At 72.8% G+C, this 55040-nt stretch carries 55 protein-coding genes and 1 pseudogene (2 of these 56 running past the window's edge); 35 read left to right on the top strand and 21 right to left on the bottom strand.

Features of this window, described 5'->3' with window-relative positions; genetic code table 11:
* On the top strand, positions 1-1108 hold the 3' portion of the coding sequence (locus ACIO5D_RS04920) for an NCS1 family nucleobase:cation symporter-1 (RefSeq protein WP_400793953.1). The gene continues 440 nt to the left of window position 1, outside the view; the window shows 1108 of its 1548 coding nt (coding positions 441-1548); its start codon lies beyond the left edge, outside the window; the stop codon is at positions 1106-1108.
* Positions 1109-1148: 40 nt separating this feature from the next.
* Here ACIO5D_RS04920 and cas2e read toward each other — a convergent pair whose 3' ends face one another.
* The 3 genes from cas2e to ACIO5D_RS04905 form a co-directional block, all read right to left on the bottom strand.
* Positions 1149-1568 carry a type I-E CRISPR-associated endoribonuclease Cas2e gene (cas2e, locus tag ACIO5D_RS04915; RefSeq protein ID WP_400793952.1) on the bottom strand — a complete coding sequence of 140 codons (420 nt, stop codon included), beginning with the start codon at positions 1566-1568 and terminating at the stop codon, positions 1149-1151.
* Positions 1526-2914 carry a CRISPR-associated endonuclease Cas3'' gene (locus tag ACIO5D_RS04910; protein ID WP_400793951.1) on the bottom strand — a complete coding sequence of 463 codons (1389 nt, stop codon included), beginning with the start codon at positions 2912-2914 and terminating at the stop codon, positions 1526-1528. The genes cas2e and ACIO5D_RS04910 overlap by 43 nt, the downstream gene beginning before the upstream one ends.
* A gap of 416 nt (positions 2915-3330) precedes the next feature.
* On the bottom strand, positions 3331-4557 hold the full coding sequence (locus tag ACIO5D_RS04905) for a glycosyltransferase (protein WP_400793950.1): 1227 nt from the start codon (positions 4555-4557) through the stop codon (positions 3331-3333).
* A 137-nt stretch (positions 4558-4694) separates the two neighbouring features.
* Between ACIO5D_RS04905 and ACIO5D_RS04900 the strand changes: the two genes are divergently transcribed.
* Entirely contained in the window at positions 4695-4961 is a 267-nt protein-coding gene (locus ACIO5D_RS04900; RefSeq protein ID WP_363608645.1) for a GlsB/YeaQ/YmgE family stress response membrane protein, read from the top strand.
* Here the strand turns inward: ACIO5D_RS04900 and ACIO5D_RS04895 are convergent.
* The 4 genes from ACIO5D_RS04895 to ACIO5D_RS04880 all read right to left on the bottom strand — a co-directional run bounded on the left by ACIO5D_RS04895 (position 4928) and on the right by ACIO5D_RS04880 (position 8775).
* Positions 4928-5941: an ADP-ribosylglycohydrolase family protein gene (locus ACIO5D_RS04895; protein WP_400793949.1), complete on the bottom strand. Its 1014-nt coding sequence runs from the start codon at positions 5939-5941 to the stop codon at positions 4928-4930. The genes ACIO5D_RS04900 and ACIO5D_RS04895 overlap by 34 nt on opposite strands.
* A 201-nt stretch (positions 5942-6142) precedes the next feature.
* Positions 6143-6733 carry a TetR family transcriptional regulator gene (locus ACIO5D_RS04890; RefSeq protein WP_400793948.1) on the bottom strand — a complete coding sequence of 197 codons (591 nt, stop codon included), beginning with the start codon at positions 6731-6733 and terminating at the stop codon, positions 6143-6145.
* 124 nt (positions 6734-6857) lie between these two features.
* Positions 6858-7871: an aldo/keto reductase gene (locus ACIO5D_RS04885; protein ID WP_400649733.1), complete on the bottom strand. Its 1014-nt coding sequence runs from the start codon at positions 7869-7871 to the stop codon at positions 6858-6860.
* A gap of 145 nt (positions 7872-8016) precedes the next feature.
* Positions 8017-8775 carry a methyltransferase domain-containing protein gene (locus ACIO5D_RS04880; RefSeq protein WP_363608639.1) on the bottom strand — a complete coding sequence of 253 codons (759 nt, stop codon included), beginning with the start codon at positions 8773-8775 and terminating at the stop codon, positions 8017-8019.
* Positions 8776-9051: 276 nt separating this feature from the next.
* Here ACIO5D_RS04880 and ACIO5D_RS04875 point away from each other — a divergent pair, with 276 nt between their 5' ends.
* The 9 genes from ACIO5D_RS04875 to paaE all read left to right on the top strand — a co-directional run bounded on the left by ACIO5D_RS04875 (position 9052) and on the right by paaE (position 18016).
* Positions 9052-10518 (top strand): sensor histidine kinase, encoded by a 1467-nt coding sequence (locus ACIO5D_RS04875; protein ID WP_400793947.1) that lies wholly within the window; start codon positions 9052-9054, stop codon positions 10516-10518.
* The gene (locus tag ACIO5D_RS04870) at positions 10515-11174 is read left to right on the top strand and encodes a response regulator transcription factor (RefSeq protein ID WP_363608635.1); all 660 of its coding nucleotides are present in this window, start codon (positions 10515-10517) and stop codon (positions 11172-11174) included. Before ACIO5D_RS04875 ends, ACIO5D_RS04870 begins: the two co-directional genes overlap by 4 nt.
* Before the next feature lie 744 nt (positions 11175-11918).
* Positions 11919-13403 carry a M20 family metallopeptidase gene (locus ACIO5D_RS04865; RefSeq protein ID WP_400649727.1) on the top strand — a complete coding sequence of 495 codons (1485 nt, stop codon included), beginning with the start codon at positions 11919-11921 and terminating at the stop codon, positions 13401-13403.
* 8 nt (positions 13404-13411) lie between these two features.
* Entirely contained in the window at positions 13412-13795 is a 384-nt protein-coding gene (locus ACIO5D_RS04860; protein ID WP_400793946.1) for a hypothetical protein, read from the top strand.
* Positions 13796-14034: 239 nt separating this feature from the next.
* Complete coding sequence (gene paaA, locus ACIO5D_RS04855; RefSeq protein ID WP_400793945.1) at positions 14035-15141, top strand: 1,2-phenylacetyl-CoA epoxidase subunit PaaA; 1107 nt, start codon at positions 14035-14037, stop codon at positions 15139-15141.
* Positions 15138-15431, top strand: coding sequence for a 1,2-phenylacetyl-CoA epoxidase subunit PaaB (gene paaB, locus ACIO5D_RS04850; protein ID WP_363608627.1), 294 nt, complete (start codon positions 15138-15140; stop codon positions 15429-15431). Before paaA ends, paaB begins: the two co-directional genes overlap by 4 nt.
* 15 nt (positions 15432-15446) lie before the next feature.
* Entirely contained in the window at positions 15447-16328 is an 882-nt protein-coding gene (paaC, locus tag ACIO5D_RS04845; protein WP_363608625.1) for a 1,2-phenylacetyl-CoA epoxidase subunit PaaC, read from the top strand.
* Entirely contained in the window at positions 16322-16936 is a 615-nt protein-coding gene (gene paaD, locus ACIO5D_RS04840; protein ID WP_363608623.1) for a 1,2-phenylacetyl-CoA epoxidase subunit PaaD, read from the top strand. The genes paaC and paaD overlap by 7 nt, the downstream gene beginning before the upstream one ends.
* A complete protein-coding gene (paaE, locus tag ACIO5D_RS04835; RefSeq protein WP_400793944.1) occupies positions 16937-18016 on the top strand; it encodes a 1,2-phenylacetyl-CoA epoxidase subunit PaaE in 1080 nt (359 codons plus the stop codon). It abuts the gene before it with no gap.
* A gap of 123 nt (positions 18017-18139) precedes the next feature.
* Here paaE and ACIO5D_RS04830 read toward each other — a convergent pair whose 3' ends face one another.
* Both ACIO5D_RS04830 and ACIO5D_RS04825 read right to left on the bottom strand, forming a co-directional pair.
* On the bottom strand, positions 18140-19231 hold the full coding sequence (locus ACIO5D_RS04830) for an NAD(P)-binding domain-containing protein (protein ID WP_400793943.1): 1092 nt from the start codon (positions 19229-19231) through the stop codon (positions 18140-18142).
* Between the two features lie 130 nt (positions 19232-19361).
* A complete protein-coding gene (locus ACIO5D_RS04825) occupies positions 19362-19733 on the bottom strand; it encodes a YbjQ family protein (protein WP_363608619.1) in 372 nt (123 codons plus the stop codon).
* Between the two features lie 124 nt (positions 19734-19857).
* Here ACIO5D_RS04825 and ACIO5D_RS04820 point away from each other — a divergent pair, with 124 nt between their 5' ends.
* From ACIO5D_RS04820 to ACIO5D_RS04810, 3 genes are all read left to right on the top strand, one after another.
* Complete coding sequence (locus ACIO5D_RS04820) at positions 19858-20790, top strand: hypothetical protein (protein ID WP_363608617.1); 933 nt, start codon at positions 19858-19860, stop codon at positions 20788-20790.
* A gap of 193 nt (positions 20791-20983) precedes the next feature.
* Complete coding sequence (locus ACIO5D_RS04815; protein WP_400793942.1) at positions 20984-22309, top strand: peptide ligase PGM1-related protein; 1326 nt, start codon at positions 20984-20986, stop codon at positions 22307-22309.
* The gene (locus ACIO5D_RS04810; RefSeq protein WP_400793941.1) at positions 22306-23316 is read left to right on the top strand and encodes a zinc-binding alcohol dehydrogenase family protein; all 1011 of its coding nucleotides are present in this window, start codon (positions 22306-22308) and stop codon (positions 23314-23316) included. Before ACIO5D_RS04815 ends, ACIO5D_RS04810 begins: the two co-directional genes overlap by 4 nt.
* 94 nt (positions 23317-23410) lie before the next feature.
* Here ACIO5D_RS04810 and ACIO5D_RS04805 read toward each other — a convergent pair whose 3' ends face one another.
* The 3 genes from ACIO5D_RS04805 to ACIO5D_RS04795 all read right to left on the bottom strand — a co-directional run bounded on the left by ACIO5D_RS04805 (position 23411) and on the right by ACIO5D_RS04795 (position 26251).
* The gene (locus ACIO5D_RS04805) at positions 23411-23971 is read right to left on the bottom strand and encodes a MaoC family dehydratase (protein ID WP_363608611.1); all 561 of its coding nucleotides are present in this window, start codon (positions 23969-23971) and stop codon (positions 23411-23413) included.
* 97 nt (positions 23972-24068) lie between these two features.
* The gene (locus ACIO5D_RS04800) at positions 24069-25304 is read right to left on the bottom strand and encodes an aminotransferase class I/II-fold pyridoxal phosphate-dependent enzyme (RefSeq protein ID WP_363608609.1); all 1236 of its coding nucleotides are present in this window, start codon (positions 25302-25304) and stop codon (positions 24069-24071) included.
* 2 nt (positions 25305-25306) lie between these two features.
* Entirely contained in the window at positions 25307-26251 is a 945-nt protein-coding gene (locus tag ACIO5D_RS04795; RefSeq protein WP_400649706.1) for an HpcH/HpaI aldolase/citrate lyase family protein, read from the bottom strand.
* Between the two features lie 363 nt (positions 26252-26614).
* Here ACIO5D_RS04795 and ACIO5D_RS04790 point away from each other — a divergent pair, with 363 nt between their 5' ends.
* From ACIO5D_RS04790 to ACIO5D_RS04750, 9 genes and pseudogenes are all read left to right on the top strand, one after another.
* A complete protein-coding gene (locus tag ACIO5D_RS04790; protein ID WP_400793940.1) occupies positions 26615-28393 on the top strand; it encodes a hypothetical protein in 1779 nt (592 codons plus the stop codon).
* A 321-nt stretch (positions 28394-28714) separates the two neighbouring features.
* Complete coding sequence (locus ACIO5D_RS04785; RefSeq protein WP_363608603.1) at positions 28715-29845, top strand: inosamine-phosphate amidinotransferase 1; 1131 nt, start codon at positions 28715-28717, stop codon at positions 29843-29845.
* A 34-nt stretch (positions 29846-29879) separates the two neighbouring features.
* A pseudogene (locus ACIO5D_RS04780) lies at positions 29880-30326 on the top strand (peptidyl-tRNA hydrolase); the annotation flags it as partial.
* 17 nt (positions 30327-30343) lie between these two features.
* A complete protein-coding gene (locus tag ACIO5D_RS04775; protein WP_400793939.1) occupies positions 30344-32116 on the top strand; it encodes a recombinase family protein in 1773 nt (590 codons plus the stop codon).
* Positions 32117-32923: 807 nt separating this feature from the next.
* Complete coding sequence (locus ACIO5D_RS04770) at positions 32924-33286, top strand: helix-turn-helix domain-containing protein (protein WP_400793938.1); 363 nt, start codon at positions 32924-32926, stop codon at positions 33284-33286.
* Between the two features lie 19 nt (positions 33287-33305).
* Positions 33306-33680, top strand: a complete 375-nt coding sequence (locus tag ACIO5D_RS04765; protein WP_400793937.1) for a hypothetical protein — start codon at positions 33306-33308, stop codon at positions 33678-33680.
* A gap of 49 nt (positions 33681-33729) precedes the next feature.
* Complete coding sequence (locus tag ACIO5D_RS04760; protein ID WP_400793936.1) at positions 33730-34653, top strand: P22 phage major capsid protein family protein; 924 nt, start codon at positions 33730-33732, stop codon at positions 34651-34653.
* 673 nt (positions 34654-35326) lie between these two features.
* Positions 35327-35707 carry a P27 family phage terminase small subunit gene (locus ACIO5D_RS04755; protein ID WP_400793935.1) on the top strand — a complete coding sequence of 127 codons (381 nt, stop codon included), beginning with the start codon at positions 35327-35329 and terminating at the stop codon, positions 35705-35707.
* Positions 35707-35877: a hypothetical protein gene (locus ACIO5D_RS04750; RefSeq protein ID WP_400793934.1), complete on the top strand. Its 171-nt coding sequence runs from the start codon at positions 35707-35709 to the stop codon at positions 35875-35877. The genes ACIO5D_RS04755 and ACIO5D_RS04750 overlap by 1 nt, the downstream gene beginning before the upstream one ends.
* A 136-nt stretch (positions 35878-36013) precedes the next feature.
* Here the strand turns inward: ACIO5D_RS04750 and ACIO5D_RS04745 are convergent, their stop codons facing one another.
* The gene (locus ACIO5D_RS04745) at positions 36014-36883 is read right to left on the bottom strand and encodes a transcriptional regulator (protein ID WP_400793933.1); all 870 of its coding nucleotides are present in this window, start codon (positions 36881-36883) and stop codon (positions 36014-36016) included.
* Positions 36884-37493: 610 nt separating this feature from the next.
* Here ACIO5D_RS04745 and ACIO5D_RS04740 point away from each other — a divergent pair.
* The 6 genes from ACIO5D_RS04740 to ACIO5D_RS04715 all read left to right on the top strand — a co-directional run bounded on the left by ACIO5D_RS04740 (position 37494) and on the right by ACIO5D_RS04715 (position 41023).
* The gene (locus ACIO5D_RS04740; RefSeq protein WP_400793932.1) at positions 37494-37670 is read left to right on the top strand and encodes a hypothetical protein; all 177 of its coding nucleotides are present in this window, start codon (positions 37494-37496) and stop codon (positions 37668-37670) included.
* 428 nt (positions 37671-38098) lie between these two features.
* Positions 38099-38353, top strand: a complete 255-nt coding sequence (locus tag ACIO5D_RS04735) for a hypothetical protein (protein ID WP_400793931.1) — start codon at positions 38099-38101, stop codon at positions 38351-38353.
* Complete coding sequence (locus tag ACIO5D_RS04730) at positions 38350-38568, top strand: hypothetical protein (protein WP_400793930.1); 219 nt, start codon at positions 38350-38352, stop codon at positions 38566-38568. The genes ACIO5D_RS04735 and ACIO5D_RS04730 overlap by 4 nt, the downstream gene beginning before the upstream one ends.
* A gap of 119 nt (positions 38569-38687) precedes the next feature.
* Positions 38688-39467 carry a peptidyl-tRNA hydrolase gene (locus ACIO5D_RS04725; protein WP_400793929.1) on the top strand — a complete coding sequence of 260 codons (780 nt, stop codon included), beginning with the start codon at positions 38688-38690 and terminating at the stop codon, positions 39465-39467.
* A 249-nt stretch (positions 39468-39716) separates the two neighbouring features.
* A complete protein-coding gene (locus ACIO5D_RS04720) occupies positions 39717-40430 on the top strand; it encodes a 2OG-Fe(II) oxygenase (RefSeq protein WP_400793928.1) in 714 nt (237 codons plus the stop codon).
* An 11-nt stretch (positions 40431-40441) separates the two neighbouring features.
* The gene (locus ACIO5D_RS04715; RefSeq protein WP_400793927.1) at positions 40442-41023 is read left to right on the top strand and encodes a hypothetical protein; all 582 of its coding nucleotides are present in this window, start codon (positions 40442-40444) and stop codon (positions 41021-41023) included.
* Here the strand turns inward: ACIO5D_RS04715 and ACIO5D_RS04710 are convergent.
* The 3 genes from ACIO5D_RS04710 to ACIO5D_RS04700 form a co-directional block, all read right to left on the bottom strand.
* Positions 41011-41772, bottom strand: coding sequence for a hypothetical protein (locus tag ACIO5D_RS04710; RefSeq protein ID WP_400649666.1), 762 nt, complete (start codon positions 41770-41772; stop codon positions 41011-41013). The two genes, ACIO5D_RS04715 and ACIO5D_RS04710, sit on opposite strands and share 13 nt — an antisense overlap.
* Positions 41773-41905: 133 nt before the next feature.
* Positions 41906-42721 (bottom strand): ABC transporter permease, encoded by an 816-nt coding sequence (locus ACIO5D_RS04705; RefSeq protein ID WP_400793926.1) that lies wholly within the window; start codon positions 42719-42721, stop codon positions 41906-41908.
* On the bottom strand, positions 42718-43647 hold the full coding sequence (locus ACIO5D_RS04700) for an ABC transporter ATP-binding protein (protein WP_400793925.1): 930 nt from the start codon (positions 43645-43647) through the stop codon (positions 42718-42720). The genes ACIO5D_RS04705 and ACIO5D_RS04700 overlap by 4 nt, the downstream gene beginning before the upstream one ends.
* Before the next feature lie 226 nt (positions 43648-43873).
* Between ACIO5D_RS04700 and ACIO5D_RS04695 the strand changes: the two genes are divergently transcribed.
* Together ACIO5D_RS04695 and ACIO5D_RS04690 are read left to right on the top strand one after the other, a co-directional pair.
* Positions 43874-45103, top strand: coding sequence for a histidine kinase (locus tag ACIO5D_RS04695; protein ID WP_363608571.1), 1230 nt, complete (start codon positions 43874-43876; stop codon positions 45101-45103).
* Positions 45103-45810, top strand: coding sequence for a response regulator (locus ACIO5D_RS04690; RefSeq protein ID WP_400650307.1), 708 nt, complete (start codon positions 45103-45105; stop codon positions 45808-45810). Before ACIO5D_RS04695 ends, ACIO5D_RS04690 begins: the two co-directional genes overlap by 1 nt.
* A 112-nt stretch (positions 45811-45922) precedes the next feature.
* Here ACIO5D_RS04690 and ACIO5D_RS04685 read toward each other — a convergent pair whose 3' ends face one another.
* From ACIO5D_RS04685 to modA, 3 genes are all read right to left on the bottom strand, one after another.
* Positions 45923-47068, bottom strand: coding sequence for an ABC transporter ATP-binding protein (locus ACIO5D_RS04685; RefSeq protein ID WP_400793924.1), 1146 nt, complete (start codon positions 47066-47068; stop codon positions 45923-45925).
* A 100-nt stretch (positions 47069-47168) separates the two neighbouring features.
* The gene (locus ACIO5D_RS04680) at positions 47169-47969 is read right to left on the bottom strand and encodes an ABC transporter permease (RefSeq protein ID WP_363608683.1); all 801 of its coding nucleotides are present in this window, start codon (positions 47967-47969) and stop codon (positions 47169-47171) included.
* 92 nt (positions 47970-48061) lie between these two features.
* Positions 48062-48895 carry a molybdate ABC transporter substrate-binding protein gene (gene modA, locus ACIO5D_RS04675; protein WP_400793923.1) on the bottom strand — a complete coding sequence of 278 codons (834 nt, stop codon included), beginning with the start codon at positions 48893-48895 and terminating at the stop codon, positions 48062-48064.
* 349 nt (positions 48896-49244) lie between these two features.
* Between modA and ACIO5D_RS04670 the strand changes: the two genes are divergently transcribed.
* Both ACIO5D_RS04670 and ACIO5D_RS04665 read left to right on the top strand, forming a co-directional pair.
* Positions 49245-50312, top strand: a complete 1068-nt coding sequence (locus ACIO5D_RS04670; protein ID WP_400793922.1) for an RNA ligase (ATP) — start codon at positions 49245-49247, stop codon at positions 50310-50312.
* 190 nt (positions 50313-50502) lie between these two features.
* The gene (locus ACIO5D_RS04665) at positions 50503-51864 is read left to right on the top strand and encodes a cytochrome P450 (RefSeq protein ID WP_400793921.1); all 1362 of its coding nucleotides are present in this window, start codon (positions 50503-50505) and stop codon (positions 51862-51864) included.
* A 246-nt stretch (positions 51865-52110) separates the two neighbouring features.
* On the opposite strand, the gene ACIO5D_RS04660 is transcribed toward ACIO5D_RS04665, so the two are convergent.
* Entirely contained in the window at positions 52111-52482 is a 372-nt protein-coding gene (locus tag ACIO5D_RS04660; protein WP_400649651.1) for a hypothetical protein, read from the bottom strand.
* Between the two features lie 302 nt (positions 52483-52784).
* Between ACIO5D_RS04660 and ACIO5D_RS04655 the strand changes: the two genes are divergently transcribed.
* Entirely contained in the window at positions 52785-53432 is a 648-nt protein-coding gene (locus ACIO5D_RS04655; RefSeq protein ID WP_400793920.1) for an RNA polymerase sigma factor, read from the top strand.
* Between the two features lie 45 nt (positions 53433-53477).
* Positions 53478-54443, top strand: coding sequence for a hypothetical protein (locus ACIO5D_RS04650; RefSeq protein ID WP_400793919.1), 966 nt, complete (start codon positions 53478-53480; stop codon positions 54441-54443).
* A gap of 107 nt (positions 54444-54550) precedes the next feature.
* Here the strand turns inward: ACIO5D_RS04650 and ACIO5D_RS04645 are convergent, their stop codons facing one another.
* Positions 54551-55040 carry the 3' end of a cation:dicarboxylate symporter family transporter gene (locus tag ACIO5D_RS04645; protein WP_400793918.1) on the bottom strand. Its footprint extends 956 nt past the window's final position, so only the last 490 of its 1446 coding nucleotides appear in the window; its start codon lies beyond the right edge, outside the window; its stop codon occupies positions 54551-54553.

Genomic DNA, 55040 nt, shown 5'->3' with positions numbered 1-55040 from the left:
CTGCGCCTGGTTCGGCATCCAGACCTGGATCGGCGGCGAGGGCATCTTCCTGCTCACCGGCAAAATCCTCGGCGAATCCTGGCGCACCGCAGGGGAATTCGGCGGCTACCCGTGGACGCAGTGGCTCTCCTTCCTGATCTTCTGGGCGGTCGAGATGGCCGTCATCGCCCGCGGCATGGACACCCTGCGCCGCTTCGAGAACTGGGCCGCGCCCTTCGTCCTCGTCGGCGCGTTCGCCCTGCTGGCGTGGATCACCGTCAAGGCCGGCGGCCTCGGACCGCTGCTCGACCGGCCGTCCGAACTCGGCTGGGGCGGCGAATTCTGGAAGGTCTTCTTCCCCTCCCTCATGGGCATGATCGGGTTCTGGTCCACCCTCTCGCTCAACATCCCCGACTTCACCCGCTTCGGCGGCAGCCAGCGCGCCCAGATCTGCGGACAGGCCCTCGGTCTGCCCACCACCATGACCCTCTTCGCGCTGCTGTCCGTCCTGGTCACCTCCGGCTCCCAGGCCGTCTACGGCGCGCCCGTCTGGGACCCGATCGAACTCGCGGCCAAGATGGAGAACCCGGTCGGCATCCTGTTCGCCCTGCTCACCGTCCTGGTCGCCACGCTCTCCGTCAACATCGCCGCCAACGTCGTCTCACCCGCCTACGACCTCGCCAACCTGCTGCCCCGCCTGGTCAACTTCCGCACCGGCGCGCTGATCACGGGCGTCATCGGGATCGCCATATTCCCCTGGAAGCTGATCTCCGACCCGCACGTCTACATCTTCAGCTGGCTCGGCTTCGTCGGCGGCCTGCTCGGCACCGTCGCCGGCGTCCTCATCGCCGACTACTGGCTCCTGCGGCGCACCCGGCTCCGCCTCGCCGACCTCTACCGCCCGCACGGCGCGTACTGGTACACCGGCGGCTGGAACTGGCGGGCCGTCACCGCCTTCCTGGTCGGCGGACTGCTCGCCGTCGGCGGCGCCTACGGCGGCCCGTTCCCGGTGGACGGCCTGGTGCCGCAGCTGAAGCCGCTCGCCGACTACGGCTGGGCGATCGGCTTCGCGGCCTCGCTGCTGCTGTACAGCGGGCTCAGCCTCGGCGCCCGGCGCCGGCTTCGATGACCCTGTCGGAGGGCCTTGTGGGGGCCGGGCCGGCGGCCGGCTACCGCGAGCCGAAGCGGCGGCGCTTGGAGGCCTTGCTCCAGCCTCTCGCGGACTGCTCGTCGGGGGCCTGGCCAGGGGTTGTCCGGCTGGATGCCGCCTGGCCGGGTGCTGCCTGGCCGGGTGCTGTCCGGCCGGGTGCCCGGACCGGGGTGCGGTCGGCCGGGCGATGGATCAGCGTCAGGCCCTCGTGATCGACGGGGTGCCACTTGTGGTCGTGCGTCGCGAAGGCGTACCCCTGCTCGTTGTCGGTGGTGTACGCCAGCAGCGCACGGCCCTTGCCGGTGTACTTCCTGACCTCGTCCCAGAGCACCTCGCGGATCCGGGCCGACGGATTGCCGATGAAGACGCCGGGAGAGATCTCCAGCAGCCACCTGGTCAGCAGACCGCGCAGGCCGACCGGGCAGTCGGCGGCAGCCACTGGTGGGCGATCAGCCCGGCGTTCCGGCTCTGCGGGTGTCGGCCTCCGCCCGGTCGCTGCCGGGCGCGGCCGTCCTTGTCGCCGTCCCCGTTGCCGTCCTCGTGGCTGTGGTGGGGTCCGTCGACGTCCACCGCCTCGATCTGTCGCCGTCCGGCCCGCATGAGCCCGGCGTACTCGTCGTGGAGCGAGGCCTTGGCGTGGGCCAGGAACACCGCCCGCTCGCCGTTCCCGGGGAGGTGGTCGAGCCAGGTGGTCAGCCTGGAGAACATCGCGTTGCTGGTGGCCCGGGTCGGCAGCGCCACGAAACACCCGCCCGCCCCACGTCGGGCGGCGAAGATCTCGGCGACGGCCAGGGCCGCCTCGGTCTTGCCCTCACCCATCGGGGCCTCGATCACCATCAGCCCTGGGGAAGGCAGTTCGCGGGCGAGCGCGACCGCCTGCTCCTGGACCGGCCGGGGCCTTGCGGTGGGCGGGAGGTCGAACCGGGACAGCAGCAACCCGGCGGCGGTGCCCTGCGGTTCGGAGGGTTCCCAAAGGGGTGGCAGCTGGAGCCCACGCCAGGCGGCGGTGACCCGCTCCGCCTCGGAACGTGGACGCTCCTCGGGGAAGTAGGGGAACAGCTCGGGATTGCTGGCGATCCAGTCGGCCATGATGACGAGGCCGGTCAGCAGTACCTGGGCCGGCTGCGGCAGCCTGACCGTACGGAGAACGGCCAGGGCGCCGTCCATTCCGCACTCCGCCGTCCATACGTCGAGCAGTTCGAACTGGACCGAGCGCCAGAGGGCTTCACTCTCTCCGGGCGTTCGGAGCAGGTCGGCCCTGAGGTCGAGATCATGGATCTGCGAAACCCCGGCGGCACCCCGTGGTCCCCCCCGGCCACGACCGCGAACTGCCCAGCAGCCCGCCGCGGCCACCCGTGGGCTTCCCTCCAGCCACTCCTGGATGAGGAGCTGCCCGGCGAGCCCGTGCGGCGCCATCCGCCGGTCGTCCCCGAACTGCTTCGCGGTGGGCATGGCCAGGCCTGCGTCCCGCATACGATCGGCCAGGCCGACCACCTGGCAAGCGAACGCGGGCGTCGCCTTCCCGATGTCGTGCGTCGCCGCCAGCCACACGGCCAGCGCCCGGGCGTCCTCGTCCTTCCCCCCGACTGCCTCCGCCAACAGCCCCCGTACATTCGCGGGCACCCACTCGTCCCACAGCAGCCGCGTGACCGCCGCACTGTCCGCCAGATGCCGCCACAACGGCAGCCACGCCTGCGTCTTCTCGTCGTGCTTCGCCCACACCAGCCGCGCCGCAGGCGAGAGCCGCGCGCCGACGAGGGGCAGTCCGGAGGCCCGTTCGATCACGGGATGATTGAACGCAGACGATGTTGGAGGACGTGGTTTGAAGTCCGGAGCTGAGAGAAATCGACTGGTTGAGGCTCGCTGGGGTTTCGGCAATGGCTACGGGTACCGATATCTGTCCGATCCGGGCCGTCGGTCTGATCTCCTGCTACGCCACCAGTACTTGGAGACTCCGGACGCCCGGCGCCGACGCCTACGGGTACACCGCCCGCGCCCCGGGGTCGGCCCGTGCGGGTGAGTGGCATCGATCCGCTCGGAGATCGCACCGGGACCAGCCCCGCGCGGGCGGGGAGCAGTCTTCGTGACGTGCGAGTTTATCGGGGGGCGGGGCGGTTTTCTGCAACTTGTTGGGAACTGGGCATTGGGGTCATAGTCGGTTAAAGGGTGTCAATCGAGCGGATGGTGGTGGGCGTCAGAGGTCAGTCGGCCAACCGGTCGATGGTGGCGAGGACCTTGGTGGTGCCGTCCTCCTTGGCCAGGGTGGTGGCGATGACCTGGGCGTGCTGGTGGTACTGCGGGGTGTCGAGGGTCCGGCGGATGGCGGCGGCGAGGCGGGCGGGGGTGAGGGTCTTCAGGGGGACGGGGCCGGGGGTGACGCCGAGGCGGGTGAGGCGGGCGGACCAGAAGGGGGCGTCGAGTTGGGCGGGGACGGGGATGGTGGGGGTACCGGCGCGGAGGGCGGCGGCGGTGGTGCCGGCGCCGGCGTGGTGGATGACGGCGGCCGTGCGGGGGAGGAGCCAGTGGTGCGGGGTGTCGTCGATGGTGAGGACGTCGTCGCTGTCGGGTGCGGTGAGGCCGCTCCAGCCGGACTGGACGACGGCCCGGACCCGGGCGGCACGCAGGGCGGCCAGGACGGTGGCGGTGAGGCGGTCGGGATCGGGGACGACCAGGCTGCCGAAGCCGACGAAGACAGGCGGCGAGGAAGTCGGCCAGGCGGGGCGGGGGTTGCCACGTGGGGTCGGGGTGGGGCCACCAGTAGCCGGCGACGTCGAGGCCGGGGTGCCAGTCGGCGGGCCGGGGAATGACGGTGGATGAGAAGCCGTGCAGGACGGGCTGGGTGTGCTGGGTGCGCGCGGTGCCGTGGCGGGGCAGGCCGAGCCGGCGGCGCAGATGGCGGACGGCGGGAGCGAAGAGGCGGTCGGTGGCGGCCTGGACGGCGTGGCCGGCGAGCAGGTTCCCGGTGCGGCCGAGTGAGCGGGTACCGGTGACGGATGGTGCGAACTCCCGGGTGGGGGAGAGGGGCTGGAGGCGGAGGGCGATGCAGGGAATGCCGGCGGCCTCGGCGGCGACCTGGCCGAGGGCGGCCGTGGTGCCGGTGGTGAGCAGGAGATCGGCGCCCTGGGTGGTGGCCTCGGCGATTCCTCCCCGAGGGCTGGCATGAACGATCGGCTCGGGTGCAGGAGTTGGATGAGTGCGCGGGGGCCCGCGCCGGCCTGGAGGAGGCGTCGGCCCCCGGCGGAGGCGAGGACGGCGCGCGGGTCGATCGGGAGGGGGCGGAACTCCAGGCCGGCCGCCCGTACGGAGTCGGCGAAGGCCGTGTGGGTGGCGACGGCCACCTGATGGCCGGCCGCGTGGAGGCGGGCGCCGAGCCCGGTGAAGGGGGCCACGTTGCCCCGGGAACCGGCGGTGGCGATCAGGATGTGCATGGCGGCAGTATGGCGGGGAAGGGTGGGGCGGCCCGGAGTGCCACGCCTCCGGGGGTGGAACCGGAGGGGTGGTCGGGGGCGTCCTTCGAGGCAGGGCGGCCCGGTTGGGGCCGCCGTACTGGAGGATGGGAGGACACATGGGCATCGTCGCGTGGATCGTGCTGGGCCTGGTGGCCGGGGCTCTGGCCAAGTTGCTGTTGCCGGGGAAGGACCCGGGCGGCCTGGTGGTGACCACCTTGATCGGCATCGCCGGGTCCTTCGTCGGGGGCTGGATCTCCTCGCGGTTCCTGCACCGGTCGGTGACCGCGCAGTTCTTCGACCTGGCCACCTGGGTCTCGGCGATCGGCGGCGCGCTGGTACTGCTGATCGCCTACCGCCTCATCTTCGGCAACTCCCGCCGCTGACCGGGAACGGGGCCGGCCGCGGGGCCTGTTCCCGCTTCCGGCTCCGCCGCCCGGGTCGCCGCCCAGGCTGTCGGCGAGGCCTCGGTGACCCACGCGGGCAGGTCCTCGCGGGTGGCCAGCCACTCGGCGGGGACCTCGGCGAGTCCGGTGCGGGCGGCGACCACCCCGGCGGCGATGGCGGAGGTGGTGTCCATGTCGCCCCAGCCCTCCAGCGTCCGCCAGATGGCCTCGGGCAGTGAGTCCAACTGCCCTGCGGCGGACCAGAGGGCGAACGGCACGGTGTCCGGGGCGGAGATGCGGAAGCCCGAGCCGAGGACGTTCGCCGCGTGCCGGACGGAGCTGTGCTCGGGGAGGCGGGCGGCGATCCGCAGGCCGGAGCGGATGTCGCTGTCGGGCAGTCGGCCGGCGACCTCCACCAGCAATTCGGCCCGGCCGGGCGGGTCCTGGCCGCGGCTGCGGGTGGCGAACGCCGCCGCCAGCGCGACGGCGACCGCGCCGGTCACCGCCTCCGGGTGGAAGTGTGTGGTGAGCGCCTGGAGTTCGGCCTGGCGCGCGACGGCGTCGAGGTCGTCGGCGAACCAGGCGCCGAGCGGGGCGACCCGCATCGCCGCGCCGTTCCCGTAAGACCCCTGGCCATCGAACTGCCGGGAGGTCACGGCCCGCCAGTCGCCGCCGAGGTCGATCTCGCGCAGCACACGGTGCATCGACGGGCCGTACTTGCGGTTGTAAGCGGTGACGTACTCCTCGGCGAACTCCCCTGCCAGAGCGTCCTGCTGGATCTCGCCGTACGCGATCAGGTGGCGGAGCACGACGAGTGCCATCGCGGTGTCGTCCGTCCAGTGCCAGGGGCCCGGGCGGGTCAGCCGGGCGGCCAGCGCGGCGGGCGCCTCGCTGACGGGCACGGAGAACCAGCGGTCACCGAAGGCATCGCCGAGCGCGAGCCCCTGCAGACTGTCCAGGGCGGGGCCGGTGGCACGCATGTCATCCTCCAGGTGAGATCGACCGAGTGCCGCAGTCTGCCGGGCCGCGGCGCGGACGGGCGAGCGAATTTCCTGGACGGGGCCGACGGGGGCGCCTCGCGAGTGCCGTCGAGGAGGTCGAATCGCGTGCGGGAGTGACGGGAGGGCGGTTGTGCGCCCGCGGTCGGGTATGGGCCCCCGTCGTGACGGGGGCCCATACGGTCAGCGCTTGGCGAGGAGGCCGGCGAGGAGCAGGGCCCAGAGGGCCTCGAAGCGCTCCTGGGCCTTCGGGTCGGACCACTCGGCGGCGTACGCGGGGTCGTGGAAGTGCGCGGTCGCATCGAAGACGGCCCGCGAGACCGACCCGACGTGGGTGAGCCTGAACTCCTCGGTCTCGATGCCGTCCTGGACGATCTGGGCGATCTGGCCGACCAGGGTCTCGATGTGGGCCTCGACGGTGTCGCTGGTCTCGGCGGACCGCTTCATGTAGGTGGCGAACAGCTCCGGGTCGTCGACCGCCTTCTTCCGCTTGGTGGCGAACAGCGTTGCCAGCCAGCGGTGCAGGCGCTCGGCGGCAGGGCCGGGCTCGATGGCGATGGACGCGAGGTTGTTGTGCGCCTGGTCGAGCCAGCGCTGGGTGACAGCCTCTCGCAGCGCCGCCTTGCTCGGGAAGTGGCGGTAGACGCTGCTGTGGCTGACGCCGAGGGCACGGGCGACGTCCGAGACGGTGGCCTTGGCCGAGCCGAACCGCCTGAGGACGTCCTCCGTCGCGCTCAGGATCTGCTCGGGGGTGAGTGCGCTGTCCGTGGTCACGGGAGGTACGTCCTTACGGGTGGTGCGTCCGCCATCGGGGCGGCGGACGGTGCTGCTGGCTGGCGGGCAAAGGCGGTCGGACGGCCCGGGCTCGGCGGCGAACCGGTAGCGGCGGGGACGCCGGTCAGCGCTCGCTGTCGAGATGGGCCATCTGAGCGGCAGCGTACCTGTCCCCGGCGGCGGATCCGGCGGGCACCGCGGCCTCGATGGCGGCGAGGTCGGCGGCGGTGAGGGTGATGTCCAGTGCGCCGAGTGCCTCGGTGAGGCGGTCGCGGCTGCGGGCGCCGACCAGCGGGACGATGTCCTCGCCGCGCGAGGCGACCCACGCGATCGCGACCTGTGCCACGCCGGCGCCCTTCTCGGTGGCGACCGCCCGCAGGGCCTCGACCAGCGCGAGGTTGTGGGCGAGGTTGTCGCCCTGGAAGCGCGGGCTGTGGCCGCGGAAGTCGGTGCCGGCCAGGACGCGGTCGTTGTTCCAGTGGCCGCTGAGCAGGCCGCGCGAGAGCACACCGTACGCGGTGACGCCGATGCCCAACTCGCGGGCGGCGGGCAGGATCTCGGCCTCGATGGTGCGCGAGAGCAGCGAGTACTCGATCTGCAGATCGCTGATCGGGTGGACGGCGGCGGCGCGGCGCAGGGTGTCGGCGCCGACCTCGGAGAGCCCGATGTGGCGGACGTAGCCGGCCTTCACCAGGTCGGCGATCGCGCCGACGGTTTCCTCGACGGGAACGTTCGGGTCCAGTCGGGCCGGGCGGTAGACGTCGACGTAGTCGGTGCGCAGGCGGCGCAGGGTGTAGGCGAGGGCGGTCTTGGCGGCGGCCGGGCTGGCGTCGTAGCCGAGCCACTGGCCGTCGGGGCCGCGCTGGGCGCCGAACTTCACGCTGATCTGGACGCCCTCACGGTCGCGGCCGCGCAGCGCGTCGTGGATCAGCAGCTCGTTGTGGCCCATGCCGTAGAAGTCACCCGTGTCGAGCAGGGTGACGCCCGCGTCGAGTGCGGCGTGGATGGTGGCGACGCTTTCGCTCTCGTCGGCCGGGCCGTAGAGGCCTGACATGCCCATGCAGCCCAAGCCGATGGCGGACGTGCTGGGGCCGGTGGTGCCGAGGGTGCGCCGGGGGATTCGGGAAGTGGCGGACATCGGGTGCTCCTGCGGGTCGGTGGCGCGTAGGGCGGGGATGGCGGGCTGGGTTCAACTGTGGCACGACAGGTAACAGATTTCAATATCTGTTATCCGTTTTCTGTTTTCTGTCATCTGTTACCCGCCGCCAGTGACCCGCCGCCCGTCACCTGTCGTCTGACATCCGCCGCTCGCCGCCCGGCGCCCGCAGCAGATGGGCCCGGGCCGGCGGCAGGTTGCGCCAGGCCGTCCGGTTCCCCAGTCCGTACACCTCCTCGAACCGCCGCAGCAGCCGCACCACCGCCCGGTGCCGCGCCCCGCGCCGAGGCCCGGAGGTCAGCGTCCGGGCCGTAGTGGTACCCAGATACCCGAAGTACGTCAGCTCGCCGCCGGGCACCAGCAGCCGCAGATAGAGGTCCAGCACGTGCCGCACCTGCGCCGGCTCGAAGTTGGTGAACGGCAGCCCCGAGACGATCACGTCGTACCGCTCACCCGCGGGCCCGCCCCCGTCCGGCGCCGGCGGCCGGCACTCCGGCAGTTCCTCCACCCGGCAGGCGGACAGCCGCAGGTCGATCCCCGGCCCCCGCCGGACCAGCTCCGGATCCTCCCGCAGCCGCTCGGCGAAGCGGGGGTTCGCCTCGACGACGTGCAGCCGGTCGCCCGGGCGCAGCACTTCGGCCAGCCGCCGGGTCACGACCCCCGTCCCGGCGCCGACCTCCAGCACCGAGAGCGGCCGATCGGGGCGGCTGGTCACCGGGACCACCAGGGCGTTCACCAGGTCCGCCCCGCTCGGCGCCAGCGCGCCCGTGCTGTGGAACGTGCGCAGCGCCTCGCGGAGGAAGAGCAGAAGGTCGCCGCCGGTCCGACCCGGGGCGGCGAACGAAGAGCGGGCGTACGGGGCGGGGCGGGGCTGATCTGTCGTCATACCATCGAAGCTAGAAGCGCCTGGCCCCACGCGAATCGGCCGACGAGTGGCGACGACCCCCGACGAAAGTCGAGGACACCGCTGGCCGAAGGTAGGGGGCGCCGCCTTGGGAACCGACCGTAGCATCGGGCCAGACCGAAGGGAGGAGACCGATTGAGCACAGGCCGAGCCGACCACCCGGACCACCCGGGCCAACCGCCGTATCAGCCGCAAACGCCGCGCCAGGCATACCCGGGCCACGTGCCCGTCCCGCGTGACCCGGATGAACGGTCGTTCGTGCGCCGCGCTCTGCTCGGCTGGTACGCACCCGGCCACCGTTGGTGGATCGAGACGCTGTTCCTGCTGGCCGTCCTCACCCTGACCGCCGAAGAAACCGTCGTCCACTGGACGAGCACCGAGGACTCCTACCGCTTCCTGCGTACCGTCGTAGCCGCCCTCGCCTCCCTCTCCCTCCTCCTCGTCCGCCGTTACCCAGTCGCCTCCGCGGTCCTCCCCATCCTCACCGCAGGTGTGCTCAATCGCGCCCTCCCCGGCCTGTTCAGCGTCTACAACCTCGCCTCCACCGGCCGCTTGGGCCTCGCCATGGTGGGCGGCGTCGTCATCGCCCTGGTCAGCGCCGCCCGCGCCGACTCGGTCATCGACTGGGTGGGCACCACCGGCTCACAACTTCTCGTCGAGGCCGCCGCCCTCTCCCTCGGTCTCTGGCTGCACGGCCGCCGCGTCCTGATCCAGACCTTGCACGACCAGGTCGACGTGCTGCGTCGTGAACGCGAGCTCCGCGCCGAACAGGCCCGGTCCGCGGAACGATCCCGGATCGCACGGGAGATGCACGACGTACTGGCGCACCGCCTCAGTCTGCTCGTGCTGCATGCCGGGGTCCTCCGGGACCAGGCCCAGGCCGGGACGGTCGCCGACGACCCCGCCCGGCTCGCGCACCGGCTGGAACTCCTGCGGACGACGGCCGCCCGCTCGCTCGACGACCTGCGTGACGTCCTCGGTGCGCTCCGGGCCGAACCGCGGTCCCCGGCCGGCCCCGGAGACACCGAGTACCCCAAGTACGCCGGAGACGTCCACGACACCGGGGGCACCGGGGACGCGGGGGATCGTACGGGCGACTGGGTCTCGGCGGTCGTCGCCGTGCGACCTGTGCCCCCTCGCCCGTCCCCGTCGCTCTCCGCGTCCCCGCCCGTGGGCCCTGGCGAGGCCGGGGGGTCACGACCCGTCCGCGTACCGGCACCGGCGCTGCGCGACCTCACCGAACTCGTCGGCGAGGCCAGGGAGGCCGGACAGACGGTCGAACTCGCCCTCGTCGGCGATCCCGAGAGCATCCCCACCACCCACCGCCTGGCCGTTCACCGAGTGGTGCAGGAGGCACTGACCAACGCCCGCAAGTACGCACACGCCGCACCAGTGACGGTCCGCGTCCGGTACGGTGCCCCGGCGACCAGCGTCGAGGTGCGCAACGGCCCGGGCGAACCGGCACCGTCGGGAGCCTGTACCGGCGGTGGATACGGGCTGGTCGGGCTCACCGAACGGGTCGGCGCGCTGGGCGGATACCTCGATGCGGGCCCCGACGGCCACGGTGGCTTCCGCCTCGCCGCCCAACTTCCGTCACCGAGGCGCCCGCCCGCATCCGTCCGGAAGCCGGCACCGCCCCCGTACCCGCAGCCCATGCCCTACCCGCAGCCCACGCCCTACCCGCACGTCACGTCGCACCCGCAGCCACCGAGGGAACCCGCATGATCCGCACCATGGTGGTCGACGACGACGCGCTGGTCCGGCTCGGCCTCGTCGACCTGCTTACCCAGGACCCGGTACTCACCGTGGTCGCCGAGGCCGCCGACGGGCTGCAGGCCGTCGAGTTGGCCCGCCGCCAACGCATCGACGTCGCGCTGATGGACATCCGGATGCCCAGACTCGACGGCATCGCCGCCACCCGCCGACTGCGCGAGCTGCCCGAGGGCCCGCGCGTCATCGCGCTCACCACCTTCGACCTCGACGAGTACGTGTACCAGGCGCTCGCCGCCGGTGCCGACGGCTTCCTGCTCAAGGACACCCCGCCCGCCGAGATCGTCCGGGCGGTCCACATCGTGGCCGACGGCCAGGGCATGCTGCACCCGGCCGCCGCTCGCCGCCTCATAGACCGCTACCACCGTGCCGGTGCGCCACGATCGGTCGCCGCCCGCGGCCGTGTCGCCGCGCTCACCCCGCGCGAGACCGAGGTGCTGGGCGAACTCGCCTGCGGGCTCTCCAACGCGGAGATCGCCTCCGTGCTCGGAATGCGCGAGAGCACCGTCAAAGCCCACATCAGCCGGATCCTCACCGCGCTCGGCGTCGGCAACCGTGTCCAGGCCGCACTGCTCGCCCGCGACGCCGGGCTCGTCGAGGGCGCCGACTGATCCGGCGCCGACTGACCCGACGGTGACCGCCCCGACGCCGCCCGCCCCCGACGGCAACCGGTGTGACGGTGGTGGGCCCGACCGTCCGCGCGCCACCCCTGGCACAGGCGCCGGAGGGACCACGAGCACGCCTCCCTCCGCCCCCGCCGAGGGGCTGGCGACGGACCGCCGCCTGGTACCGAATGCTGAGCGGCTGTCACCCATCCGGCGTGGAAAAGCCGTGCCTTGGCGATTTGTGCTGCCGAACCCGGGCGCCGGGTCCATGGTGGAGATGGGCGCGATCCGGCGACCGCGCTCGCGCGCCGATCCAGGCCCGCGCGCCGTGCGCCTGCCGCCGTTCTCCGACGGGCGCCCGAGGCGGGGCCAGGCCCCCCGGCGTGCTGGGAGCAGGGCCACCTCGCAGGAAGCCGAACGGTTCTTCTAGGCTCACATCTCGGCTTCCCTGTGGCGGTGCGGTCGCTGCGCCCGCCGCTTCGAAGCCGCCGTCCACGGGGGCTCCGGGCCAACCAGGGCCCCCGGATCGAGCGAGGAGGACGCAATGCCAAGCATGCCGCCCAGCCGTTCCACCGTACTTGGGCCAGACGGGCCGTCCTGGCGGACCGTGCGTCTGACCGGGGCCGTGCGACCGGGCTGGTCCGGGCACCCGGGCTGGTCCGGCCGGCCGGTTCGGCCACTGAATACCGGCGGCGGCCGCGGAGGCGAGCGTTGAGTCCCCAAGCCGTTCGGCCGCCCGGCGCGCCGACCGTGACCACCGACCCCGCACCCGCGTCCGCCCCCGGCACCATGGCCGCCGCCGCCGCTGTTACCGCCACCCTCACCGCAGTTGCCACGGAGGCCGTTCGTCCGGTCTCCCGTCCGGCAGTCGCACCATCGGCGGCGACGGCCACCGCACCGGCCACCGCGCCGGCCGTCGCACTACCCACCGCACCACCCACCGCGCCGCCATCAGCAGCACTGCTGACCGGAGCACCGTCCGCCACGGCGACCACCTCGGCTGTCACGTCGGCTGTCGCATCGGCGACCACCGACGGTGACACCCAACCCGCCCTCACCACCGCCCTCCCGGGCCTTCCGCAGGCCATCAGCTCACGCGCCCGCACGCTGGCCGGAGCCGTCCGCCGACGCTGCGCGGACCTCGCCCGGATCGAGTCCCCCAGTGGCGACGCGCCCCGACTCGACGCCCTCGCCGAAGAGTTGTCCGCAGGCTTCCGGTCCACCGGCGCCACCGCCCGCCGCGAGTCCGGCCCCGCCGGGGACCACCTGGTGCTGCAGTGGGACGGGCAGGACGAAAGCCTGCCGCACCTCCTCGTGGTCGGCCACCATGACACCGTCTGGCCGGCCGGCATCCTGGCCGACTGGCCCGTCACCGAGCAGGACGGCGTGCTCAGCGGCCCCGGCGTGGTCGACATGAAGGGTGGACTCGCCATTCTGGAAGGCGCGTTCGCCCTGCTCGCCGACCTCGGCCAGCGCCCGCACCGCACCGTCCGCCTGGTGGTGGTCTCCGACGAGGAGGTCGGCAGCCCGGACGGCAAGCGCCTGGTCGAACGCCAACTGCGTGGTGCGGCCGCCGTCCTGGGGCTCGAACCGCCCCACCCGGACGGTCGGCTCAAGACCGCCCGCCGGGGCAGCACCCGGGTGCGCCTCACCGTCACCGGTCGCGAGGCGCACGCCGGGAACGACGCGGCCGACGGCGTCTCCGCGGTGGACGAACTCGTGGACCAGCTCGTCGCGGTCCGCGGGCTCGTCTGTCAGCCCGGCACCGAGCTGAACGCCGGCCGGATCAGCGGCGGCACCCGGGCGAACGTCATCGCCGGCCGGGCCGAGGCCGAACTCGGCCTGCGCTTCGCCACCATGGAGGCGCAGCGCCGCACGCTCGACAACCTGGCCCGGCTGACCGCCCAGCGCCCGGGGGCCAAGGTCCGGACGGAGGTGCTGTCCAGCCGGCCGGCCTGGCCCGAACGCTCCGGCAATCCGCTGCTGCGGCACGTCCGTTCGCTCGCGGCGGTGCTCGGCCAGCAGCTCGACGGCGCTCCGGCGGGCGGGGCGGGCGACACCAACCTGCCCGGTTCGCGCGGTCTGCCGACGCTGGACGGGTTCGGTGCGGTCGGCGCGGGGGCGCATGCCCGGCACGAGCACATCCGGATCGATCAGCTGGCTCCCCGGATCGCGCTGCTGACGGCGCTCCTCGCGGTTCCGCTGCCGCGCCTGCGGGACCGCTCGGAGGGCTGAGCGGCTTCGTGCGGCGGGAGGGGGCCCGCCCCTCGGCTTCGGCCGGGCGGCGGGCCCCCTTCGTCCGGGGCCTATCGGGGCCCGTCCTCGGCGGACCGCTCACCGTCCGCCGGGGCATCGCCGTCGCGCCCAGCGCCGATTCGGTCGTCGCCTACCCGGTCGTCGCCTGCCTGGTCGTCGCCGGTCCGGTCGTCGAGGAGCGGGAACAGTCGGGTGACGGCGGCCACCGGACGGGTGCCGGGCCGGGCGTCGCGCTGTCGGTGCGGGGCGAGCAGGGCGCGGACGGTGGCGCCGAGGCCGGCGGGTTCGTCGGGGGTGAGGTGGAGGACCGCAAGGAGAAGGTCTTCGCCAAGCGCGCCGCCCGCGCCGAGCGGCTGGAAGGCCTGCGCTAGCCGCACCGGGAGGGCCGGGGCGCGAGTGGTGACGCCGCCCGGTGCCGCCCCTGAGCAGCGCCGCGCGCCCCGGCGCGACCGTCGGCGTTCGCGCCCGTGAGGCGCGGACGGCCCGGCTCCCTTGTCAGGCCGCCGCCTCGCCGCGCACAATGGAACCGACCGAACGGTCAGTCGGTGGCCGGGCCCGGGAACCGTGAGGCCCCGCGACAGCCGACGTGTGCACGCGAGAGGGGACCGTGATGACAGCAGAGGTGGCCGAACCGGTCTCCGCGCGGACACAGGAGGACCGGTTCGAGGCGGTGATCGCCGCCGAGCAGCGGATCGAGCCCCGGGACTGGATGCCCGATGCCTACCGGGCGACCCTGATCCGCCAGATCGCCCAGCACGCGCACTCCGAGATCATCGGCATGCAGCCGGAGGGCAACTGGCTCACCCGTGCCCCGTCGCTGCGTCGCAAGGCCATCCTGCTGGCCAAGGCCCAGGACGAGGCCGGCCACGGCCTCTACCTCTACGCCGCCGCGGAGACCCTCGGCGTGGATCGGGCCGAGCTGACCGAGAAGCTGGTCTCGGGCCGCCAGAAGTACTCCTCGATCTTCAACTACCCGACCCTCACCTTCGCCGACGTCGGGGTGATCGGCTGGCTGGTCGACGGCGCCGCGATCTGCAACCAGGTGCCGCTCTGCCGTTGCAGCTACGGCCCGTACGCGCGGGCCATGGTCCGGGTCTGCAAGGAGGAGTCGTTCCACCAGCGCCAGGGTTACGAGCTGCTGATGACCCTGATGCGCGGTACCGACGCCCAGCGGCGGATGGTCCAGGACGCGGTGGACCGCTGGTGGTGGCCGTCGCTGATGATGTTCGGGCCCCCGGACGCGGACTCGCCGAACACCGCCCGCTCGATGGCCTGGCGGATCAAGCGGCACACCAACGACGAGTTGCGTCAGCGCTTCGTCGACATGACCGTCCCGCAGGCGCAGCACCTCGGCGTCACCCTCCCCGACCCCGCGCTGAGCTGGAACGAGCAGCGCGGCGGCTGGGACTTCGGTGAGCCGGACTGGTCGGAGCTGACCCGGGTCATCCAGGGCCAGGGCCCGTGCAACGCCCAGCGGATCGACCGCCGCCGGGCCGCCCACGAGGACGGCGCCTGGGTCCGGGAGGCGGCGGTCGCCTACGCGGAGAAGCGACGGGCGGAGCATCGATCGGCTGGGGACCGACCTGCGGAGGACCGGCCCGTGGGGCACCGATCCGCGGGGCACCCGAGATCCGCAGCCGACGGATCCGAAGGCCGTCGCCCCGAACAGCAGGCGAACCAGGCGCAAGCCGAAGCGGAACAGGAGAACGGAAAGTGACCGAGTCCAAGGCCGGCTGGCCCCTGTACGAGGTGTTCGTGCGCCCCCGGCGCGGCCTGAACCACGTCCACGTCGGCTCGCTGCACGCCTCCGACGAGCGGATGGCGCTGCTCGCCGCCCGCGACCTCTACACCCGCCGCAACGAGGGCGTCAGCCTCTGGGTGGTCCGCTCGGACGCGATCACCGCCTCCACCCCAGACGAGCGCGACGCCTTCTTCGACCCCAGCGGCGACAAGGTCTACCGCCACCCGACCTTCTACGACATCCCCGAGGATGTCCCGCACATCTGACGGGGAGCACGCACGATGACCGACGACCACGTCTACCTGAGCCTCGCCGAGGCGTCCCCCGAGCCCGAGGGCGAGGGCCGCTGGGCGTACGGGACGGGCTTCGCCGACCCGCTGCTCGGCGTGGACACCGCCGTACCGGCCGGCCTGGACGGTGCCGACCTCGCCGCCTACTGCCTGATGCTGGGCGACGACGCCCTGGTGCTCGCCCAGCGGCTGATCGAGTGGTGCACCCGGGCGCCCGAGCTGGAGGAGGAGGTGGCGCTCGCCAACCTCGGCCTCGATCTGCTCGGCCAGGCCCGCCAGCTGCTCACCCGGGCCGGCCAGGCCGACGGCACCGGGCGCACCGAGGACGACCTGGCGTACTGGCGCGAGGAGCACGAGTTCCGCAACGTCCGCCTGGTCGAGGCGCCGAACGGGGACTTCGCGTACTCGATCGCCCGGCTGCTGGTCTTCGCCACCGCGCGCGGCGCGCTGTACGAGGCGCTGGCCGGGCACGCCGATCCGGTACTGGCGGCGGTCGCCGCCCGGAGCGTCAAGGAGCTGGCCTACCACCGCGAGTACGCCACCGCCTGGACGCTGCGGCTCGGCGACGGCACGCCGTACTCGTCGGCCCGGATGCAGGCCGGTCTGGACGCCGTCTGGCCGCTGGTGGAGGAGCTGTTCACCGCCCACCCGGTGGAGCTGCGGGCCGGGGTGGACCCGGCGCTGCTGCGCGAGCCGGTGCTGGGCTCGCTCGCCGCCGTGCTCGCCGAGGCCGGGCTGACCGTGCCGGAGGTGCCGGCGCTGGCCACGGTCGGTGGCCGGGCCGGCCGGGACGGTGTGCACACCGAGGCGCTGGGCCCCCTGCTGGCCGAGTTCCAGGTGGTGGCCCGCGCGCACCCGGGGGCGACATGGTGACGACCGCGCGCACCGGCGCCTGGGAGGTCGCGGCGGCCGTCCCGGACCCGGAGCTGCCCATGCTCACCCTCGCCGACCTCGGTGTGCTGGCCGAGGTCGAGGTCGCCGAGGAGGGCGGCGCGGTGACCGCCTGGCTGACCCCGACCTACTCGGGTTGTCCGGCCGTCGCCGAAATGGCCGCCGACGTGGACCGGCGGCTGCGCGCGGCCGGCTATCCGGACGTCCGGGTCCGGCTCCGGCTGGACCCGCCGTGGTCCACCGACCTGATCACCGCCGAGGGCCGCCGCAAGCTGGCGGAGGCGGGCATCGCCCCGCCCGGCCCCGCCGCCCCGGGGCTGCTGGGTCTCGGCCCGACCCGGTTCCTGGACAGCGGTCCCGGCGCCCCCGTCGCATCCGGCGGCCATGGCGGTCACGGGGATCGTGAGGATCACGGGGATCGCGGCGGTCACGAGGCCAGGCCGGCCGCCCCGCCCGTGCCCGCTGTCACCTGCCCGCTCTGCGGCTGCGCCGACACCGAGGAGCTGTCCCGCTTCGGTTCCACCGCCTGCAAGGCGCTCTGGCGCTGCCGCGGCTGCCGGGAGCCCTTCGAACGCGTCAAGGAGATCTGAATGGCCGCCCGTCCCGCCCGTCGCCCGACCTTCCACCGGCTGCGGATCGCCCTGGTGGAGCGGCTCTGCGAGGACGCCGTCGCCGTGACCTTCGCGGTGCCGCACGGGCTCGCCGAGGAGTTCGCGTTCCGGCCGGGGCAGACGCTGACGCTGCGCCGGGAGGTGGACGGCGTCGACGAGCGCCGCTCGTACTCGATCTGCGCCCCTGTCGGCGGCCCGCTGCGGATCGCCGTGCGCGAGGTGCCCGGCGGGCTGTTCTCCCAGTGGCTGGTGCGGGAGGCCCGGCCGGGCGAGGAGGTCGAGGTGCTGACGCCGACCGGGCTCTTCACCCCGGAGCTGGGCGTCCCCGCCGACCATGTCCTGCTGGCGGCGGGCTCCGGTATCACGCCGATGCTCTCCATCGCCGCCTCCGTGCTGGCCGCCGACCGCGTCTCCACCGTCACCCTGTTCTACGGAAACCGGCGCAGCGACACCGTGATGTTCGCCGACGAGCTGGCCGATCTGAAGGACCGCCACCTCGGCCGGTTCCAGCTGGTGCACGTGCTCTCCCGGGAGAGCAGGGACGCCGAGCTGCTCAGCGGCCGGCTGGACCCGGAGCGGGTCGAGGCGCTGCTGAAGGCGCTGGTGGACGTCGAGACGGTGGGCCACTGGTGGCTCTGCGGCCCGTTCGGGATGGTCGCCGGGGCGAAGGACCTGCTGGCCGGGCTGGGGGTGCCCACCGGACAGGTGCACCAGGAGCTGTTCCACGCCGAGGACGAGCCGGTCGCCGAGCGCGTCGAGGAGGCACCGGCGGACGGTGGCGCGCACAGCGAGGTCACCGTCGTGCTCGACGGGCGCGGCAGCACGCTCTCCCTCCCGCGGGACCGGTCCATCCTGGACGGCGCCCAGCGTACGCGCCCCGACCTGCCGTTCGCCTGCAAGGGCGGGGTCTGCGGCACCTGCCGGGCTCTGGTCACCGAGGGCGAGGTGGCGATGCGGCGCAACTTCGCGCTGGAGGAGAAGGAACTGGCGGCGGGCTATGTCCTGACCTGCCAGGCCCGCCCGCTGACCGACCGGGTGACGGTCGACTACGACCGGTAGGGGCGGCAGGGCGGGCAGGGCGGCGCGGACCGCGGGCTGGGCGCTGGGGGTGCTGCGAGGCCTCCGGTGGCGGGCGCGCTGATGCCGGCCGGTCGGCATCAGCGCGCGGGTGCCGCCGCCCCGTCAGACCAGGACGGCCGCCGGTTCGCCGAGCAGCCGGACGAGGTCGTTGACGGCGGAGCGCCCGGCCCGGTTGGCGCCGATGGTGCTCGCGGAGGGGCCGTAGCCGACGAGGTGGACGCGGGCGTCGGCGGTGGCGCGGGTCCCGGTGAGGGCGATCCCGCCGCCGGGGGAGCGCAGCCCGAGCGGGGCGAGGTGGCCGACCTCGGGGCGGAAACCGGTGGCCCAGATGACGGCGTCCACCGGGAGTTCCTCGTCGCCCCAGGCGACACCGTGCTCGGTGAGGCGGTCGAACATCGGGCGGCGGTGCAGCGCGCCCAGCGCCTCGGCACGGCGGTAGGCCACCGACGGGCCGAGGCCGGTCACGCTCACCACGCTGCGCACCGGCAGGCCCTGGCGGACCCGCTCCTCGACCTGGGCGACCACCGCCCGGCCGAACTCCGGGGTGAACGGGCCGTCGTGGTAGACCGGCGGGGTCCGGGTGACCCAGACCGTCTCGCCGACCGCCGCGACCTCCGACAGCACCTGGATCGCGGACGCGCCGCCGCCGACCACCAGGACGCGCCGGCCGGCGAACTCCTCCGGGCCCCGGTACTCGGCGTAGTGCAGCTGGCGGCCGGCGAAGTGGCCCGGGTAGTGCGGCAGGAACGGACGGGTCCAGGTGCCGGTGGCGTTGATCAGAGCCCGGGTGGACCAGGTGCCGGAGTCGGTCCCGACGAGCAGCCGGGAGTCCGGCCGCTCGGACTCCGAGCGCACCGCCCGTACGGTGACCGGGCGCACCACGGGGAGCGCGTGCCTGGCCTCGTACGCCGCGAAGTACCCCGGCACCACCTCACGGGCGGGGGCGTCCGGATCGGGCACGGGCAGTTCGAAGTCCGGGAGGTCGTGGAAACCGTGCACGGTGGCCATCCGCAGGGACGGGGAGCGGTGCGCCCAGGCCCCGCCGGGTGCGGCGTCGGCGTCGAGCACGACGAAGCCGCCGTCGGCGTCCGCCCGGTAGGGGGCGAAGCCGCGGCGGCCCAGGTGGTAGGCGGCGGACAGGCCCGCCTGCCCGGCGCCCACCACCACGACGTCCACCCGCAGGTCGGTGCCCACCTCTCGGTCGACGGCCGTGAGCCGCTCCGGGTGTTCACCGTCAGCGGCCCGAGATGTTGCACCGTAAACAGTCACGCCGGTGAAACATCGACGGTGCGGCAGGTGTTCCCGGCGGGGTTCCGCGCCCGGCTCAGGCGGCGGGCGAGATCACCACGGCGGTGCCGTACGCGCAGATCTCGGTACCGATGTCCGCGGCCTCGGTGACGTCGAATCGCATCATCAGCACCGCGTTGCCGCCGCGCGCCTTGGTCTGCTCGACCAGTCGCTGCATCGCCTCGTTGCGGCTCTCCACCAGGGTTTTGGTCAGACCCTTCAGCTCGCCGCCGACCAGCGACTTCAGCGAGGCGCCGATCTGGCTGCCGATGTGCCGGCTGCGCACGGTCAGTCCGAAGACCTCGCCGATCACATGATCGACCCGGTATCCGGGAATGTCATTGGTGGTCACTACCAGGACCTGGGCGTTCGGGCCCTGCCCGCCGCCGTATTCGTCGATGTTTGCCATGGGCCCATCCTGCCGGTCCGCACACGGCCGGACGACAGAGGCCCGGCCCGAATCCGGCGGAGAAGGCGTCGAGAAGCTGGGACGGACCGGTGATCGGGCGGCCGAAAGGCCGTACCGTAGCCCCATGGGCGAGCGAAGCGATCATCCACAGGGGCCGGGCGCGGCGGAGGACTCCGGCGCGCCGGAGATCGAGGCGACGGTGGTGCTGGGCCTGCGGATCACCGACTGGCCGGCGCTGCGCGCGGCCGCGATCGCGGCCGTGGAGGAACTGGACTTCGACGGCATCGACCCGGCCGGCCAGCGCCGCGAACTGCTGCGCGAGGTGGCCGAGGACGCCAACGCGGCGCTCGGCGCGCTGCTGCACCCGGACCGGCTGGTGGCCGCGATCCCGGGCGTCGAGGCGCTCGGCGGCACGCTGGAGATCAGCGTCACCGAGGACTTCGCGCCGGACTTCGCCGAACTGTTCCCGCTGGACGGCGACGAGGAGGACGGTGGCGGCGGGGCGGGGGACTGGACGCTCACCCCTCGGACGGCCTGCCTGCTCCACGCCCAACTGCTGGGACTGGCGGACGCCGCCTACGACGACCTCGACGAGCACGAGGACGAACCGGTCACCGATGGCGACGAGGCCGACTGGACGGTCTTCGGCCGTCTGCCGCAGCGCACCTGGCGCCTCCACCGGGGCTGGCGCCGGGCGATGGCCCGGGCCTTCGACGACCTCGCCGACGACCTCGCGCTCGGCGAGTGGCCGCTGCCGCGCTGCCTGGCCGAGGAGATCGCGCTGCGGATGGCCCTGGTGGACGCCCGCGCGCTGCTCGGCGCACAGCCCGAGTCGGTCGCCGACATGATGGGCGACCTGCCGGCCGACCTGTACGACTACGACTGGGAGGGCTGCCACGACGAGCTGTTCGGTGTCTTCGGCCCGGACGACGGCGATCCGGAGCTGAACGCCGAGCAGCGCACCGAGCTGCTGCTGGCGGCGACGCATCCGGAGGGCTGGTTCCTGTCGTACGAGGACGCGGAGGAGCGGGATCCGCAGCGCGGCTACCGGCGCTGAGGGGGCGGTGACGGGTGAGTGCCCCCACCGGGTTGTTCAGCGTTTTTGTTCAATGACCGAGCGCCGAACCCGAACAACCCCGGTGCGCTACATCTGAAGCGCACGCCTCACCAGTTCCGCCTCACGGGTTCCGTGCCACCGGTGTCGCGTCATCGGTGCCGCGGTTCCGTCGAACGCCGGGAGAGTTCAGCAGATGACGACGCTCTGTATCGGAAACAACCGCACCGAGGAGATGGTCGGGGACCTCACCGGGATGACGCCGCTGGAGCGGCTGTTCGCCGGCTGCGGGGCCCAGCGCATGCTCTGGTTCGCCGAGGACGGCGACGTCCTGGTGCTGCCCTGGGGGCCCGACCCGGTCTACCTCGGGTATGTCACCGGGCTGACCGGTACCCGGGCCGAGAGCCTGACCTTCGTGGTACCGCCGCCGGGCGTGGAGGGCGCGGACATCATCACCCCGGACCGGCTGGCCGATCCGGGCTTCCGCGAGGAGCTGCGCCGGGCGCTGGCCGGCCGGCCGGTGGAGCGGGTGCTGGCGATCTCGCCCAACGCGGCCGTGGTGGACCTGGCGGCCGCGCTCGGGGCCGAGCACGCCGTCCCGGGCCACGCCTTCGCCGCGCAGGGCGGCAACGCGCTGGTCAACAGCAAGGCGGTGTTCCGGGCGCTGGCCGCCGGGGCCGGGGTGCCGATCCCGCCGGGGACGGTCGCCACCTCGCCGCAGCAGGTGGAGGCGGCGGTCAACGGCCTGCTGGAGCAGGGCCACAGCGTGATGATGAAGGTCGAGTACCAGGCCGGCGGGTTCGGCAATGAGGTCCTCGCCCGGGACGAGGACGTCACCCCGCTGGGCGCCCAGCGGGTCGTGTCGCTGGCGGACCGCGCCGCCGTCGCCGGGTACGTCGCCGAGCGCTGGACCTGGCTGACCGGCGGGCGTGGCCAACGGGTCGTGGTGGAGCGGTACTTCACGGACGCGGTGCCGGTGTACGCGGAGTTCGTGATCGGGGACCACGGGTCGGTGCTGTCCGGGTGCGGTGAGATGGTGATGGACCCGGTGGTGGTCGGCGAGATCACCCCGCCGGTCACCCCTGACGCCGGGGTGCGGGCCGAACTCGTCCACCAGGCCTCCCGGTTGTGCGAGTCGCTGCGGGTGCTCGGCTACCGGGGCACGGTCAGTGCGGACGCGATCCTGACCCCCAAGGGCGAGTTGTACTTCAGCGAGACCAATGGGCGTCTCACCGGTTCGACGCATCTGCACGACGCGTTGTTCGCCCGCCTGGTCGGCGCCGATCACCGTTCCGCCCGGGTGATCCTGGAGCTCGCGGGCCTGCGGGTGCCGTCGTTCCCGGAGGCGGTCGAGGCGCTGGAGCGGGCCGGGCTGGCCTTCGATCCGCAGACCCGGACCGGCGTGGTGTTCAGCTGTGACTTCGCCCCGGCCGACGGCTCGGTGATGTACTGCGTGATCGCCGAGGACGCCGAGGCGGCCCGGGCCGCGGAACGTCGGCTGACCGAAATCTTCCCGCGGTGACGGAGGCCCCGGACGGGCCTTCGGGCGCCGGGCCTTCGGGCCTCGGGCCGTCGGGCATCCGGGCGGCGGTGATCCGGAGGTACGGCGGGCCGGAGGAGTTCCGTGCCGAGACCGTACCCGAACCGGCGGCCGGGCCCGGCCAGGTGCTGATCGACGTCGCCCTGGCCGGGGTCAACTACGCGGACCTGCACTGCCGTACGGGCGGGTACGCGAGGTTCCCGTTGCCCGCGGTGCTCGGCGCGGACGTGATCGGGCGCCGCCGCGGCGACGGACGGCGGGTCGCCGCACTGCTCCGGACCGGCGGCGGCTATGCCCAGGTGGCGTGCGCGGAGCGGTCGTTCACCGTGGAGGTGCCGGACGAGGTCGGCGACGAGCAGGCGCTGGCGCTGCTGGAGCAGGGCGCGACGGCGTACGCCGCCCTGGCCCTGCTCGGGCGGCTGCGGCCGGGTGAGTGTGTCGCGGTGACGGCGGCGGCGGGCGGTGTCGGGCACCTGGCGGTGCAGCTGGCCCGGGAGCTGGGGGCCGGACGCGTGCTGGGGCTGGCCTCGACACCGGCCAAGCGGGAGTTCGTCCGCTCGCTGGGAGCGGACGCGGTGTTCGACCCCGCCGCACCCGAACTGGCCGAGCTGCTGGCCGAGTCGGGCGGAGTCGACCTGTTCGTGGACTCGGCGGGCGGCCGGGGGCTGCGGGACGGGCTGGCGGCGCTGGCGCCGTTCGGCCGGCTGCTCTGCGTCGGCGCCCGAGGCGGACCGGAGGAGGCCTTCGCGGTGGACGAGCTGGCGGAGCGCTCGGCGGGCGTGCTCGGCTTCTGGCTGCAGCATGTGCTGGACGACCGGGTGCTCTTCTCGGGCGTCGTCGAGCAGTTGTTCCGGCTGGCCGGGCGGGGCCGGCTGACGGCGCGGATCGACCGGATCGTCCCGCTCTCCGGCGTGGGGGGCGCGCACCGGGCCCTGGCCGCACGGCAGACGATGGGAAAGGTGCTGATCGACGTCCACCGGGAGGGCTGAGGCATCGGCCCCGAGCGCAGCAGCGCCCGGGGCCCGATGGCTGATGTCCGACGTCCGGTTTCCGTTGCTCGGCAACCGGGTTCGGCAAGCGGGTTCAGTATCCGGCGGCGTCGTCCAGCCCGTGGCCGCGCAGCGGGACGAGGAAGCTGCGCTCGAAGACCACCACGACCTCGCCGGTGGACTTCGTCCCGGTGGTTCGGCACGTGACGATGCCCTGTCCGGTACGGCTCTTGGAGAGCCGCTTGGCGAGCGTCTCGGTCTGTGCGTACAGGGTGTCGCCCGTGAACACCGGGTGGGTCATCCGGATGTTCTCCCAGCCGAGGTTGGCGATGGTCCGCCCGCTGGTGGAGCGGGCCGTCATCCCGCCGACGATGCTGAGCGTCACCAGGCTGGAGACGATCGGCCGCCCCCAGGGGGTGTGTTGGCTGTACGCGGCGTCGATGTGCAGCGGGGCGTCGTTCATGCTCAGCATGCTCATCAGCACGTTGTCCAGCTCGGTGACGGTCCGCCCCGGGCGGTGCTCGATGACATCGCCGACGGTGAACTCCTCGTAGTAGCGGCCGACCACCTCGCGGTAGTGCCGCTCGCCGATCCGCCGGTAGCCGGCGGGTTCGGGGTCGGGCGTGAGCGCGGACGCGGATTCGGCTTCGGGCATGGCGCGTTGCTCCCCAGGGGTCGGAGTCCGGCGGTGGGCGATCAGGTGTCTGGCGTCAGGTGCCTGGCGTCTGGTGTCTGGCGTCAGGAGGCAGGGATCAGAGGTCGGAGGTGAGCTCCCTGACGTGGCCGGCGAACTCGGTGATCAGCCGCTCGTCCATGTCGGCGCGCATCATCAGCCGCAGACCCGCCTCGCCCTTGGGAACGATCGGGAAGAACACCGCCGAGCTGTAGAAGCCGCGTTCGAAGAGCTGGGCGGAGAGCTTGACCGCACGCTCGGCGTCCCCGACATCCACCCGCCGAACCGGCAGGCCGTTGCCCGCGAAGGTGGTCGGCAGCAGCTTGTCGAAGAGGTCGATGTTGCGGTTCAGCTTCGCCTGGAGTTCGGTGAGTTCGGCGGACCGGTGGACGGCCGCGCTGCCCAGCGAGGCGCCGACCAGCGGCAGTGCCACGTTCTGCGACCAGCCGACCGGACCGGCGTGCCGGTGCAGGAACTCGAACTGCTCGCGGTTGCCGAGCATGGCGATGCCGCCGCCGGTGCCGAAGCCCTTGCCGAGGCTGGCGACGATGACCGTCAACGGGTTCATCTCCAGCCGCGAGCGGACGAAGCCCTCGCCGCGCTCGCCCATGATGGACAGCGAATGGGAGTCGTCGATGTAGAGGAACAGCCCGTAGCGGTCCTGGAGTTCGAGCAGCCCGTCGAGGGCCGCCGCGCCGCCCATCGAGTACGCTCCGTCGGCGACGTAGGCGACCCGCGGGTACTTGCGGCAGATGTCCTCCAGATAGTTCAGGTCGTTGTGCGGGCAGTTGAGCACCAGCGACTCGTCCGCGCAGATCGGCTTCACATACGCCATGCAGAAGTGGCAGAACCGGTCGAAGACCATCACGCGGGGCCCGCCGCCGCGCTCGCAGGTGCCGTCGAGGTGACCGGAGGCGACCAGCGGCAGGATGCCGGCGGTGAGCGCGGTGCAGGACGCGCCGGGCAGGATGTGCGCGCCGAACAGTTCGCCCAGTTCCTCCTCCAGCCGCACCAGCAGGTTGTGCCGGATCCGGGTGGTGGAGGTGACCAGCCAGGTGCTCTTGGACTCCGTGAGCGCGTCCACCGCTCCGGCCGCGACCTGCGGGTGGTTGTTCAGCCCGAGGTAGGCGCAGGAGACCATGTTGGCGAACTCGTGGCCGGTCTCGCGGACGATCAGCCGGTTGTTGGACTCCGAGTCCACCTTGATGCCGATCAGCCCGTTGGCGCCGGCCGCCTGCCAGACCGGGTCGGCGGTGGCGAGCATGGCCTCGGCGTTGCGGTAGCGGCGCGGGCCCTGGATGGATTCTTCGGTCATCGTCACTTCTCCTCCGTGTCGTTCCGGGGGGCTGCGGGCCGTACGGGGGGTACGGGCCGTGCGGGCGGTACCGGCGGTACGGGCCGCGTGGGCTGGTCGGCCTGGCCCGGCGGGCCGAACTGCTCGATCAGACGCTGCGAGGCCTCGAAGAAGGGCATGCCGACCATCACCCCGTCCACGACGGTGACCGAGCGGCCGTTCTCCCGGCCCGCCTCGACCACTCGCAGGGCCTGTTCCAGCAGATGCTCGTCGGGGCTGAACGCCTCGTTGATCAGGGGAAGTTGGCGGGGGTGCACGGCGATCTTGCCACTGAACCCGAAGTCCCGGGCGAGCGCGGCCTCCCGGCACAGCCCGTCCAGATCGGTGACTTCGAAGAACGGCGCGTCCATCGCCTCCACCCCCGCGGCCCGGGCGCTGTTGACCACTCGGCCCCGGGCGTGTGCCAGGGCTTCCCAGGAGAGCCGGGCGCCGACCGCGAACGCGTAGTCGGCGGAGCCGAAGACCAGTCCGCGCAGGCGGTGCCCGGCGGCCGCGATGGCGGGTGCGTGCTCGATGCCCAGGGGCGTCTCCACGACGGCGAGGAACTCCGTCTCCGGGCAGTCCGGTCCGAGCGCTCCGGCGGCGATCTCGATGTCCCGGGGGGACTGCGCCATCGGGATCAGCACGATGTCGGGCTTGACGCGGTACCGGGTGATGGCGATCAGATCGCGCAACCCGTCGGGCCCGGCAAGGGTGTTGATGCGCACCGCGCTGCGGGCGAGCTTGGTGGACGGCAGGTCGAAGAACTCCTCGGCGAGGTGGCGGGCCTCCTCCTTTCGAGCGGGTGGGACCGAGTCCTCCAGGTCGACCATGGCGATATCGGCCCCGGACTGGTGGCTCTTGGCGTACCGCTCCACCGCCATCGCGGGTGTGGACAGCAGGGAACGGCAGTACCGCGTGAACTTCATGGAAATCTCCGAAGTCAGCGAAGTCTGCGGCTCCTGGTTCTATCCCACCGGCATTGTTCGGCGCCGTGCGGCTGGACATTGAACATCAACTCGGAACAACCGCCCCGTGCGACCCATTGTTTGACGCCAACTGTCCTGTGCATGATGAATCTCGAAGGATGGACACCGCCCAGGCGTCAGGACCTCCGGCCGTCAGGACCGCCAGCCGTCAGGTTCTCCTGGCGTCGGCCCCCTGCTGTCGGGTTATCCGCGCTCGGGCCTTCCGCCCTTGGGTTTTCCGTCCACGGGAGACCGCGTCGACGGGGCCTCGGATCATCGGGCTCCGGATCACCGGGCACCGCTTCAACGAAGAAGGGGGCTACTGTGCCGCGTCGGGAGAGTCCACTGGACCAGGGCGACGGGCCGCTGCTGCGGTTCGCGGGCGACTTACGGGCGCTCAGGGAGCGGGCGGGCACCCCGCCGTACCGGCAGCTCGCCCTCCGGGCACACTGCTCGGCCGCCAGCCTCTCGGTGGCGGCGGGCGGCCGGCAGCTGCCGAGCCTCGCCGTCACCCTCGCCTATGTACAGGCGTGCGGAGGGGACGTGCGGGAGTGGCAGCACCGCTGGCAGTTGCTCGCCGCGGAACTGGCCGCGGACACCGCCGCCCGCCGGCGCGCCCAGGACGCCGGGCGGGCCCCGTACCCGGGTGTGGCGGCCTTCGAGGCGGTGGACGCCGAGCGCTTCTTCGGACGGGAGGCGCTGCTGGACCAGTTGGTGGGGCTGCTCGCCGAACGGCGCCTGGTGGTGGTCACCGGGCCCTCCGGGGTGGGGAAGTCCTCGCTGGTCAGGGCCGGTCTGCTGGCGCGGCTCGGCGGGCCGGTGGCGCTGCTCACCCCGGGGGAGCGGCCGATGGAGGCGTACACGCTGGCCCTGGCCCGGCTCGGGCAGCGGGCCGGGGATGGACGGGCCACGCGAGCCCAGGCCGGGAGCGCGCGGGCCGCAGAGGCGCAGGTCGGGCCCGCGCGGGTCGGGTCCGCGCGGACCCGGGGCGGGGGGAGTGGCGAGGCGCGGGCCGGGCGTGGCAACCGGACGGCCGAGGGGGAGTGGGCGGCCGATCCGGTGCTGGTGGTGGACCAGGGCGAGGAACTGGGCACCCGCTGCCGTGACGCCGCCGAGCGCACCCGGTTCCTGGACTCGTTGGTGGCGTGCGCCGAGGACGCGGTCTCCGAGCGGGCGGCCGCCATGGGCGGGAGCGGCGCCGGAACCGCTCGGTGCCGGGTGGTTCTGGTGCTGCGGTCCGACCAGTGTGCCGCGCTGCTCGCCGAACATCCCGCGCTGGCCGCGGCCTGCCAGGACGCCGTGCTGGCGGTCGGCCGCCCGGCGCCCGACGAACTGCGCCGCGCGATCACCGAACCCGCGCTGCGGGCCGGTTGCACCGTCGAGGGTGCGCTGCTCGCCGTCCTGATCTCCACCGCCGCCCAGCAGCCGGGCGCCCTGCCGCTGGTGTCGGCGGCCCTGTTGGAGACCTGGCGGCGGCGCAGCGGCAACGCGCTCACCCTGGCCGGGTTCCAAGCCACCGGCGGCTTCGAGGGGGCGCTGGCCCGGACCGCCGAGGTGTTGTTCGACGGGCTGGGCGCGCTGGACCGCGAGCTGGCCCGGGCGGTTTTCCTGCGGCTCGGCGGTGAGAGCGTGCGGATCCCCGTCGGGATCGGCGAGTTCGACGGCCCCGGGGTGCCGGCCGTGCTGGAACGGCTGGTCCGGGCCCGGCTGGTGGTGCTGGACCGGGACACCGTCGAACTCGCCCACGGCGCGCTGCCGCAGGTCTGGCCCCGGCTGCGGGACTGGCTGGCCGAGAGCCGGGACACGCTCGGCGACCATCGGCGGCTCACCGAGGTCGCCCGCAGCTGGGCCGCCGCCGACCGGGACCCTGAACTGCTCTACCGGGGAGCCCGGCTGGAACTCGTTCGGCGGCGGGTGGCGGCCGGAGAGCTGACCCCGGCCGGAGTCGAGCGGGCGTTCCTGGCGGCGGCCGTGCGCGCGGCCGCCGCAGACCGGCGCCGGTCCCGTCGGCAGAGCCTCGCCGTGGCCGGGCTCGCGGCGGCCGGCGGCGCGCTGATCACCCTGGCCGGGGGGAGCCGGATTCTGCGGGCGCGGCGGGATTGATCAGCCCCGGGGCCAGGGAGTTGAACATCGCCCTGTTCAATCAACGGGCGATCGGGGCGCGCCTCGGAATGTCGATCACGTCCTTGCGCGGCCGTCGGCGGGCCGGGTAGCTTGGCGGTCGATCCCGGCTCCCGCAGTTCGTTGATTCACCTTCCAGGATCGGGATTTCCCCTCCGTCGTGGCCGGCCCGGAGCCGGCCGACGGATTTCTCGCGAGCTGATTCCGGTGCCGTCCCGGCCGGTTCGGTATCCGGTTCACCTCGATCCGACTTTTCCCAGCCTCCGGCCCAGCCATTTCCCGAATCCGCGTCAAGGGGGAGTCATGTCCAATTCGGCCCGTCCGGTCCACCCGGTCCACCCGGCCCGTCCGGTTCAAGCGGCCAGTCCGGTGCACAGCTGGGACGAGTTCACCACGCTGCGCGAGGTGGTGGTCGGTACCGCCGTCGGCGCCCGGCTGCCCGGGCAGTCCGACCCTTCGTCCTGGCTGTCCTGCTTTCCGAAGACCAGGGCCGCCGACCTCGGCTCGATCCCGGTCGGCGCCTACTCGCAGCAGGTCGTCGAGGAGACCGAGGAGGACCTGGACGCCCTGGTCGCCACCCTGCGCGGCCTCGGCGTCACCGTCCACCAGCCCGAAGTGGTCGACCACGCCGCCGAGTTCGCCGCCCCGCACTGGAAGGCCGACGGCGGCTTCCACTCCTACTGCCCGCGGGACCTCACCCTGGTGGTCGGTGAGACCGTGATCGAGGTGGCGAGCCCGATGCGCGCCCGCTACTTCGAGGTGTTCGGCCTGCGCGGCCTCTTCCAGGAGTATCTGCGCGGCGGTGCCCGATGGTTGGCCGCACCCCGCCCGCAACTGAACGACGAGCTCTTCGAGTTCGACGCCGACGGGCTGCCGCTGCTCGGCGAGGCCGAGCCGGTCTTCGACGCCGCCAACGTACTGCGGCTCGGCCGCGACGTCTTCTACCAGGTCTCCCGCAGTGGCAACGAACTCGGGCTGCGGTGGCTGGAGTCCACCCTTGGCCTGCTCGGTGACCTGCGCCTGCACCCGCTGCGCGACATCTACGGATACACCCACATCGACAGCACCATCGCGCTGCTGAGGCCGGGCCTGGTGCTGCTCAACCCCGAGCGGATCAGCCCCGAGACGGTGCCCGAGCCGCTGCGGGGCTGGGACATCCTGTGGTGCCCGCCGGCCGAGCCGTCCGCCGACTCGACCGAGCCCGAGCCCGAGCACTCGCTGAGCGAGAGCTGGATCAGCATGAATCTGCTGATGGTCAGCCCCGACACGGCGATCGTCGAGTCGGACCAGCGGAGCCTGATCAAGCAGCTGGAACACGCCGGCATCACCGTCCTGCCGCACCGGCTGCGCCACTCGCGGGTGCTCGGCGGCGGTTTCCACTGCGTGACCCTGGACATCCGGCGGGACGGCGGGCTGGAGGACTACCTGTCGTGATCGCGGCGAGGTGGGGGGCTGGCATGCTTGACGGGTGACTTCTCCGTTCGACGCCGCCGTCCCCGCCCCTGCCGCCGCTTCCGTTCCCGCCGTTTCCGTTCCGTCCTCCGCTCCGGAGTCCGTGCCGGCCGCCGAGGACCGGGACGCCCGGCCGCAGTACGTCCTGCCGCTCCTCGTCCGGATGGAGCGGGCCACCCCGCCCGGGCGGACCGACGCGCTGGAGACCTCGGCGCGGGCCGTGCTGACGCTGCTCGCGGACTCGCGCGTCACCGAGCCGGACGGGGAGTGGGCGGAACGGGTCGCCGCCTGGGAGGACGCCCGGATCCGCAAGGTGGTCCGGCGGGCCCGGGGCGGGGAGTGGCGCCGGGCCGGCGAACTGCCGGGGATCACGGTCACCGGGCGGGAGGCGGAGGTGCGAGTGTTCCCGCCCGTTCCGCTGGACGGCTGGCCGAAGGAGCTCGCCAAGCTCCATGGAAACGGTCTGCATACACTCTGGGCATGAATGCGCCCCTGACCAGCGACGTTGCCAAGGCAGCCGCCGAGGACTCCCCCCGAGCCATCACCTACGCGAGGCAGAGCAAGAGGCGAGACGACGACTCGCAGGCTTCACCGGTCATGCAGCAGCGCAAGGGCCAGAGCCTCGCCGACGCGCGCAGCTACTCCTACGACCCGGAGACCGACCACTACGAGGACGTTGGCAAGTCCGGGTGGAATCCGAAGGTCATCAGGCACGGGTTCGAGGCCATGATGGAGCGCGTGCGCTCCGGCACGGTGGACGTCGTGATCATCTACAACCTGGCCCGCCTCACCCGTAAGGGAGCCTTGGACGCGATCCAGATCGAGGCGGAGATGCGCCGACACGGCGTGACGCTCATCAGCGTTCTGGAGCCGTGGTTGGACACGTCCACCCCGGTCGGGCTGGGCATCTTTGCCATCATCGCGGGTCTGGCGGAGCAGGAGTCATCGAGCAAGTCCGAGTTCGTCACCGACGCGAAGGAACAGGCCCGTCAGCTCGGCGGGCACACCGCCGGTACCGCCCCCTACGGCTTCGTCATGGAGAAGACCACCGGCCCCGAGGGCGTCAAGGTCGTGTTCCTCCGCGAACGCCCGTCAGAAGCCCGGGTGTGCCGCTGGATCATCCGGCGCATCGGCGAGGGCAAGACGCCGGCGTGGGTGGCCAAGGTGCTGAACCGGGCACGCGTGCCCTCTCCGGGGACCCGGACGCCGGGCCGAGTCAAGGCACTGCGAGAGCGAACCGGAGCCAAGCTGGACGTGGACCAGTGGACGGCCCACGCTATCCGGCGCGTCGTCCGCGACCCCCGCATGTGTGGCTTCGCCACCGACATGACCGGGGAGAAGTACGAGATCCGGCGTGACGACGACGGCGCGCCCATGCGGGTTCACGATGCCCTGGTGTCGGAGGACCACTGGTACAAGGCAACCGCCATGCTTACGGCGGCTGGGAAGAAGTACCACAACCCCCACACGGGGACGGCGTGGCTCCTGTCCGGATGGGCTTTCCTGTACTGCGAGTGCGAGGCCACCATGGGGGCCGCGAACGTCTCGGCGGGCCGGACCGTCTATCGCTGCAACCGAGCGCCGGAATCGCTGCGGGCGATGGGCAAGCGCAAGAGCACCATTGCCGTCGACCTGCTTGAGTACCACGTGGCGTCCTCCGTGTTCTCCCGGCTCTCCGCGCTGGACATGGACGACGAAGACGACGTGGCCCTCTGGACGGCCGCAGGGAAGGCGTACGCGGAGCGGGCGGGGGCAGCTGAGCGGGCGGTGGAACTGTCCGCTGCCAGGGCCTCTGAGGCACACACGGAGGCTTCGCTGAGGCAGACGTACCGGGAGCGGGACGACGACCTGTACTCGGGCCCGGTCGGGGCCGAGATGTTCGGCGAACGCGTCATGAAACTGACCATGGCGCTGGAGCGCGCGAGGAAGCACCGCGAGGCCCTGGAGGCACAAGAGGCGGCTGTCGGCATCCTGCCGCTGGAGGAGTGGTTGGGGCCGGACGGCGCCTATGCCGACCCGGTGAAGGAGGGGCCGTGGGCGGGCTGGTCGATGACGGAGCGTCGGGAGTTCCTGTCGCTGCTCATTGACCGGGTGGTGGTACGCGAGGGCACGCGCGGGGGTCACCACAAGTTTCGGCAGGACCCACGCGAGCGCATCGAGATCCGGTGGAAGGGTGCAACCGCCTTTGAGGTGAGCGGACTTGTGGCGCATTCGGCGGTGGGTCGCGTGAAGGAAGCAGCAGGAATGGCCTGACGGCTATAGCGCGACAGGGCGCGCGTTCGACGGATCACGGTCCGCCGGGCGCGCGCCCTTTTGTTTGCATTCTCGGTTTCCTTACGGATGTCGCAGTCGACAAGGGCTGTGCTCGGGAGGCGCGCCGGGGCGGAGCCCTACGAGACGCAGATCAGGTCGGGGGCAAATAAGCTGCCCCCTAGCTAAACCCCTTTACGTGTATAGGGAGTTTGGGTAGGGGGCACGTTTTTTGCCCCCGTCATCCGCATGCCGATGAGTGACGTAAAAGTCGCAGATTCGGCCGCGCGTTGGCCGCTGGCCGGGCTGCCGCCGGGGGCATGCCGCGCGGTGCGGGCGTCGAGGGGCGTGGGTCGCTCTAGGGTGGCCTGTGGGGGCGGAGTGGCGCAGGGGCGCCGAAAGGCCGCCACTGGGGTCGCGTGGCGCGTCTGCGGGTGCGTATGGGGCGGGGTGAACCACCGCGCTTTCATCGGTATGGGCGGTTGGCTGCGCGGGGGCGATGTCACCCGCCGCAGCTACACGCAGATGACGTGGTGTTACCCGCCGCAGCTATACACAGGTAGCAGCGTGAACCGCTGCGTCTACGCATGCTTGAGCGCCGAGACACCGGTGCTCCCGCGATCTGACGACCCTATCGGTCGAGCCATACCCGGTGTCTCGGGTTGCTCCCGGTGGGGCCGCTTCCGCGTTCCCGGCCGACTCTCTCCCGGCTGGCAGCGCCTCGGGCCGCCCGCCCCTGTATCCGGCGGGCGGCCCTCTATTTTTGCCAACTGGCTTGCGCTGACTGCAAGTCGAATGAAAGGGGCCGAGATGTTCAATCCCGACCGGATGAAGGAGCGCCGCAAGGCGCTGGGCCTGACCTGCGCCCAGCTCGCCGACCGCTTGGGCGTCCACGAGACGACCGTGTGGCGCTGGGAGGCCAGCGAGGCCGTCCCGTCGATCGCCCGCACCGCCGAGCTGGCTGCTGCCCTCAGGGTGCCGTTCTCGGTGCTGCTGCGCCGGGCGAAGTCCAATGACCAGTACGCGGAACTGTTCGGCGCGGAGATGGTCCGGCGTCGGCAGCCCGGCGCCCGGGTCTTCGACTCCTGGAACGACAGCCGCGACGCCGTCGAGATCGACGGTCTCGTCGCTGGGGTTCGCGAGGCACAGCGCAAGGCCGGTAGTCGTGCCTGACGGCCCCGATCGCGCGCTCATGGCCCGGGTTGCCGTCAAGGTCGCCGAGAGGGCCGAGGAGGTGGCCCAGCGGGCGCGGGAGGCGATCAAGGCAGCTGTTCCACCCTCGCAGCCTCCGGCGGGCCCCGACCGGCAGGTGTGGCAGCTCCGTGCGGCCCTGCGGCACGGCATTCCCGAGGGTCACGCCGGACGGCTCAACGGCACCACTGCGGAGGAGGTCGACGCCGACGCGGCGGCCTTCGCCGCGATGATCGACCAGGCCGGGGTGCCCGGGCCGAACCTGCGAACCCGCCCGATGCCGATCGCAGGCGGAGGCGGTGGCGCGGCCATCCCCGAGCCGGCCGACCGGCGGGCCTCTCTCGTAGCCCACATGCGCGGCACTCGCCGTATCTGACGAAATATCAATCTAGTCCCGCCAAGGGGCTGTTCCTGGAGGGAACATCATGGCAGCGGCCATTACCAACGACCTCAAGACTCACGACCTGATTGCCGAGACTGCGGTCTCCTACCTGGCCCAGACCGGGGTGGCGTCCGCGCTGGTCTTCCGCAATGCCGAGAAGACGTTCGGCGGAGGCTCTGGCAAGACCGTCCGCATCGCAGTCCCGAACCGCATTGAGGCGAAGAACTTCAACGGCACCGACGAGCTGTCGGCCGCCTCGGAGCGGGAGGTCGAGGTGAAGATCACCGAGGCCCCTTACAGCTCCGTCCCGGTCCAGCAGGACGAGGCCACGTTCGATCTCCGAAACTTCGCAACTCAGGTGCTGGCACCGCAGGTTGACGGCGTGGTCCGAGCGCTGGAGGCTGCGGCCTGCGGACCGATGAACAAGGCCATCGCTGCCGTGAAGGGCGGCGACGTGGCCCACATTATCCAGCGCGGGGACGGCTTCAATCTGGACTGGATTGTGGACGCCGGCACCGAGCTGGACGCCAACGACGTTCCGGAGGAGGGGCGTTGGCTTCTGGTGAGTACCGAACTCAAGGGCCTGATCCTCAAGCACCCCGACATGAAGCACGCGGACAAGTCCGGCTCCTCCGACGCGCTGCGCCGGGGTGAGATCGGCGATCTGCGTGGCTTCAAGGTCTTCCACTCCAACGCCCTCAAGGGCGGTGCCATCGCGGGTGTCCGCGAGGCGTTCGCCCTCGCTGTCTGCCCGCCGACCATGGGCGGCCTTGGCGGCGGTTCCACCCCGCTGGTGAACGGACGGACCGTCTCTCAGGGCGGCTACGCACTGGCTGTGTGGACCGCCTGGGACCAGTCCGGTCACACCGCCATTCACACCGTGAAGTCGTTCGCGGGCGGCGCCGAGATCGATCCGGACCGGTACGTGGCGTACCGTCTGGCGGCCCCGGGCGGCGCGGACAAGTGACCAGGGGCGGCTGGAAGCCGGCGACCTGAAAGATCACGGCCGCCAGCCGTTTGCAGGGGGCCGGGTTCCCAAGCCGGGGTGGGAAGTTGAGGGGGTACCTCTGCACGGGTATCCCCTCGCGCGGGGCGCTGGGCATCAGGGAACGGCATCGCACTGCCGTGACCCGCTCTGCCGCTTCGCGCAACAGCGGCGTAGGTGGTCGGGCGGACACGGAGGCCGCCGCTGCCGACCGGTCTGTTCGCTGCCATGCCACATGTGGCGACGTTCGGCCGGGCAACCGGAAGCCTGACCAGTCGGAGCCGAGCGTGACGCGATGGCCATGCGGCCGATCTGGGCAGCCGCGCTGCTCACCGCCGACGCTCGCCGGAGGCACGCGTGGACCTCAACGAGATTCCGACCGTCGAACGAGCGCTTGACGCGCAGCCAACGGAGTTCGCGCAGCGACTCGCACGCGCTTGATCGCGCTTCGCTCGCTCGGCTTCGCGCCGTTCGCAGAGCCGCAAGCCTGACCGGCGTTGGGGCGCTTCGGCTGCTCGGCCTGGCGCCGGGTGGCCTCCGGCAGGGGTGGGGGGTGACCCCCTCCTGAATCCCTTCCGCTGCACCATGTCAAAGCGATCAAAAATCTGCATGGCGCCATCGGCACTTTTTTCAGATCTACCAAGGGAGTTGAACGATGGCCGCTGGCCTTGAGTTGGACCTGCCTCCGGCGCCTGACGGGCTCGGCCCGGCCGGGGCGGACCTGTGGGAAGCGCTCCGCGCCGAGGGCTGGGAGCTGTCGGCGGGGGAACGGGCCGTCCTCGCCGACGCGTGCGCCATCCGGGACGAGGTCGAGGCCGTACGGGCCGCTCTGACGGCCTCCGGGCCGGTCGTGACCGGCTCCACCGGCCAACCGGCCGCGCACCCGCTGTTCGGTGTGCTGGACCGCCAGCGAGCCCAGTTCGCCCGACTGGTCGGGCAACTCGGGATCACGCTCGACAGCGATGAGCAGGACGGGCCTCTGTCGGTCAGCCAGGCTGGCCGGGCGGGTGCTCGGGCGCGTTGGGGGGCGCGCTGATGGCCAGGATGCGGAAGCGCCCGGCGGAGGTCGCCGACAAGCCCTGCTTCTGGTGCGCGCGGGAGGGCCACGCCGCTTGCAACGAAGATGTCCACGCCCGGCAGCGCACCGAGGACTGGGCGCTGTACCGGGCGCTGATGGGGGAGACAGAACCGGGGCGCCAGACGTGACGGGCGTCTCGGCGAGGTTGTAAAGAACTTGGGCCCCTGGCCTGTCCCTTGGGACGGGTCAGGGGCCCTTACGTCGTCTCCGGGTCGTCACCCTCCGCTCAGCCGGCGGTGGACCGAGGGTGATCCCGGCGTGGTGTCAGGCAGCGAGCAGCAAGCGGGTCCGCTCGCGGAAGTCGGCGACCAGCGGGTGAGCGCCGAAGGGGGCCATCCGCCGCTGCACGTCCTGCACGGCTTCGACGCTTCGGGAGGACTTCACCCGGCGGGACAGATCGATGGCGCGGACACCAGCAGCATGGGCGGCTTCGAGGTCGCCTCGCTGGACGTGGGAGACGGCGAGGGCGGCCTGAGACATGGCGCCGCGCCGGGCCCGGCCCTGTGCGCGGGCGTAGTCGATCGACCGGTGCGCGTGTTCGGCGGCGTGGTCCGGCTGGTCGAGGTCGCGGAAGACGTTGGCGATCTCGCCGTGCAGGTAAGCGCCGTCGATGAACTTGGCCCACTCCGCCTCTCGGCCCGGCTGGACGTTGGAGAAGGCCCGTTCGGCCTCGGTGACCGCGTGGGCGGCCGCCTTGGCGTCTCCAGAGGCTGCGAGGGCCCGTGCTTCGAGTGCCCAGAGGTCCGCGAGGCAGGCGGGGGAGTCAGCGCTCCGAAGCCCCTGACGGCCCGCCTGGGCGAGCCTGCGGCCCTCCTGGGGATTGCCGAGGAGTGTCGCCTGGTCGGCCATTCCTGCCAGGACGTGGGCCCCCAGCGCGGCATCCTGGGACTCCTCCGCGAGTCGGAGCGCCTGGATCAGGTACCGCTGTGCGGTCCCGTGCTCCCCATCGTCGTAGGCCATCCACCCGAGCAGGTAGGTCTGCTCCGCCGTGGCGGCGCACAGGGCCCGGCGGACATCGTCTGCGAAGGCGCGTCGGAGCAGCGGGTACACGTGCTCGTTCATGTAGGCGGTGAGGACCAGGCGGCCGGAGCCGCCCCCCTGCATCACGTCCATGTCCTGGAAGCTGGCGAACATGTTGCGAACACTGGTGACGTCTTCGAGTCGGACGCGGGGACCGGGTTCGGGCTGTTGGTCGAGTGTGTTGAGCAACCAATCGCGGGAAGGCCCGACTCCTGCTGTTGCCGCGAACGGCACCGCCGCCAGAAACGCGCGTCGGTCCATGTCAGCTCTCCCTAGCTCGGTGACCGCTTCTACCGTCTCCCCGAACGATGCGCTGTAAGCGAGTGGGCGGTCAAGGTCCGGCGAATCGCCGAAGCCAAGGTCATAGGTGGTGACCCGGTAGCCGAAGTGGGCTGAGAAGACATCAGCGATGACGCGGGGGAGAGGGTGGCGCGGCTGCTCGCCGAGGCACCAGCGACGGACCCCGGTGGCATCCGGGTTGATGTGCCGGATTCCGTACTCCAGTGATCGCCTGTGCACCCGCCGGGCCACCTCGCCCCGACTCAGGCCGGATCGCTCGATCATGCCCGTGAACTCCCGGTTGGGCTGCTTCCCCATGGCTCACCGCTTCCCAACTGCCCGAAAACCGACAGGGTTCGACACCCCTTCGCACGGTACCGGAGGGCAGTCCTCCGAGGTTGGCTGAATCAGACAACTTCACCATGGCGAAGGGTGGCGAAGCGGCGTGACGACGGCGAAGAGAGCGACCGAGTACCTGGCGCTGTGTCAGGCGGACTACCGGGCGGAGAAGGCAAAGCGGGAGGACAGACCGCAGATGTTCCCCAAACCCCCGAGCTGCGCCTGCCCGCACCCCGAGTGCCGCGCGGCCCGTGACAAGGAGGCGGTGGCCGATGTCGCGTGAGCCCGTGGTCGTACCGGATGTCGGCCGCGAGCCGGCCGAGGAACAAGGGTGCGGACAGTGCCAGGAGTTGGACGCTATCGCGTCTGCTGCCTTGCAGGTCCGTGACCCGGCTGGGGGGTTCTACCGGGACAATTCGCGGCTCACCGACGTGAGACTCCTCCGGGAGCGCCACGCGCCGTACTGCAAGGTGCCCCGGGGTGGTGGGGGTGAGTGATCGGCTTCCCGCGACGCCGGAGGAACCGACGCCGGACCACGACCCGCCCGACGCCCACCCGGCCGTAGGACCCTCCGAGGGTGACGACCCGCCCGACGCCCGCCCGCCTCTTGAGCCCGCCGAGTCGGACGTGATGCTGCGGCTCTGGGCGGCAAACCACCGGCTCGAACAGATCCGGGCCAGCCATCGACGCACAACACCGAGTAGGAGCCCCGTGGTTCACCCCACCCTGCCCAAGCACCGGGTGTGCACTCCCGCCACCGAGCCCGCCGAGAAGGAGGCCGACATCCTCCCGGCGGACAAGGTGTTCCTGCCCGAACACATGGGCGGCGACCCGGGCGGCCCGTGCATCGGCTTCGAGTACCCCGAGGACGGCGGGTGGCAGTCGGGAGGCTGCTCGACGCCCTCCGTCCCGGTGTGGCAGTCCGCCGAGGACCTGCCAGCCCTCGGCGAGGAGGTGGCCGAGTGACCGGTGAGGCCGTGACCCTGAGCCAGGACCGGACCGTGGAGGTCGTCGGCGTGGCCGCGTGCGCCGAGGAAGGGTGTGCGTGGGAGGTGCTGGACGCCGTGCCGCTGGCGCGGTTGGCGGCCGAGATGGGCATCCACACGAAGGACACGCAGCACGCCAAGTTCATCCGGACCGCCAGCGACGTGGTCAAGGTGGAGATCCGGAAGGTCCGCTAAGGGCGCCGGGCGGCCCCCAGAAGCCCACTTCCGGCCCCGTCCGTGCGCGCCCCCAGCGACGCACGGGCGGGGCTTCAAACTGTCGAAGGGCTGTACGGGCTCGCAGGTAGCCTGTCCCGGTGACCTCACTTTCCGAGCCCTTCGACGCCCCGAGCCCAGTCGATGCCCCCACTGACCGTGACGCCAATCCGCAGTACGTGCTGCCATTGGTGCTGCACCTGGAGAAGGCGGACCCGCCGGGGCGCACGGACGCGCTGGAGACCTCGGCGCGGGCGGTGCTCACCCTGCTCTCCGACCCGAGGGTGACGGAGGCGGACGGCGAGTGGGCGCAGCGGGTGGCGGCCTGGGAGGACGCCCGGATTCGCAAGGTGGTGCGTCGGGCCCGGGGCGGGGAGTGGCGCAAGGCGGCTGAGCTGCCCGGCATCACGGTGACGGGTAGGCGCGCGGAGGTGCGGGTGTACCCGCCGGTGCCGCTGGACGGCTGGCCAAAAGAGCTGGCCAAGCTACAGGTGTCGGGGCTTGAGCTGACCGACGATCCCCAAGGTGCACCCCGCCCGAATCTCCAGGTCTCCGGCACCGATCTGGAGGAGACCGGCCCGGTCGCCGCCGCCGAGCCCGGCCTGCCGGTGCTGTGGCTCAATCCGGAGCTGGAGATGAGTGCGGGCAAGACGATGGCGCAGACCGGCCATGCCGCCCAGGTCGCCTGGTGGCGGCTGGACGAGACGCAGCGCAAGGAGTGGGCCGAGTCCGGTTTCGCCCTCGCCGTCCGCACGGCGACGCCGGAGGCCTGGGCGGAGCTGCTGGTGAGCGGCCTGCCGCTGGTCCAGGACGCGGGCTTCACCGAGATCGCGCCGGGGAGCTGCACGGTGGTCGCGGAGCACCCGGCGCTGCGCGGGTGACGGGTGACGGGCGGCGGCGAGTGACAGGGAACAGCGGACGGATAACAGCTTTCGGATAACAGAATCTGAAAGCTGTTATCTGTTATCCGTCCCCTGAAAACTGTCATCCGTTCCAGGTCTCCCGTCGCCGTGTCCGAATGCCGCCAGCATCCAGGGCGGCGGGTCGGTGAGTATCGGTGACGAAGGGGTTGGCCCCCGTGCCGTCCGCAGCCGGGCCCGACCCGCCCGAGACTCCGGAAGGACACCCCCGTGACCACCGAACCCGCCGCCCGGGTGGCGGCCGCCGACTGGGCCGCCGTCGCCGACGAACTGGACGCCCACGGCTGCGCGCTCACGCCCCGGCTCCTCTCCCCGGCCGAGTGCCGGGAGCTGGCGGTCCGGTACGACCGGGCGGAGCTGTTCCGCACCACGGTGGACATGGCCCGCCACCGCTTCGGCTCCGGCCAGTACCGCTACTTCACACACGACGGCCTCCCCGGGCCCGTCCGGGACCTGCGGGCCGCGCTCTACCCGCACCTGCTCGCGATCGCCCGCACCTGGGCCGGGCGGCTCGGCCGGCCAGCCCCCTGGCCGGACACGCTGGACGAGTGGCTGGAGCTGTGCCACCGGGCCGGCCAGTCGAAGTCCGCCCAGATCCTGCTGCGCTACGGACAGGGCGACTGGAACGCGCTGCACCGCGACGTGTTCGGCGAGATGGTCTTCCCCCTCCAGGTCGTCATCGGCCTCGACGAGCCGGGCAGGGACTACACGGGCGGCGAGTTCCTGCTCGTCGAGCAGCGGCCCCGCGCGCAGTCCCGGGGCACCAGCACCGTCCTCGCCCAGGGCCACGGCCTGGTGTTCACCACCCGGGAGCGCCCGGTGAAGTCGGCCCGGGGGTGGTCCGCCGGCCCCGTCCGGCATGGCGTGAGCACGGTCCGTTCCGGCCACCGCCACGCGCTCGGCCTCGTCTTCCACGAGGCCTGAACGGTTCCGTGATGACCTCCGCCACCCCCGCCCGCTCGCCGCTGATCGGCCCCGCCGCGATCGCCGCCTACGGTCCCCTGCCCGCGCCCGGCCCGCACACCGCGGCCGAACTCGCCGCACTGCTCCGTCTGCTCACCGGCGGCCGGGCCCGCCTCCACACCGTGACCGTCGGCCACAGCCGCGACGACGCCTCCCGCGCCGCCGCGAGGGCCTTCACCGAAGCCTGGCTGGACCTGCCGGGACGGTCGGTGCTCGCCGTCGTCGACTGGCCGGAGCAGGCCGCCTCCTGGCTGCGGCCCGCCCGCCGACTGACCGCCCCGGCGCCGGACGCCTGGGTCCTCGCCGCCGCACCACTCGGCTGGGCGCAACTGGCCCGCCGCCTCGGCCGGGAGCCGGGCTGGCGGGCGTGGCACACCTTCGGCTTCGCCTCGCTCGCCTCGCTCGCCTCGCTCGCCGAACCGCGTGCCGTCGCCCTCGCCGGTCAGGGGGCGCTGGACGGCCTGCGCGGCGCGAGCGCCGACGGCGGCACCTGGGAGATCGCCGACGGCCGGCTCACCACCTGCCCGCCGGGCCGGGCGCCTCAGACGGTGTAGCGGCGCATCGCGCGCAGGCCGCCGTACGCCGCCGCGGCCGCCCAGAGGGCCATGATCAGCAGGCCGGACCAGTGGCCGTAATGGATCCCCGGGTCCGGCTGGGTGCGCGTGGCGTACAGCCCGGCCCGGTCGGGCAGGAACTGGCCGGCCTCGCGCACACCGGGGATCGCCGCCAGCCAGGTGGTGCCGAGGAAGACCATCGGGACGAGCAGGCCGAGCGCGGCGCTGAAGTTGCGCAGCATGGCCGTCAGGCCGAGGCAGAGCACCACCAGCAGCGGGTGGTAGAGCACCCCGGCCGTGAAGGCCCGGGCCAGACCAGGGGTGGAGAAGTCCAGGCCGGTGGTGGCGGCGACGACGAGGAACGAGCCGGCCGTGGAGGCCAGCCCCATCAGCAGCCCCAGTCCGATGCCGAGGGCGAGCTTGCCGCCGTAGAGCAGGCCTCGGCGGGGGACGGCGGTGAGTGAGACCGAGATCATGCGGGTGTTGAACTCCTGGCCGATCAGCAGGACGCCATGGCAGGCCACGGCGACATGGCCGAACAGCAGGCCGTAGAAGATCCCGTTGCTCGGGTCCTCGCCCGGGGTGTGGTCCGCCTCCCCGTACGCGGCGTTGACGGCGGCGGCGACACCGACGGTCAGAACGACGGCGACGAGCGGGGCGAGCCACTGGGAGGGAAGGGTGGTGAACTTGACGCGCTCGGAGCGCAGGACGTTCAGGGCGGTCGGAGCGCCGGTCATGGACGTGGTCATCGAGGTGTCGTTCCCAACGGTCTCGGAAGAGGCTGACAGGGAGTGGGCGAGGTGCGGGCGGAGCGGCTCGCGGTGGAGGCACCCCGCCGCCGGTCGCGGAGGCAGGCGCAGGCCCCGGGCCTCGGCGCAGGACTCAGAACTCGGCTCGCCGCAGGGCGCGCAGGCCGCCGTACGCCGCGGCTGCCGCCCAGCCGGCCATGATCAGCAGACCGGTCCAGTGCCCGTACACGACCTGCGGGTTGTCGGCGTAGTGCAGCGCGTACTGGCCGGCCCGGTCCGGGAGGAACTGCACCACGGAACGCGCCCCGGGTACGCCGCTGAGCAGCGGGGAGAGCAGGAAGACGGTCGGCACCAGCAGGCCCATCGCGGCCGTGAGGTTGCCGAGCAGAGCGGTCGCGCCGATGCAGAACACCACCAGCAGGACGGGGTACAGCACTCCGGCGGTGGCGCTGCGGGCGAGGGCCGGGCCGTCCCATGCACCGGGTGTGGTGGCGGCGTATCCGGCGAAGGAGCCGGCCGTCCCGATCAGGCCGACGGCGAGGGCGACGAGTGCGCCGACGGCGAGTTTGCCGCCGTAGAGCAGGCCTCGGCGGGGGACGGCGGTGAGCGAGACGGTGATCATGCGGGTGTTGAACTCCTGGCCGATCAGCAGGACGCCGAAGCAGACCAGCGCGGCCTGGCCGAAGTTGAGGCCGTAGTAGAGGCCGACACCGGGGTCGTCGGTGAGGCTGTGGTCCTTGCCGCCGAGGGCGGCGCCGACGGCGGTGGTCAGGCCGACGGTGAGCAGGGCGGCGAGGACCGGGGTGAACCAGAGCGAGCGGAGGGTGGCGAGCTTGATCCCCTCGGACCGCAGCAGGTTCAGTGCGGTGGACGTGGACGTGGACGTGGACGTGGACGTGGACGTGGACGTGGCCGGGGCCGGGGCCGGTACGGACGGAAGGGTGCTCATACCGCCGCCGCCCGGTACTCGACGCTGTCGGCGGTCATCCGCATGAACGCCTCTTCCAGCGAGTCCTGCTGGACGGCGATCTCGTACAGCACCACGCCGTTCGCCGCCGCCAGCGCCGCGATCCGCTCCGGCTCGGCCCCGCTCACCTCCCAGGCGTCGCCGTCCACCGGCTCGGCGGTCACCGTTCCCGAACCGAGACTCCCGAGGTCGCCGCCGAGCAGGGCGGCCAGCTTCGTCCGGTCCACCGCGCGGACCCGGATCCGGGTGCGGCCGTGGCGTTGAAGGAATTCCGTGGTGGCGTCGTCCGCCAGCAGCCGGCCCCGGCCGATGACGACCAGATGGTCGGCGGTGAGCGCCATCTCCGTCATGAGGTGGGAGGAGACCAGCACGGCCCGGCCCTCGGCGGCCAGATCGCGCAGCAGGGTGCGGATCCAGCGGATGCCCTCGGGGTCGAGGCCGTTCACCGGCTCGTCCAGCAGCAGCACCGGCGGGTCGCCGAGCAGCGCGGCGGCCACGCCGAGCCGCTGGCGCATGCCGAGCGAGAACCCGCGGATCCGGCGGCCCGCCGCCTCGGTCAGGCCGACCTGCGCGAGCACCTCGTCCACCCGGCGGTTCGGCAGCCCGTTGCTGGCGGCCAGCCAGCGCAGCTGGCCGCGCGCGGTGCGGCCGCCGTGCACGGCCTGGGCGTCCAGCAGGGCGCCGACCTGCCGCAGCGGGTCGGCCAGTTCGGCGTACCGGCGACCGCCGACCAGGGCGTGGCCTGCGGTGGGCCGGTCGAGGCCGAGGATCAGCCGCATGGTGGTGCTCTTGCCCGCGCCGTTCGGCCCGAGGAAGCCCGTCACCACCCCGGGCCGGACGACGAAGCCGAGGTCGTCGACCACACGCTTTCCGTCGTACTCCTTGGTGAGGCCCTGAACCTCGATCATGACGCCCTCCCGCGTGCTCCCCGGACCTTCCCCGGACTCGCTTCGGGCTCCTCCGGATTCACTCCGACCCGCTCCGACCCGCTCCGGGATTCCGGACCCTGGCTCTCCGGCTCCGACGGCCCCATTCCACCGGAGCGGACCACTCCGGCGGATCCCGCCGGGGAGTGGAGCTCTCTCCCTCTTGGGAGGGAGCCGCGGCACATCGCTGACCTGGCAGGATGGCGTCATGCCCAGGATCCTCGCGCCCCTGCTGAGCGCCGCCACCTACGCGCGGTGGCTGCATCTGGTGATCGGGTGGATCTTCGCCGGCGTCGTCCTGATGATCTACCCGGGGACGTACGGGTTCAGCCTCGCCGAGGTCCTGGCAAGGGCCGTTCTGCTGGATGCCGTGCTGCTCACGCTGGCCGCCCTGCTGCCCGCGATGCGCCGGGCCGAGGGCGTGCAGGCGCGGCTGCTGCTGATGCCCGAACGCGAGCAGGACATCGCCGCCGAACCCGCCCGTACCTGGGCCGACCGCCGACGCACCGCCGTCTGGTTGATCGGCCGGGTGGCTCTCGGCTCGGTGGTCGGGATCCTCGCCGTGCTGGTGCCCGCCGGCGCCGTCGAGCTGGTCGCCGACTCCGCGCCGAACCTGCACGGAATCCAACTCCCGCACCAGCACGGACTGCTCTGGTACCCGCTGCTGGCGGCCGCGGCGCTGTTCGGCTACGGCTGGCTGGTGGTCTGGGCGGGGCGTCTGCAACTCGCCATGGCGGTAAGGCTGCTGGGGCCGTCCCCGGCCGAGCGGCTGGCCGAGGCGGAGCTGCGGGCCGAACGCCTGCTGGAGCGCAACCGGTTGGCCCGCGAGCTGCACGACTCCATCGGCCACGCGCTGACGGTGACGGTTCTTCAGGCCGGTGCGGCTCGGGAGGTGGGCGACCCGGCCTTCGTCGCCAAGGCGCTCGAAGTCATCGAGGAGACCGGCCGACAGGCCATGGACGACCTGGAGCGCACACTCGTGCTGCTCCGCGAGGCCTCGGACCGGCGGGACGCGTCGGACGGGTCCGTCACCGAGCGCCCCGGCATCGAGCAGCTGTCCGCGCTCTTCGACACCGCGCGGGCCGCCGGCAGCCCGGTGGAGGCATGGATCGACGTGCCGTCGGGGAAGCTGCCCGGGGTGCTCTCCCGCGAGTCCTACCGGATCCTCCAGGAGGGCGTCACCAACGCCCTCAAGTACGCGCCGGGCGAGCCGATCAGCGTCCGGATCGCCCTGCGGGGCGGCCGGTTGGAGCTGCGCTGCGCCAACGCGACGGGCGGGCCTGGCCCGTCGTCCGCGCGCAGCGCACCGCGCAAGGGCGGCAAGGGACTTCGCGGTATCCGGGAGCGGGCCGCGCTGCTCGGTGGCGAGGCCTCGGCCGGGCTGGAGTCCGGCGAATGGGTCCTGGCCGTCCGCATGCCCCTACGCTTGGGCGTGTGATGATCGACATTCTGCTGGCCGACGACGAGGAACTGGTCCGGGCCGGACTGCGGGCCGTGCTGGAGGCGCAGGGCGACCTGCGGGTGGTCGGTGAGGCCTCCGACGGAGGCGAGGCGGTGGCCATGGCCCGGGAGCTGCGCCCGCACGTGGTGCTGATGGACGTCCGGATGCCGGAGGTCGACGGTCTGGCGGCGACCCGCGCCCTCGTCCGGTCGGGCGCGACCGGGGAGCAGCCGCCGAAGATCCTGGTCGTCACCACCTTCGAGAACGACGACTACGTCTACCAGGCCCTGCGCGCCGGTGCCGACGGCTTTCTGCTGAAGCGCTCCCGCCCGGCCGAGATCGCCCACGCGGTCCGGCTGGTCGCGGCGGGCGAGTCGCTGCTCTTCCCGGCCGCGATCCGTCGTCTCGCCGCAGGCCAGGGCAACGCGGCCGCCCGCGCGACGATGGCCCGTGCCGCCCTGACCGAGCGTGAGGCCGAGGTGCTGCGGCTGGTGGCCCGGGGCCTCGCCAACAGCGAGATCGCCGAGCAGCTGTTCCTCGGCGTGCAGACGGTGAAGACGCACGTCAGCAGTGTGCTGGCGAAGCTCGGCGCCCGCGACCGCACCCAGGCGGTGATCGCCGCGTACGAGTCCGGCTTCGTGGAGCCGGCCGAGGACCGGCTGTCCGAGGAACAGCCGAACCGTGCGGACCCGACGCGGAGTTGAGCCGGCCGTAGGGCAGGAGCCGGCCCCGCCGTCCGGGACCGGTAACCGGTGGGCCGAAGCGATACCCGGCGGGCCTGGCCGGTACCCGGTGACGGGTGGCCGATGAGGGTGCTCAGGCGGGGTACGCGTGGGTCTGAGCGGCCTTGACCGAGGCCCAGACGGTGGTGCCGGGGGCGAGATCGAGCTCGGCGGCGGCGGCCGGGGTCAGGTCGGCGGCCATCGGCAGGTCACCGGCCAGGTCGGCGCGGACCTGGTCGCCGTGCAGGTCCAGGCCCGCGACCTGGAGCTCCCAGACGTTGCGCGCGCTGGACTGCGGTCGCTCCCGGTGCAGCGTGACGGCGGACGGCGGGAACGCCACGAAGGCGGGGCCGGTCAGCTCCTCGGTGGTGGCCAGCACGGGGCCGTCGGCCAGCGTCACCCGGTGGCCGTCCGCCGTGCCCTGGTAGAGGTTGAGGCCGACCAGGCGGGCGATGTAGTCGGTGCGCGGACGCCGGGCGATCTCGGCGGGGCTGCCGGACTGCACCTCGCGGCCGCCCTCGATCACCACCAGCCGGTCGGCCAGCACCATCGCGTCCAGCGGGTCGTGCGTCACCAGCACCGCCACCGCCTCGAACTCGGCCAGATGGCGCCGGAGTTGGGCGCGGACATCGAGCCGGGTGCGGGCGTCCAGGGCCGCCAGCGGCTCGTCCAGCAGCAGCAGCCGCGGCCGTACGGCCAGCGCCCGGGCGAGTGCCACCCGCTGCGCCTGGCCGCCGGAGAGGCGGCCGGGGCGGGCGCCCGCGTGGTCGGCCAGGCCCATCCGCTCCAGCCAGCCGGCCGCCTCGGCCCGGGCCTCGCGCTTGGGACGGCCCTGGCAGCGCGGGCCGAAGGCGACGTTGTCGAGGGCGCTGAGGTGCGGGAAGAGCAGGTAGTCCTGGAACACCACGCCGACCGGACGCTCCTCGGCGGGGGTGTGCAGCCGATGCGCCGGGTCCTCCAGGACGCGGCCGTCCAGCCGCAGGTGGCCGCCGGTGAGCGGGAGCAGCCCGGCGAGGGCGCGCAGCGCGGTGGACTTGCCGGCGCCGTTCGGTCCGAGCAGGGCGACCACCTCGCCGGGGGCGGCGGTGAGGGCCAGGTCGAGGGTGAAGGCGGCGCGTTCCACCCGGAGCCGGGCGTCGAGCGCCGGGCCGTTGAGCGCCGGGCCGTCGGGTGCCCGGTCGTCGGGCGTGTGGTCGTCGGGTGTGTGGTCGCTCGGGGTGTCGGCGGGGGCGGTCGTCATGGGGTGGGCGTCCAAGGGGCGGGGGCCGGAGCGGGGGCGGGTGTGCGAGGTGGCGGGCCGGGTGGTCCGGCCCGCCACCGCGGCGCGGGCGGCGCGGCGCTCACGGGGTCGACATCCAGCGGTCGCGCAGCCCGACCAGGACGGCGATGGAGACCACCAGCAGCACCAGCGAGAGCGCGATCGCGGCCTCCGGGTCGGACTCCATGGCGAGGTAGACGGCGAGCGGCATGGTCTGGGTCTTGCCCGGGAAGTTGCCCGCGAAGGTGATCGTCGCGCCGAACTCGCCGAGCGCGCGGGCCCAGGCCAGTACAGCGCCGGCACCGATGCCGGGGGCGATCAGGGGCAGGGTGACCCGGCGGAACGCGGTCAGCCGGGAGGCGCCCAGGGTCGCGGCGGCCTCCTCGTACCGAGGGTCGGCGGCCCGCAGCGCGCCCTCGACGCTGATCACCAGGAACGGCATCGCCACGAACGCCTCGGCGATCACCACGCCGGTGGTGGTGAAGGGCAGCGTGATGCCGAAGGCGGAGTCCAGCCAGGAGCCGACGATGCCGCGCCGGCCGAGGACCAGCAGCAGCGCCACACCGCCGACCACCGGTGGCAGCACCAGCGGCAGGGTGACCAGCGCCCGGATGACGCGGCGGCCGGGCAGCTCGGTGCGCGCGAGCAGCCAGGCCAACGGCACCCCGAGCAGCAGCGACACCGCCGTGGCCGCCGTCGCGCAGACCAGCGAGAGGCGCAGCGCCTCCCAGACCTCGGCGCTGGTGAGCTGGTCGGACAGCGTGCTCCAGGGTGCCCGGACCAGGAGCCCGACCAGCGGGAGGATCAGGAACGCCAGCCCGAGCAGCGCCGGGAGCAGCAGCGCGACCGGGACGCGGTGTGGGCGCCGCCGTCGGCGCGGCATCCCCTTCCCTGGGTGCGCCGCGCCGCCGGTGCCGGTGTTGTGACCGGTGCCACCGGTGCCGGTGGCACCGGTGGTCCCGGTGGTGCGTCCGCTCACGGTGCCTGGAAGCCCGCCGCGGTGAGTACCTGCGTGGCCTCGGGCGACTCGATGTAGGCGACGAAGGCGGCGGCGCCGTCCTTGTTCGGGGCCTTGGCCAGCGCGGCGATCGGGTAGTCGTTCACGGCCTTGTCGGCCTCGGGGAAGTCCACGCCGTCGATCTTCGCAGCATCGGCCTTCACATCGGTCTTGTACACCAGGGAGGCGTCGACCTCGCCCAGCTCGACCTTGGTCAGCGCGCCCTTGACGTCCTGCTCCAGGGTGACCGGGGTCAGGTTCACGTTGCCGGCCTTGAGCGCGGTCAGGGCGGCGGCGCCGCAGGGCACCTCCTTTGCGCACAGCGCGACCTTGACGCCGGGTGCGGTCAGGTCGCCCAGGCCCGCGATGTGCTTGGGGTTGCCCTTGGGGACGGCGATGGTGAGCGTGTTCTTGACGAAGGTCTTCGACTCGCCGCTGACCCCGCCCGCGTCGGTGACGGTCTTCATGGTGGCCGGGCTCGCGGCGGCGAAGACGTCGGCGGGGGCGCCGGAGTTGATGCTGGTGGCGAGGCCGGAACTGCCGCCGAAGTTGAACTTGACCTTGGCGCCCGGGTTGGCGGCCTCGAACTTCCTGCCGAGTTCGGTGAAGCTCTCCTTGAGCGAGGCGGCGGCGAAGACGTTGATCTCGCCGGAGGCCTTCGGGGTGCCGGCCGACCCGCTCGCGGAGGCGCCCGCGTCGCCCGAGCTCTTGCTGCCGCCGTCGCTGTCGCAGGCGGTGACCCCGAGGCCGAGGGCGAGGGCCACGGCGGTGGCGACGGCGACTCTGCGCGTGGTGGTCGTACGGGTGCTCATCGGTGGTTTCCCCTCCTGGGCGCGCCGGAAGGGCGCGGGGACTCGGTTGCAGATGCGGCCATTAAGGCGATCATAGTGTCGCAAATACGAGTGAAAGTTTGCCTGCCGCATTGCACAGGCAGGGTGCATCAAGGGCGAGTGCCCCGCCGTGGGGAGCCTCAAACGGCGCCGCCCCCGGAAGCCCCGCCTCCCGGAAGCGTGCTCACGGAAGACCCGCCCCCGGAAGACCCGCCCCCGGAAGACCCGCCCCTGGAAAACCCGTCGCGGCGAAGCGCCCCGGGGCGCGACAGTGGTCACCGTCCGTACGCACCGCCGGCCGACCGGCCGAGCCAAGGGGAGGAGTACACCCATGTCCACGCTGCGCGTCACCGCCGAGCGGCTGACCATCCTGGCGCACCCCAACGCCGACGCACTGGAACTCGCACAGGTCGGCCTCTACCGGGCGGTGGTCGCCAAGGGCGCGTACCGCAGCGGCGACTACGCCGTGTACATCCCCGAGCAGGCGGTCCTGCCCGGCCCGCTGATCGAGGAGCTGGGGCTGACCGGACGGCTGGCCGGCGGAAACGCCGACCGGGTCAAGGCGGTCCGGCTGCGCGGGGAACTGTCGCAGGGCATCGTCTGCCGTCCCGGCGCGCTGGCCGGCACCGACCTGGCGGCCGCCGCCGAGCGCGGCGAGGACTTCGCCGACCTGCTGGGCGTCACCAAGTGGAAGCCGCCGGTCCCGACGTCGATGAACGGCGACGTGGTGAGCGCGCCGGATCTGCTGCCCTGGGTGGACATGGAGAATCTCAAGCGTTTCCCGGGCGTCTTCGAGCCGGGCGAACCGGTGGTGCTGACCGAGAAGCTGCACGGCAGCTGCTGCCTGGTCACCTACCACGCCGCCACCGGCGAGGTACAGGTGTCGTCCAAGGGCATCGGGGCCCAGGGGCTGGCGCTGGCCGAGGACGAGCGGAACCTGTACTGGCGGGCGGTCCGGGCGTACGGCATACCGGCGGTGGCCGCCCGGCTGGCGGAGCGTCTCGGCGCCGAGCGGGTCGGCATCTTCGGCGAGGTCTTCGGCGCCGGTGTGCAGGACCTCACCTACGGCGAGTCCGGCCGCGCCGAGCTGCCCGGTTACGCCGCGTTCGACGTCTCGGCGGTGCTGGACGGACAGCTGCGCTGGCTGCCGGCCGCCGAACTGCTGGACGGCCGGCTGCCGCTGGTGCCCGAGCTGTGGCGCGGGCCGTTCGACCCGGACACCGTGCTGGCGCTGGCCCAGGGGCGGGAGACCGTCTCCGGGCGCGAGCTGCACCTGCGGGAGGGCGTGGTGATCCGCCCGGTGGCCGAGCGCTGGAGCCCGGTGGTGGGCGGGCGGGCCATCGCCAAGGTGGTCAGTGACGCCTACCTGACCCGCAAGGGCGGCACCGAGTACGAGTAGGCGCAGCCGGTGGGCGTGTGCGGCCGGGGCGGCACATGCCGGTTGATGTACGAGCCGCGGCCGGGCGCCGGCGCTGCACGCCAGGGGCGTGCGGGGCGGTCGTGGGTGATCCGCGACCGCCGTTGTGAGCCCTTCTCCATGTGATTACCAGTCAGTTAAGTTCGGGGGACGGTACTGGAGGAGGAGACAGATGACCACCGCTGCCCAGATACCCGGCCCGTCCGGACTCCCGTTGATCGGGTCGATGCTGGACCTCACCCGGCGCCCGCTGCAGACCTACCTCGCCGCCCGGCGCGACTACGGGGACGTGGTCCGCTTCGTCGCCGGACCGCCCGGGCTCCGCGCCGAGTTCTTCATGGTGTTCTCCCCGGAGGGCGCCCACCAGGTGCTCGCCGGTGAGGCGGCCAACTTCCGCAAGGACAACGGCTTCTACGACGAGCTGCGGACCAGCATCGGCAACGGCCTGCTGACCAGCCAGGACAACGACTACCAGCGCCAGCGCCGGCTGATCCAGCCGCTGTTCACCCGCCGCCGGGTGGACGGCTATGTGGACGCCATCGCGCTGGAGGCGGATGCGCTCATCGAACGCTGGCGGGCGGTGCCCGGCGGTGTGGTGGACGCGGCGGACGAGATGTCCCGGTTCGCGCTGCGCGCCGTCGCCAGGATCCTCTTCGGCTCCGACGTGGAGGCGGCGGTGGAGGTGGTGCACCGCAGCTTCCCGGTGCTCGGCGAGTACATACTCGAGCGGGGTTTCTCCCCGGTCCGCATTCCGCGCGCCTGGCCCACGCCCGCCAACCGGCGCAACGCCGAGGCGCAGCGTGACCTCTACGGGATCTGCGACCAGATCATCGCCGAACGGTCGGCCCGGGCCGGGGCCGTCGAGACGGACGACCTGCTGGCACTGCTCGCCCGGGCCCGGGGCGAGGACGGCGCGGGCCTCGATCCGACGGAACTGCGGGACCAGGTCCTGATCTTCCTGCTGGCCGGGCACGAGACCACCGCGACCTCGCTCGCCTTCGGGCTGCACCTGCTCGCCCGGCACCCGGAGGAGCAGCGCCGAGCCCAGCGCGAGGCGGAGGCGGCGCTCACCGGCCGGTCGCCGACCGCCGCCGATCTGGAGGCCCTGCCGTACATCACCCAGGTGTTGAAGGAGGCGATGCGCCTCTATCCGGCGGCCGCGCTGATGGGTCGGCGCTCGGTGGCCGAGACGGTGATCGGCGGGCACGTCGTCCCGGCGGGCGCGCAGGTGATCCTCGCGCCGTGGGTCACCCACCGCCACCCCGACCACTGGGCCGACCCGGACCGCTTCGATCCGGACCGTTTCCTGCCCGGCCGGGAGAAGGAGCGGCACCGCTACGCCTGGTTCCCGTTCGGCGGCGGTCCTCGCGCGTGCATCGGGCAGCACTTCTCGATGCTGGAGGCGGTGCTGGCGATGGGGGTGCTGCTGCGCGACTTCGACATCGAGGCGGTGGACCACGAGGTGGCGCTCGCTCAGGGGATCACCCTGCGGGCGGACAGCCCGATGCGGATCCGGCTGACGCCGCGGGGCTGACAGGCTGACAGACGGGCGGCGGCCGGCAGAAAACAGATGACAGAAAACAGATGTCGGATAACAGATAACGAAAGTCGTCATCTGTTCGCCGTCCTCCAGGGTGGCACCGGGGTCGACCCGTTCGAGCGCGGGCCCGCCCCGGGTGGTGCGGTGTGCGCGGAAGGGGTGGGGGGTGCGGGCGGAGGGGGTGCCGCCCACCGGGACGGCACCCCCTCGCTCGTCTCCACTCGTCCGATCGCCCGCGGCTCAGCCGCGCGACTGGAAGACGATCCTGGTCCAGCTGGAGCCCGGGCAGTTGCCCCAGACCGCCCACGGCTGCGGTCGCGCGCCGATCCACAGGCCGGTGGTGGAGGTGCCGTTGGCGCAGTAGGTGATGGTGCGCAACTCGCCGGAGTAGATCGTGCAGTTGCCTTCCCAGCGCCAGCCGTAGTTGGCGGTGATCACGCAGTGGTAGGAGGCGGCGATGGCGTCGGCCGTCGTCACGCCGGATCCGGCGGTGATGGACTGGTCGGGGACCGGCTCGGCGGTGGCCGGCAGGGCGGTGGTGCCGAGCACGCCGAGGGCGGCCACGGCTACCACGCCGAGCTTGGTGAAGGTCCTGGCGATACAACCTGACATGGCGTTGTCTCCTCGCTCATGGGGGTTCGTCCCGGCCGGGTGCGGTGCTGGTCGGAATTCCCCGACGCCACCCGACCGGTAACACAATGCACACGAATGACTGCGAAGAGTGAGACGACGAACTATGATGTGACCTGTGTCACAACTAGGCCTTCAGGGTGCCGATTTCCGAGGGGAGCGGCATGGAGCTCAGTGGTCGGTGCACAGGTGGGCGGGAGCCGGATTTCGGCGACGCCGGAGGCGTGCCCGGTCGCGCCCCGGATCCTGGGGCCGCGAATCCCGGCGCGGCTGATTTCGACCGGGTGTTCACGGAGCTGCTGCCCCGGCTCCATCGGGCGGCCGCCTCGCTCACCGGAAGTTCGTTCGCGGCCGGTGATGTGGTGCACGACGCGTATCTGCGAATAGCCCGGCGCCCCGAGCACTTCCTCGGCCATCCGCAGCCGTATGCCTACGTGTTCACCACGATGGCGAACATCGTGCGCGACCAGTGGCGCCGGGAGCGCCGCCGGGCGGCCCTGTCGGGGCCGGTCGAGGCCGAGTTCGGTGCGGCCGATCCCTTCGGCGGCGGGGTGGGCGAACTGCAGGCGCACTGGGAGGTGGTCCGGCTGCTGCGCTGTCTGACCGTCAAGCAGGCCCGGGTGGTGGTCCTGGTCGACCTCGACGGCTACAGCGTCGACGAGGCCGCCGAACTGCTGGGTGTGCACCGCAGCACCCTGGCGGTCACCCGGCGCCGCGCCCTGGGGCGGCTCCGAGCCGTCCTCGAACACGAACACGAACACGAACACGAACACGAACACGAGCGCGAACGCGAACGCGGCCGCGAACCCGCCGTCGAACCCGAACCCGGCCCCGGCCCTGGCCCCGAACCCGGCCCCGGCCCTGGCCCCGGACCCAGGCCCGGCCCCGGACCGGCGTCCGGTGCCGAAAGAGCTCCCGACGCACCGAACTGACGATGTGTCAGCCGATCCGCCGCCCCGGCCCGTACGCTGCGAATCGTGATCACGTACGAGGAGCAACGCCACCGCGCCCTGGCCGGCGAGGGCCGCTGGTCCGAACTGCTGGGTGTCTACCGGCAGGCCCGGGCGGCGGCCGTCGTACGCGGCGGTGAGGACTGGGCGGGGGTGGAGACCGCGCCGCTCGGCCATCTGATCGCCTACGCCGCCCCTCCCGAGCTGGCCGTCCGGCTGTTCGACCCGGACGGTGGCCCGGGCACCGCGGCCGGGGTCGCCGACCACGATGCCGGGCCGCTCTGGGAGGTACTGGCGACCCGGCACTCGTGGCTGCGGCTGGCCCCGCTGCTCACCCCCGCGCCGGTCCGCCGGCTGGTCGCGCACACCCGGGTGCTGATCGGCGAGGACCTCTCGTACGGCGCCGAGCCCGCCCCGGAGGGCGTGCCGTTGCTGCTGGAGCCCTGGGAGTCGGCGGGCTGGGGCGAGGGCGCGCGGGTCCGGGAGTACCTGCCGTCCGGTGGCTCGTGCAGCGCGCTGCTCACGCTCCCGGCCTCCCGGGAGGGGCTGGGCCCGGTGACACTGCCCGCGCCGGGCGCCCGGCTGCGTGGCCAGCGGGCGACCAGGGCGCTGGCCGCACTGGTGGGCTGGGCGGACTGGGCGGAGGTGGCCTGCGTACGCGGGCCGGCGCCGCAGGCGGTCGCACAGCTCGCCCCGGGGGCGCGGGTCACCGGGGGGTACCTGTCGTTCGCCGCCGCCTACCCGGCCCTGGTCCATGCGGGCGTCGCGGACCGGTCGCACGGCTCGGCGCACGGGCGGCTGGCCCTCTGGCGGGCGCTGGCCGCGATGGCCGGCGCCGACGGGCCGGACCGGGCCGAGGTGAACGCCCTGGTGGCCCGGATGCGCTGCTTCACCTGGTGCGACCCGGCGGACGGTCTGCGTCATCTGCATCTCGCGGTCGAGGACCCGGCGTCCGGCCTGAGCTGGGCGGTCGGCGGCTCCGAGGAGTTGTAGGGCCGGTCCGGCAGCCCCTGGCATCCTTCGGGGCCGCAACCGCGAACCCCCGGCCCGGCGCCGCTCGGGGGTTGGGCGAGGCGCCGGACCGGGGGAGAAGGGGAGGCTCAGGCGGCCGCCGGGGTGGGCGCGGGCGTCGGCTGGGCCCCGCCGGGTACGCCGGTCCCACCGGGCACACCGGCTTCGCCGGACCCCGCGTGGGCGTCCGCCCCCGGGTGGCCGTGCGCGTCGACCAGCGTCCGCTCGTCGAACGGAACCGCGCCCGCCAGCACCTGCCGGGCGCGCTCCCGGTCGAACTCGCCGGTCCACTGCCCGACCAGCACGGTGGCGACGGCGTTCCCGGCGAAGTTGGTCAGCGCCCGGGCCTCGGACATGAAGCGGTCGATGCCGACGATCAGGCCGACCCCGTCCACCAGCGCCGGCTTGTGCGACTGCAGCCCGCCCGCCAGGGTGGCCAGGCCGGCGCCGGTGACCCCGGCCGCGCCCTTGCTGGCGATCACCATGAAGACCAGCAGCGACAGCTGCTCGCCGAGCGACATCGGCTTGTCCATCGCCTCGGAGATGAAGATCGACGCCATGGTGAGGTAGATCGCGGTG

The organism is Kitasatospora sp. NPDC087315, from assembly GCF_044744345.1.
Lineage (GTDB): Bacteria > Actinomycetota > Actinomycetes > Streptomycetales > Streptomycetaceae > Kitasatospora.
This window is presented reverse-complemented; position numbering and strand designations above follow the sequence as displayed.

Excerpts from the sequence above, each read along its gene's own strand:
- ACIO5D_RS04905 (WP_400793950.1), bottom strand. The coding sequence starts at position 4,557 with ATGCACATCCTGATCGCCACCGCCGGTTCCCGGGGCAACGTGGCCCCC.
- ACIO5D_RS04900 (WP_363608645.1), top strand. The coding sequence starts at position 4,695 with ATGGGCATCGTCGCGTGGATCGTGCTGGGCCTGGTGGCCGGGGCTCTG.
- ACIO5D_RS04895 (WP_400793949.1), bottom strand. The coding sequence starts at position 5,941 with ATGCGTGCCACCGGCCCCGCCCTGGACAGTCTGCAGGGGCTCGCGCTC.
- ACIO5D_RS04885 (WP_400649733.1), bottom strand. The coding sequence starts at position 7,871 with ATGTCCGCCACTTCCCGAATCCCCCGGCGCACCCTCGGCACCACCGGC.
- ACIO5D_RS04880 (WP_363608639.1), bottom strand. The coding sequence starts at position 8,775 with ATGACGACAGATCAGCCCCGCCCCGCCCCGTACGCCCGCTCTTCGTTC.
- ACIO5D_RS04870 (WP_363608635.1), top strand. The coding sequence starts at position 10,515 with ATGATCCGCACCATGGTGGTCGACGACGACGCGCTGGTCCGGCTCGGC.
- paaA (WP_400793945.1), top strand. The coding sequence starts at position 14,035 with ATGACAGCAGAGGTGGCCGAACCGGTCTCCGCGCGGACACAGGAGGAC.
- paaC (WP_363608625.1), top strand. The coding sequence starts at position 15,447 with ATGACCGACGACCACGTCTACCTGAGCCTCGCCGAGGCGTCCCCCGAG.
- paaD (WP_363608623.1), top strand. The coding sequence starts at position 16,322 with ATGGTGACGACCGCGCGCACCGGCGCCTGGGAGGTCGCGGCGGCCGTC.
- paaE (WP_400793944.1), top strand. The coding sequence starts at position 16,937 with ATGGCCGCCCGTCCCGCCCGTCGCCCGACCTTCCACCGGCTGCGGATC.
- ACIO5D_RS04825 (WP_363608619.1), bottom strand. The coding sequence starts at position 19,733 with ATGGCAAACATCGACGAATACGGCGGCGGGCAGGGCCCGAACGCCCAG.
- ACIO5D_RS04820 (WP_363608617.1), top strand. The coding sequence starts at position 19,858 with ATGGGCGAGCGAAGCGATCATCCACAGGGGCCGGGCGCGGCGGAGGAC.
- ACIO5D_RS04815 (WP_400793942.1), top strand. The coding sequence starts at position 20,984 with ATGACGACGCTCTGTATCGGAAACAACCGCACCGAGGAGATGGTCGGG.
- ACIO5D_RS04805 (WP_363608611.1), bottom strand. The coding sequence starts at position 23,971 with ATGCCCGAAGCCGAATCCGCGTCCGCGCTCACGCCCGACCCCGAACCC.
- ACIO5D_RS04800 (WP_363608609.1), bottom strand. The coding sequence starts at position 25,304 with ATGACCGAAGAATCCATCCAGGGCCCGCGCCGCTACCGCAACGCCGAG.
- ACIO5D_RS04795 (WP_400649706.1), bottom strand. The coding sequence starts at position 26,251 with ATGAAGTTCACGCGGTACTGCCGTTCCCTGCTGTCCACACCCGCGATG.
- ACIO5D_RS04785 (WP_363608603.1), top strand. The coding sequence starts at position 28,715 with ATGTCCAATTCGGCCCGTCCGGTCCACCCGGTCCACCCGGCCCGTCCG.
- ACIO5D_RS04775 (WP_400793939.1), top strand. The coding sequence starts at position 30,344 with ATGAATGCGCCCCTGACCAGCGACGTTGCCAAGGCAGCCGCCGAGGAC.
- ACIO5D_RS04770 (WP_400793938.1), top strand. The coding sequence starts at position 32,924 with ATGTTCAATCCCGACCGGATGAAGGAGCGCCGCAAGGCGCTGGGCCTG.
- ACIO5D_RS04765 (WP_400793937.1), top strand. The coding sequence starts at position 33,306 with ATGGCCCGGGTTGCCGTCAAGGTCGCCGAGAGGGCCGAGGAGGTGGCC.
- ACIO5D_RS04760 (WP_400793936.1), top strand. The coding sequence starts at position 33,730 with ATGGCAGCGGCCATTACCAACGACCTCAAGACTCACGACCTGATTGCC.
- ACIO5D_RS04755 (WP_400793935.1), top strand. The coding sequence starts at position 35,327 with ATGGCCGCTGGCCTTGAGTTGGACCTGCCTCCGGCGCCTGACGGGCTC.
- ACIO5D_RS04750 (WP_400793934.1), top strand. The coding sequence starts at position 35,707 with ATGGCCAGGATGCGGAAGCGCCCGGCGGAGGTCGCCGACAAGCCCTGC.
- ACIO5D_RS04745 (WP_400793933.1), bottom strand. The coding sequence starts at position 36,883 with ATGTTCGCCAGCTTCCAGGACATGGACGTGATGCAGGGGGGCGGCTCC.
- ACIO5D_RS04715 (WP_400793927.1), top strand. The coding sequence starts at position 40,442 with ATGACCTCCGCCACCCCCGCCCGCTCGCCGCTGATCGGCCCCGCCGCG.
- ACIO5D_RS04710 (WP_400649666.1), bottom strand. The coding sequence starts at position 41,772 with ATGACCACGTCCATGACCGGCGCTCCGACCGCCCTGAACGTCCTGCGC.
- ACIO5D_RS04705 (WP_400793926.1), bottom strand. The coding sequence starts at position 42,721 with ATGAGCACCCTTCCGTCCGTACCGGCCCCGGCCCCGGCCACGTCCACG.
- ACIO5D_RS04700 (WP_400793925.1), bottom strand. The coding sequence starts at position 43,647 with ATGATCGAGGTTCAGGGCCTCACCAAGGAGTACGACGGAAAGCGTGTG.
- ACIO5D_RS04695 (WP_363608571.1), top strand. The coding sequence starts at position 43,874 with ATGCCCAGGATCCTCGCGCCCCTGCTGAGCGCCGCCACCTACGCGCGG.
- ACIO5D_RS04690 (WP_400650307.1), top strand. The coding sequence starts at position 45,103 with ATGATCGACATTCTGCTGGCCGACGACGAGGAACTGGTCCGGGCCGGA.
- ACIO5D_RS04685 (WP_400793924.1), bottom strand. The coding sequence starts at position 47,068 with ATGACGACCGCCCCCGCCGACACCCCGAGCGACCACACACCCGACGAC.
- ACIO5D_RS04680 (WP_363608683.1), bottom strand. The coding sequence starts at position 47,969 with ATGCCGCGCCGACGGCGGCGCCCACACCGCGTCCCGGTCGCGCTGCTG.
- modA (WP_400793923.1), bottom strand. The coding sequence starts at position 48,895 with ATGAGCACCCGTACGACCACCACGCGCAGAGTCGCCGTCGCCACCGCC.
- ACIO5D_RS04670 (WP_400793922.1), top strand. The coding sequence starts at position 49,245 with ATGTCCACGCTGCGCGTCACCGCCGAGCGGCTGACCATCCTGGCGCAC.
- ACIO5D_RS04665 (WP_400793921.1), top strand. The coding sequence starts at position 50,503 with ATGACCACCGCTGCCCAGATACCCGGCCCGTCCGGACTCCCGTTGATC.
- ACIO5D_RS04660 (WP_400649651.1), bottom strand. The coding sequence starts at position 52,482 with ATGTCAGGTTGTATCGCCAGGACCTTCACCAAGCTCGGCGTGGTAGCC.